This is a genomic window from Micromonospora sp. NPDC005291, from assembly GCF_040607415.1.
Classification (GTDB): Bacteria; Actinomycetota; Actinomycetes; order Mycobacteriales; family Micromonosporaceae; genus Micromonospora.
Genome location: NZ_JBEXGR010000005.1, coordinates 1 through 57,671 on the forward strand (window position 1 = coordinate 1; position 57,671 = coordinate 57,671).

50 protein-coding genes (1 of these 50 running past the window's edge) are annotated in these 57,671 nt (G+C 69.1%); 28 read left to right on the forward strand and 22 right to left on the reverse strand.

Annotated elements, in window-relative coordinates:
• Window positions 1–115 precede the first annotated feature (115 nt).
• The 4 genes from ABZT18_RS08750 (at window position 116) to ABZT18_RS08765 (ending at window position 5,135) form a co-directional block, all read left to right on the forward strand.
• The gene (locus ABZT18_RS08750) at window positions 116–958 is read left to right on the forward strand and encodes a sugar ABC transporter permease (protein WP_354997335.1); all 843 of its coding nucleotides are present in this window, start codon (window positions 116–118) and stop codon (window positions 956–958) included.
• Window positions 955–1,779: a carbohydrate ABC transporter permease gene (locus tag ABZT18_RS08755; protein ID WP_272616810.1), complete on the forward strand. Its 825-nt coding sequence runs from the start codon at window positions 955–957 to the stop codon at window positions 1,777–1,779. The genes ABZT18_RS08750 and ABZT18_RS08755 overlap by 4 nt, the downstream gene beginning before the upstream one ends.
• Before the next feature lie 3 nt (window positions 1,780–1,782).
• Entirely contained in the window at window positions 1,783–2,937 is a 1,155-nt protein-coding gene (locus ABZT18_RS08760) for a serine hydrolase domain-containing protein (RefSeq protein ID WP_354997336.1), read from the forward strand.
• Window positions 2,938–3,563: 626 nt separating this feature from the next.
• Entirely contained in the window at window positions 3,564–5,135 is a 1,572-nt protein-coding gene (locus ABZT18_RS08765) for a polysaccharide lyase family 1 protein (protein ID WP_354997337.1), read from the forward strand.
• 59 nt (window positions 5,136–5,194) lie between these two features.
• Here the strand turns inward: ABZT18_RS08765 and ABZT18_RS08770 are convergent, their stop codons facing one another.
• The 8 genes from ABZT18_RS08770 to ABZT18_RS08805 all read right to left on the reverse strand — a co-directional run bounded on the left by ABZT18_RS08770 (window position 5,195) and on the right by ABZT18_RS08805 (window position 12,255).
• Window positions 5,195–6,505: a radical SAM protein gene (locus ABZT18_RS08770; RefSeq protein ID WP_354997338.1), complete on the reverse strand. Its 1,311-nt coding sequence runs from the start codon at window positions 6,503–6,505 to the stop codon at window positions 5,195–5,197.
• Window positions 6,506–6,564: 59 nt separating this feature from the next.
• Entirely contained in the window at window positions 6,565–6,969 is a 405-nt protein-coding gene (sodN, locus tag ABZT18_RS08775) for a superoxide dismutase, Ni (RefSeq protein ID WP_354997339.1), read from the reverse strand.
• Between the two features lie 128 nt (window positions 6,970–7,097).
• On the reverse strand, window positions 7,098–7,784 hold the full coding sequence (locus ABZT18_RS08780) for an HAD-IA family hydrolase (RefSeq protein ID WP_354997340.1): 687 nt from the start codon (window positions 7,782–7,784) through the stop codon (window positions 7,098–7,100).
• A gap of 45 nt (window positions 7,785–7,829) precedes the next feature.
• Window positions 7,830–8,636, reverse strand: a complete 807-nt coding sequence (locus tag ABZT18_RS08785; protein ID WP_354997341.1) for an inositol monophosphatase family protein — start codon at window positions 8,634–8,636, stop codon at window positions 7,830–7,832.
• Window positions 8,637–8,776: 140 nt separating this feature from the next.
• The gene (locus ABZT18_RS08790) at window positions 8,777–9,292 is read right to left on the reverse strand and encodes a hypothetical protein (RefSeq protein WP_354997342.1); all 516 of its coding nucleotides are present in this window, start codon (window positions 9,290–9,292) and stop codon (window positions 8,777–8,779) included.
• Window positions 9,293–9,426: 134 nt separating this feature from the next.
• Window positions 9,427–10,185: an NAD(P)-binding domain-containing protein gene (locus ABZT18_RS08795; RefSeq protein WP_354997378.1), complete on the reverse strand. Its 759-nt coding sequence runs from the start codon at window positions 10,183–10,185 to the stop codon at window positions 9,427–9,429.
• Complete coding sequence (locus tag ABZT18_RS08800; RefSeq protein WP_354997343.1) at window positions 10,182–11,213, reverse strand: LLM class flavin-dependent oxidoreductase; 1,032 nt, start codon at window positions 11,211–11,213, stop codon at window positions 10,182–10,184. Before ABZT18_RS08800 ends, ABZT18_RS08795 begins: the two co-directional genes overlap by 4 nt.
• Window positions 11,206–12,255: an LLM class flavin-dependent oxidoreductase gene (locus ABZT18_RS08805; RefSeq protein ID WP_354997344.1), complete on the reverse strand. Its 1,050-nt coding sequence runs from the start codon at window positions 12,253–12,255 to the stop codon at window positions 11,206–11,208. The genes ABZT18_RS08800 and ABZT18_RS08805 overlap by 8 nt, the downstream gene beginning before the upstream one ends.
• Before the next feature lie 107 nt (window positions 12,256–12,362).
• Here ABZT18_RS08805 and ABZT18_RS08810 point away from each other — a divergent pair, with 107 nt between their 5' ends.
• Window positions 12,363–12,851, forward strand: a complete 489-nt coding sequence (locus ABZT18_RS08810; RefSeq protein ID WP_354997345.1) for a MarR family transcriptional regulator — start codon at window positions 12,363–12,365, stop codon at window positions 12,849–12,851.
• Between the two features lie 107 nt (window positions 12,852–12,958).
• Here ABZT18_RS08810 and ABZT18_RS08815 read toward each other — a convergent pair whose 3' ends face one another.
• From ABZT18_RS08815 to ABZT18_RS08825, 3 genes are all read right to left on the reverse strand, one after another.
• Complete coding sequence (locus ABZT18_RS08815; protein WP_354997346.1) at window positions 12,959–13,624, reverse strand: class I SAM-dependent methyltransferase; 666 nt, start codon at window positions 13,622–13,624, stop codon at window positions 12,959–12,961.
• 8 nt (window positions 13,625–13,632) lie between these two features.
• Window positions 13,633–14,121: a nitroreductase family deazaflavin-dependent oxidoreductase gene (locus ABZT18_RS08820; protein WP_354997347.1), complete on the reverse strand. Its 489-nt coding sequence runs from the start codon at window positions 14,119–14,121 to the stop codon at window positions 13,633–13,635.
• Between the two features lie 196 nt (window positions 14,122–14,317).
• Complete coding sequence (locus ABZT18_RS08825) at window positions 14,318–15,082, reverse strand: hypothetical protein (RefSeq protein ID WP_354997348.1); 765 nt, start codon at window positions 15,080–15,082, stop codon at window positions 14,318–14,320.
• Window positions 15,083–15,432: 350 nt separating this feature from the next.
• On the opposite strand from ABZT18_RS08825, the gene argS reads away from it, so the two are divergent.
• Complete coding sequence (gene argS, locus ABZT18_RS08830; protein WP_354997349.1) at window positions 15,433–17,151, forward strand: arginine--tRNA ligase; 1,719 nt, start codon at window positions 15,433–15,435, stop codon at window positions 17,149–17,151.
• 20 nt (window positions 17,152–17,171) lie between these two features.
• Here argS and ABZT18_RS08835 read toward each other — a convergent pair whose 3' ends face one another.
• From ABZT18_RS08835 to ABZT18_RS08855, 5 genes are all read right to left on the reverse strand, one after another.
• Window positions 17,172–17,513, reverse strand: coding sequence for a metalloregulator ArsR/SmtB family transcription factor (locus ABZT18_RS08835; RefSeq protein WP_272619274.1), 342 nt, complete (start codon window positions 17,511–17,513; stop codon window positions 17,172–17,174).
• A 224-nt stretch (window positions 17,514–17,737) separates the two neighbouring features.
• Window positions 17,738–18,931, reverse strand: a complete 1,194-nt coding sequence (locus ABZT18_RS08840; RefSeq protein WP_355250821.1) for an endo-1,4-beta-xylanase — start codon at window positions 18,929–18,931, stop codon at window positions 17,738–17,740.
• A gap of 419 nt (window positions 18,932–19,350) precedes the next feature.
• Window positions 19,351–20,181, reverse strand: coding sequence for a PIG-L family deacetylase (locus tag ABZT18_RS08845; RefSeq protein ID WP_355250824.1), 831 nt, complete (start codon window positions 20,179–20,181; stop codon window positions 19,351–19,353).
• 4 nt (window positions 20,182–20,185) lie between these two features.
• Window positions 20,186–20,845, reverse strand: a complete 660-nt coding sequence (gene prfH / locus ABZT18_RS08850; RefSeq protein WP_354997352.1) for a peptide chain release factor H — start codon at window positions 20,843–20,845, stop codon at window positions 20,186–20,188.
• Window positions 20,842–22,029 carry an RNA ligase RtcB family protein gene (locus tag ABZT18_RS08855; RefSeq protein ID WP_354997353.1) on the reverse strand — a complete coding sequence of 396 codons (1,188 nt, stop codon included), beginning with the start codon at window positions 22,027–22,029 and terminating at the stop codon, window positions 20,842–20,844. The genes prfH and ABZT18_RS08855 overlap by 4 nt, the downstream gene beginning before the upstream one ends.
• Before the next feature lie 172 nt (window positions 22,030–22,201).
• Here ABZT18_RS08855 and ABZT18_RS08860 point away from each other — a divergent pair, with 172 nt between their 5' ends.
• A complete protein-coding gene (locus ABZT18_RS08860) occupies window positions 22,202–22,732 on the forward strand; it encodes an adenylate kinase (RefSeq protein WP_355250827.1) in 531 nt (176 codons plus the stop codon).
• Window positions 22,733–22,840: 108 nt separating this feature from the next.
• Here the strand turns inward: ABZT18_RS08860 and ABZT18_RS08865 are convergent, their stop codons facing one another.
• Both ABZT18_RS08865 and ABZT18_RS08870 read right to left on the reverse strand, forming a co-directional pair.
• The gene (locus tag ABZT18_RS08865; RefSeq protein WP_355250830.1) at window positions 22,841–24,004 is read right to left on the reverse strand and encodes an ice-binding family protein; all 1,164 of its coding nucleotides are present in this window, start codon (window positions 24,002–24,004) and stop codon (window positions 22,841–22,843) included.
• Window positions 24,005–24,210: 206 nt separating this feature from the next.
• Entirely contained in the window at window positions 24,211–24,864 is a 654-nt protein-coding gene (locus ABZT18_RS08870) for a methyltransferase domain-containing protein (RefSeq protein ID WP_355250833.1), read from the reverse strand.
• A gap of 134 nt (window positions 24,865–24,998) precedes the next feature.
• Between ABZT18_RS08870 and ABZT18_RS08875 the strand changes: the two genes are divergently transcribed.
• Window positions 24,999–25,754, forward strand: a complete 756-nt coding sequence (locus ABZT18_RS08875; protein ID WP_355250836.1) for an SDR family oxidoreductase — start codon at window positions 24,999–25,001, stop codon at window positions 25,752–25,754.
• A gap of 9 nt (window positions 25,755–25,763) precedes the next feature.
• Here the strand turns inward: ABZT18_RS08875 and ABZT18_RS08880 are convergent, their stop codons facing one another.
• From ABZT18_RS08880 to ABZT18_RS08890, 3 genes are all read right to left on the reverse strand, one after another.
• The gene (locus tag ABZT18_RS08880) at window positions 25,764–27,995 is read right to left on the reverse strand and encodes a hypothetical protein (RefSeq protein WP_354997359.1); all 2,232 of its coding nucleotides are present in this window, start codon (window positions 27,993–27,995) and stop codon (window positions 25,764–25,766) included.
• A gap of 96 nt (window positions 27,996–28,091) precedes the next feature.
• Window positions 28,092–28,940: a nuclear transport factor 2 family protein gene (locus tag ABZT18_RS08885; RefSeq protein ID WP_355250839.1), complete on the reverse strand. Its 849-nt coding sequence runs from the start codon at window positions 28,938–28,940 to the stop codon at window positions 28,092–28,094.
• 33 nt (window positions 28,941–28,973) lie between these two features.
• Window positions 28,974–29,987: a sigma-70 family RNA polymerase sigma factor gene (locus tag ABZT18_RS08890; protein ID WP_354997361.1), complete on the reverse strand. Its 1,014-nt coding sequence runs from the start codon at window positions 29,985–29,987 to the stop codon at window positions 28,974–28,976.
• A gap of 115 nt (window positions 29,988–30,102) precedes the next feature.
• Here ABZT18_RS08890 and ABZT18_RS08895 point away from each other — a divergent pair, with 115 nt between their 5' ends.
• From ABZT18_RS08895 to mmsB, 18 genes are all read left to right on the forward strand, one after another.
• Window positions 30,103–31,308, forward strand: coding sequence for an FUSC family protein (locus tag ABZT18_RS08895; protein WP_355250842.1), 1,206 nt, complete (start codon window positions 30,103–30,105; stop codon window positions 31,306–31,308).
• Window positions 31,309–31,382: 74 nt separating this feature from the next.
• Window positions 31,383–31,907: a hypothetical protein gene (locus ABZT18_RS08900; RefSeq protein WP_354997363.1), complete on the forward strand. Its 525-nt coding sequence runs from the start codon at window positions 31,383–31,385 to the stop codon at window positions 31,905–31,907.
• Between the two features lie 73 nt (window positions 31,908–31,980).
• Entirely contained in the window at window positions 31,981–32,823 is an 843-nt protein-coding gene (locus ABZT18_RS08905) for a DUF4097 family beta strand repeat-containing protein (protein ID WP_354997364.1), read from the forward strand.
• Between the two features lie 36 nt (window positions 32,824–32,859).
• Window positions 32,860–33,816 (forward strand): ATP-binding cassette domain-containing protein, encoded by a 957-nt coding sequence (locus ABZT18_RS08910; RefSeq protein ID WP_354997365.1) that lies wholly within the window; start codon window positions 32,860–32,862, stop codon window positions 33,814–33,816.
• Complete coding sequence (locus tag ABZT18_RS08915; protein ID WP_354997366.1) at window positions 33,813–34,601, forward strand: ABC transporter permease; 789 nt, start codon at window positions 33,813–33,815, stop codon at window positions 34,599–34,601. The genes ABZT18_RS08910 and ABZT18_RS08915 overlap by 4 nt, the downstream gene beginning before the upstream one ends.
• Window positions 34,602–35,184: 583 nt before the next feature.
• The gene (gene araB / locus ABZT18_RS08920) at window positions 35,185–36,867 is read left to right on the forward strand and encodes a ribulokinase (protein WP_355250845.1); all 1,683 of its coding nucleotides are present in this window, start codon (window positions 35,185–35,187) and stop codon (window positions 36,865–36,867) included.
• Window positions 36,864–37,556 (forward strand): L-ribulose-5-phosphate 4-epimerase, encoded by a 693-nt coding sequence (locus ABZT18_RS08925; RefSeq protein ID WP_354997368.1) that lies wholly within the window; start codon window positions 36,864–36,866, stop codon window positions 37,554–37,556. The genes araB and ABZT18_RS08925 overlap by 4 nt, the downstream gene beginning before the upstream one ends.
• Before the next feature lie 130 nt (window positions 37,557–37,686).
• Window positions 37,687–38,694: an ABC transporter substrate-binding protein gene (locus ABZT18_RS08930; RefSeq protein WP_355250848.1), complete on the forward strand. Its 1,008-nt coding sequence runs from the start codon at window positions 37,687–37,689 to the stop codon at window positions 38,692–38,694.
• A 188-nt stretch (window positions 38,695–38,882) separates the two neighbouring features.
• Entirely contained in the window at window positions 38,883–40,424 is a 1,542-nt protein-coding gene (locus ABZT18_RS08935; RefSeq protein ID WP_355250851.1) for a sugar ABC transporter ATP-binding protein, read from the forward strand.
• The gene (locus ABZT18_RS08940) at window positions 40,421–41,491 is read left to right on the forward strand and encodes an ABC transporter permease (RefSeq protein WP_355250854.1); all 1,071 of its coding nucleotides are present in this window, start codon (window positions 40,421–40,423) and stop codon (window positions 41,489–41,491) included. Before ABZT18_RS08935 ends, ABZT18_RS08940 begins: the two co-directional genes overlap by 4 nt.
• Window positions 41,488–42,477 (forward strand): galactofuranose ABC transporter, permease protein YjfF, encoded by a 990-nt coding sequence (yjfF, locus tag ABZT18_RS08945; RefSeq protein ID WP_354997372.1) that lies wholly within the window; start codon window positions 41,488–41,490, stop codon window positions 42,475–42,477. Before ABZT18_RS08940 ends, yjfF begins: the two co-directional genes overlap by 4 nt.
• Before the next feature lie 26 nt (window positions 42,478–42,503).
• Window positions 42,504–44,006 (forward strand): L-arabinose isomerase, encoded by a 1,503-nt coding sequence (gene araA / locus ABZT18_RS08950; RefSeq protein WP_354997373.1) that lies wholly within the window; start codon window positions 42,504–42,506, stop codon window positions 44,004–44,006.
• 341 nt (window positions 44,007–44,347) lie between these two features.
• Window positions 44,348–46,447, forward strand: a complete 2,100-nt coding sequence (locus ABZT18_RS08955; protein WP_354997374.1) for a family 43 glycosylhydrolase — start codon at window positions 44,348–44,350, stop codon at window positions 46,445–46,447.
• 410 nt (window positions 46,448–46,857) lie between these two features.
• Window positions 46,858–47,844 (forward strand): LacI family DNA-binding transcriptional regulator, encoded by a 987-nt coding sequence (locus ABZT18_RS08960; protein WP_354997375.1) that lies wholly within the window; start codon window positions 46,858–46,860, stop codon window positions 47,842–47,844.
• Window positions 47,845–48,085: 241 nt separating this feature from the next.
• On the forward strand, window positions 48,086–49,753 hold the full coding sequence (locus tag ABZT18_RS08965; protein ID WP_355250857.1) for an alpha-galactosidase: 1,668 nt from the start codon (window positions 48,086–48,088) through the stop codon (window positions 49,751–49,753).
• Window positions 49,754–50,062: 309 nt separating this feature from the next.
• Complete coding sequence (gene chvE, locus ABZT18_RS08970) at window positions 50,063–51,205, forward strand: multiple monosaccharide ABC transporter substrate-binding protein (protein WP_354997953.1); 1,143 nt, start codon at window positions 50,063–50,065, stop codon at window positions 51,203–51,205.
• Window positions 51,206–51,284: 79 nt separating this feature from the next.
• A complete protein-coding gene (mmsA, locus tag ABZT18_RS08975) occupies window positions 51,285–52,823 on the forward strand; it encodes a multiple monosaccharide ABC transporter ATP-binding protein (RefSeq protein WP_354994035.1) in 1,539 nt (512 codons plus the stop codon).
• Window positions 52,820–54,070 carry a multiple monosaccharide ABC transporter permease gene (gene mmsB, locus ABZT18_RS08980; protein WP_354994034.1) on the forward strand — a complete coding sequence of 417 codons (1,251 nt, stop codon included), beginning with the start codon at window positions 52,820–52,822 and terminating at the stop codon, window positions 54,068–54,070. Before mmsA ends, mmsB begins: the two co-directional genes overlap by 4 nt.
• Window positions 54,071–54,133: 63 nt before the next feature.
• Here the strand turns inward: mmsB and ABZT18_RS08985 are convergent, their stop codons facing one another.
• The gene (locus tag ABZT18_RS08985; protein ID WP_355250860.1) at window positions 54,134–55,513 is read right to left on the reverse strand and encodes a DNRLRE domain-containing protein; all 1,380 of its coding nucleotides are present in this window, start codon (window positions 55,511–55,513) and stop codon (window positions 54,134–54,136) included.
• 221 nt (window positions 55,514–55,734) lie between these two features.
• Here ABZT18_RS08985 and ABZT18_RS08990 point away from each other — a divergent pair, with 221 nt between their 5' ends.
• Window positions 55,735–57,015 carry an MFS transporter gene (locus ABZT18_RS08990; protein WP_355250863.1) on the forward strand — a complete coding sequence of 427 codons (1,281 nt, stop codon included), beginning with the start codon at window positions 55,735–55,737 and terminating at the stop codon, window positions 57,013–57,015.
• Window positions 57,012–57,671, forward strand: the 5' portion of a protein-coding gene (locus ABZT18_RS08995) for a hypothetical protein (protein WP_354994031.1). Its footprint extends 327 nt past the window's final position; 660 of the gene's 987 nt are visible here — the first part of the coding sequence; it begins with the start codon at window positions 57,012–57,014; its stop codon lies off the right edge, out of view. The genes ABZT18_RS08990 and ABZT18_RS08995 overlap by 4 nt, the downstream gene beginning before the upstream one ends.

The window sequence follows — 57,671 nt, forward strand, 5'->3', positions numbered from 1 at the left end:
GCCTCACCATGCTGGTCGTCGGCCCCACCGTGGCCGCCGCCGGCCCACCCACGTCCCCCGGCGCGGCGCCGGTGGTCACCGACGTCGGTGGGCCCGCGCGGCCGGGACCGGCTGGTTGTACGTTCTGCCCGCCCTGGTGATGTACGCGGTGTTCGTCCTACGCCCCCTCGCGCTGACCGTCCAGTACTCGCTCTACGACTGGAACGGCATCGGTGTGGCCCGCTGGGCGGGACTGGACAACTACGTCACCGTGTTCACCGACAGCGACCTGCTGAAAATCATCGGCAACGCGGTCATCCTGATCGTCTTCTTCAGCTTCATCCCGGTCGCCCTCGGGCTGCTGGTGGCGAGCATGGTTCGCCGGATCACCACCGGCGCGTTCGGGACCGTCGTCCGGACGATCCTGTTCCTGCCACAGGTCATTCCTCTGGTGGCGGCCGGTATCGCGTGGAGCTGGCTACTCTCGTCGAACGGGCTGATCAACCAGGTGCTGCGCGCCGTTGGCCTGGGCGGCCTTGCCCGCGCCTGGCTGGGCGACTTCGACACGGCGCTGCCCGCCGTGGGCGTGATCGGCGCCTGGGTCCTGCTCGGCCTCTGCACGATCCTGCTCGTCACCGGCATGAGCAAGATCGATCCGGCGCTCTACGAGGCCGCCCGCCTGGACGGCGCCGGGCCGGTCCGCGAGTTCCTCGCCGTGACCCTGCCCAGCCTGCGTCAGGAGATCGGGGTCTGCCTCACCGTGACGATCATCGCCGCGCTGGCCAGCTTTGACATCGTCTACATCTCCACCAGCGGCGGTCCTGGTCTCCAGACCACCGTTCCTGGTTTGGAGATCTATCGGCTGGCCTTCTCGCAGCGTCAGGTCGGGCTCGCCTCCGCGCTTGCTGTCGTCCTGATGCTGTTGGTGCTGGCCTGCGTGCTGCCGATCCAGCGACTGACCCGCGGGGAGAAGCCGTGAACCTGAGCCGACGTGAACAGGTGACCGGCCGGGTCTTCCTGATCGCACTGATCCTCGTCACCCTGCTGCCGTTCGTGAGCATGCTCTCGGCGGCGTTGCAGCCCCGCGGCACCGTGCCCAGCGGCCTGGCCTGGCCGTCGGATCCACAGTGGGGAAACTTCGCCGACGCCTTCACGGCCGCCAACATGGGTGCTCTGCTGCGCTCCAGCCTGCTCATCGTGGCCGGTGTCGTGCCGGTGTCCGTGCTCATCGCCACCATGGCCGGGTTCGGGCTCGGCCAGCTGCGGGTGCCCGGCGGCCGACTCGTCTTCGGCCTCCTCCTCCTCGGTCTGACACTGCCCTTCGAGGCCGTGGTCACCCCGCTCTATTACCAGATGCAGGATTTCGGCCTGCTCAACACCCGCTGGGCCATCATCCTGCCGCTGATCGGCCTGTACATGCCGTTCGCGGTGTTCTGGATGCGGGCGCACTTCACCAACGTGCCGGTCGAGCTGTCCGAGGCGGCCCGGGTGGACGGCAGCAGCACCTGGCAGCTGTTCTGGCGGGTCCAGGTGCCTCTCGCCCGCCCGGCCATCGCCTCGCTGACGATTCTGATGTTCCTCTGGACGTGGAACCAGTTCCTCCTCGCCATCGTCCTCGTCGATGACGCCACCAAACGCACCATGGCGGGGGCGCTCGGCGCATTCCAGGGCCAGTGGGGCACCGATCTGGTGCTGCTGTGCGCCGGATCGCTGCTGATCCTCACCCCCACCCTGATCGTGTTCCTGATCTTCCAGCGACAGTTCATCAAGGCTCTGATCCAGGGATCAGTGAAGGGGTAGGCAGTGGTTACGCAGCCGCAGATCCACGGCGACGTCGACGAACGCTACGGGCGCGTCGCCGACGTCTTCCGCGACAACTTCACCTCTCAGGGAGAGGTCGGTGCCGCGGTCACCGTCTACGCACGGGGCCGCAAGGTCGTCGACCTGTACGGCGGGGTGGCCGACACCCGTACCGGGCGGCCCTGGGACGCGCACACGCCGGTCGTCGTCTTCTCCTGTACCAAGGGAATCCTGGCGATCTGCGCCTACCTGCTGGTCCAGCAGGGCAGGCTCGACCTCGACGCTCCCGTGACGCGCTACTGGCCCGAGTTCGGGCAGCACGGCAAGGCGCACATCCCCGTGCGCTGGCTGCTCACGCACCAGGCCGGCCTGCCCGCGTTGGACCGCCCCCTGACCCTCGACGAGGTCCTGGCGTGGGACCCGGTCATCACATCGATCGAGGCGCAGGCGCCGTTGTGGCAGCCGGGTACCGCGCACGGGTACCACCCCATGACCTACGGCTGGCTGGTCGGTGAAGTGATTCGCCGTATCACTGGCCAACTACCCGGCGCGTTCTTCCGCGACACCGTCGCGGACCCGCTCGGCCTGCACACCTGGCTCGGGCTTCCGGTTGCCGAGAGCGACACTGTCGCATGGGGCCTCGCGCCACCTCCGGACGCCGACCCGTTCGTGGACCCGGTCGCCGAACGAGGAATCACCATGGGCGGGGCCTTCGCCTTTCCCGCCGACAGCGACGGTCTGGTCAGCTTCAACGACCCCGCCATCCGGGCCGCTGGTGTCCCCGGGGCGGGCGCGGTGAGCACTGCGGACGGCCTGGCGCGCCTCTACGCGGCCTGCGTGTCCACCATTCAGGGTGGGCCCCTGCTCACGGCCGGGTCGGTGGACGACGCGGTCGCCGTCCGTTCGCGGGGCCAGCAGCGACACGGCCCGCCGGACACCGGGCAGCGCTGGGGCACCGGCTTTCTGCTGCACTCGCCCCCGGCCCGGCCGCTGCTGGGTGAGCGCAGCTTCGGCCACGACGGCGCCGGCGGGAACCTGGCCTTCGCTGACGCCCAACATGAGGTGGGGTTCGGCTACGTGGTCAACCAGATGCGCGGAATGGGCGACGAGCGCGCCAACCGGCTCACTGCCGCCGTCGGCGCCTGCCTCGACGCCTGAGGCGGCCGGCGGACGAGGTCGGCGGCCTGCTCCGGGGTCTTACCCCGAGCCTCGTACGCCTGCCGCAACATCGCCGAGGAGTTGCGCGCGCCTGAGACGTTCAGCAGGTGGTCGTGCTCGCCGTGCGTGATCCAGACCGGCACCTCGGCCGCTGCGATGGCGGTTGCCTGCGCGGCGTTGACCGGGAAGCCGCCGGTCACCAGCCACCGGCGAACAGGTCTGGCGGCAGGGCTTCCGCTCGACCGCCGGCGCTCCGGCGCGTCAGCCAGCCCTGACGGTGTGCCGCTGCCGAATCAGCAGGCACGCCGGTGGGCTGGCTCTCCAGGGGGCACTGCAACAAACCTGCAAGCGCTAGCCCTTGCCTTCGGGGAAACCGCTTTCCTACCATTGCGTTACATCGATGTTTCATTCTTGGGCCGGGCGATCGTTTATCGAGCTACGCCACCAGGGGGACGCGTCTGCGCGGCGACTCCCTGCCGTGACCAGGTCGATGGGCATGTCGATGAAGCTTCATCGATTTACTGTCGCCAATTTCTCAGCGGTCGAGAGCGTTCCTACCGGCAGGTGGGCGGTCACGACCGCCGCAGGCACCGGCACAAACCAAACGAATGCGAAGGTGACGCGAGATGAGACGACCAGTCGCGCTGCGACTTCAGGCAGCGCTGGCCACGGCAGCCGTTGGGATCGCGATCGGGGTGACCCTGCCAACCCCACAGGCGTCGGCGGCGGCCGGCAACGCCACCGGCTACGCCACCCAGAACGGCGGGACCACCGGCGGTGCGGGCGGGCAGACGGTACGGGCCACCACGGGCACGGCGATCCATGCGGCGCTGTGCGGTCGGGCCAGTAGCAGCACCCCGATCACCATTGAGGTCACGGGGACCATCAACCACGGCAACACCAGCAAGGTGTCGGGTTCGAGCTGCAACACCGCGGCGGGCGTGATCGAGCTCAAGCAGATCAGCAACGTCACCATCATCGGGGTCGGCAGCGGAGCCGTCTTCGACCAGATCGGCATCCACATCCGCGACTCCAGCAACATCATCATCCAGAACGTGACCGTCCGGAACGTCAAGAAGTCGGGCTCGCCCACCTCCAACGGTGGAGACGCCATCGGCATGGAGAGCACGGTCCGTAACGTCTGGGTCGATCACGTCACCCTGGAGGCCTCGGGCGGGGAGTCGGAGGGGTACGACGGCCTCTTCGACATGAAGGACAACACCCAGTACGTGACCCTGTCGTACAGCGTCCTGCGCAACTCCGGTCGCGGCGGCCTCGTCGGGTCCAGCGAGAGCGACCTCTCGAACGGCTTCATCACGTACCACCACAACCTGTACGAGAACATCGACTCCCGGACGCCGCTGTTGCGCGGTGGCACGGCGCACATCTACAACAACCACTACGTCAGCCTCCACGAGTCGGGCATCAACTCGCGGGCGGGGGCCAAGGCCAAGGTGGAGAACAACTACTTCCGGAACTCCAAGGACGTCCTGGGCACCTTCTACACCAACGAGCGTGGCTACTGGCAGGTCAGCGGCAACGTCTTCGACAACGTGACCTGGTCCAGCGCCGGCAGCGAGAACTACCCCGCCGGCCCCAACCCGACGTCCAACACCACCGTCAGCATCCCGTATTCGTACAGCCTCGACGGGGCGAGCTGCGTGCCCGACATCGTTCGTCAGACGGTGGGCGCCAACACGGGTCTGAAGGTGTCGAACGGCAGCTGCTCGCCGCAGACCCCGTCGCCGACCACACCTCCGCCCACCACCCCGCCGCCCACGACGCCTCCGCCGACCACGCCTCCGCCGACCACCACCCCGCCCCCGCCCAGCGGGACCAACCTCAGCCTCGGTGCCGGTGCCGATGGCTCCAGCAAGGCCAGCGGGACAAGCTACGGCAACGTGCGCGACGGCAACATCAGCACCTACTGGTCGCCGGCCGGATCGACCGGCTCCATCTCGATCAAGTGGGGTTCCGCCACCCGGGTGTCCCGAGTGATCATCCGCGAGCCGTCGGGAACCCAGGGCTCCATCGGGTCCTGGCAGCTCATCAACCACGACACGGGGGGTGTCCTGGCCTCCGGCAGCGGGGCGGGTTCCATCACCTTCTCCGCGACCTCACTGAGCAAGATCACCTTCATGATCAACAGCTCGGGCGGTGCGCCGCGGGTCGGTGAGTTCGAGACGTACGCCAGCTAGCAGCCGGCGCGGGGCGGGAGCGGTGACACTGTCGCTCCCGCCCCGCGTGCGCGTACCCGTCACGAATGTGCCGCCGGCAGGGTGTCCATGAAGGAGCTGACCGAGAACACGGCCCGGCCGGGCCCGGCCGGGCCGTATCCGGGTGGGCTGGACAGGCCGTGGGCGTCCATCGTTGCCCGGTAGACCTCAAGCAGCCGGACATGGTATTCGAGCGGTGCTCCCTCGGGGTTGGCCCGGCCGAGCGGCGTGGTGGGCTCCGGGCACCAGGTGGTGAACCGTGGCGTGATCCCTTTCGACATGAAGTATTGAAGCCCTTCGGCGGTGGAGTCGATCGCCTCGCTCACGGTCGTGAAGCCGTGCGGGGCGGCCATCTCGATGCCCGCCACGAAGTTCGGGATCACGTTGCGCGGGCCGAACACCTCGGCAGAATCGAGGATGCGGCGGTGCCATTCCTCCCGGCCGACGTACCGCTCCTTACCCGGGCAGTACAACTCGAACAGCCGCTTGTCCCACACCTCGTAGTTGGGGTGGTAGATACGGATTCCGTAGTCGTGGAATCGTTGCACGTCAGCTCGGGGCAGCGCCTGGGCGACGACCTTGCCGATCCACCGCCCCGGAAACCGCTCCTCGATCGCCTGGGCGTACTGACCGTAGAAGTCCGCCTCGGCCAGCCCTCCGACCTGCGAGGTGATGCTGCCACCGGTGAGGGTGTATGCCTGTGAAGCCCGGTCGGTGTCGTGCCGGTCGATGATCTCCAGAGCCTCCAGCACCTCGTCAACGGGCTTCACACCGGTGTAGGGGCGGCCAGCCTGTTTGTGTTGCCGCCAGTTGTGGTTGATGTCGCAGTACTGGCACTCCTCTTTGGCGCCGAAGTATTGGCAGACCCGAAACGCGGTCAGGTAGATGAGATAGCCCCACTGAATCGTCGGAGCGACCTCCATCACCGACTTACCGTTGGCCAGCGTCTCGCGGTAGTACGCCGGCATCGGAGGTAGTCCGACATCGGCGACCGGCCGTCCGTCCAGGAACAGGCGCAGTCGTCCGTCGCTGTCGGTTCGGACCCGGTACGGCGAGCTGGGGTTGGTGCGGACCGAGACGACGGTGCGGCGCAGCTCGTACGGCCCCCCGCTGAGCACGATCTCCTCCGGCGGCCGGCGCAGAGCGGCCGTCCCCAACTCCGGCAGCGTCCGGTGATCGAAGGAGAAGATGAAGTACGACTTCGGCTTGATGTTGCCGTTCTCGTTGTCCGTCAGCGCCGCGTCGTCGAAGGCGAGTCCGCCGCGCAGCAGATCCTCCTTGAGGACCGCCTCTCGCGGCACCTGCGGGAAACGGCTCATCAGTTCTTCGATGAGGTGGGTGCGCGACGCCATACGGGCCTCCTGAACGCGGTGAACCGAACCGGGTGGCAGCACCACCCGGCTCCGGCGGATCAGCTCTGCTTGGTCTCCCAGAAGATCTTCGAGATCTCCTCGATCTTCGCGAGGAGTTGCTCCGCGACGGCCGGGTCCGCGACTCCCTTCGCGCCGCCGGCACCGGCCAGCTTGGTGGCCTCGTTGAAGAGTCCGTGTAGCTGCGGGTACTTCTCGAAGTGCGGTGCCTTGAAGTAGTCGGTCCACAGGACCCAGAGGTGGTGCTTGACCAGCTCGGCCCGCTGCTCCTTGATGATCAGCGATCGCGTCCGGAACTCCGGATCGTCGCTGGCCTGGTACTTCTCGGAGATTGCCTTGATCGACTCCGCCTCGATGCGGGCCTGCGCCGGGTCGTAGACGCCGCAGGGGAGATCGCAGTGCGCGCTCACGACGGTGCGCGGGCGGAGAAGGCGTGGCAGGTGCATCAAAATTCCTCCGACAACAGTGATGAGGTGACGAACTCCTGAGCGTGCCAGGCCAGCCGTTCGTCATTCGGTCCATGGAGAGTCTCGCGGCGAGGGCGCGACTTGATCCACCCGATGACGCTAGAACCTCAACCGTGCTTCAAGTCAAACTGCGCGGGCGGAGCCAGTCTGGCCAGGAGTGCGTCCAGGGACAGGTCCGCGGCACTGGGCAGCAGGAGGTCCGCGGCCGTGAACCGGCCGTGGTCCGCGTGCGGGTTCGGTACCGCGACGCAGCGGAGCCCAGCGGCGTGTGCCGCCGCTACGCCGTGCGCGGTGTCCTCGAACGCGACCGCCTGCTCCGCAGGCAGCCCGAGTCGCTCCAGCGCCAGCAGGTAGACGGCTGGATCTGGCTTGTGCGCGGGCACTTCCTCGCCGGTTGCCAGCACCTCGAACCGTGCCCGTAGCCCTGCCCGATCCAGCAGGGCGCCGACGTGTGTGATCGGGGAGCTGCTCGCCACGGCGAGCCGCAGCCCCAGCTCCGCGGCCCGGTCCAGCCACCCGAGGATGCCGGGTGCGGGCTTCAGCGCCGAGTTCAGTTCTGCTCGGTACGCCATCCGCAGCGCGTGGCTGGACGCGCGCTCGTAGGCCGGCCCGACCACCGCTTCGAGCGCGGCGTAACGCGCCTCGTTCGCATCGCCGCCGTGGTCGGCGAAGAAACCTGTGGGATCGAGCAGCAGGCCATGCCGCCGCCACTCCCAGCGCCAGCTCTCCAGCAGCGTCGTCTCGGTGTCCATCAGCAGACCGTCGAAGTCGAGGATCAGCGCCTTGGTCGTCACAACGGCCAGTATCCCGGTCCCGGCCGCGGTACACCGGAAGCAGGCTCACTGCCTCCTGACGTGCTGATTCCGGATGAGGGTCAGCAGGGCGGCATGCGTCCGCTCGTCGGCTGCCACGACAAGGCCGTCCCCGCCAGCGTCAAGCGGCTGGCCGTCGATCCCGGTGACCACACAACCGGCCGACTGACAGAGGGTGATGCCGGCCGCGAAGTGGACGCTGTCCTGGAGACGGTGGCCGTCCGTGACGTAGGCGGCGCGGCGGCCGGCAGCGACCCAGGCCACGGCCAGGGTGGTGGAGACCACCCGTGGGCGGAACTGCTCGATGAAGCCGTCGTCGGCGAGCATCCGGGCGGCCAGGAAGACGTTCCTGTTGGGGAATGGCGGGTCGAGATTGACATCGACCAGTCTCGACTCGGCCGACGGGGCAAGTCGTTCGTCCGTATCACCACGCCGGACATACGCGGCGGTGCCGTCGGTCCAGAACACCTCACTGGTGAACGGGTCCGCCGAGGCGGCCACGTCGACGTGTGTCCCGCTTCGCAGAGCGACGTTGACCGAGGTCAGCATGTTCCGCACGGCATAGTTCAACGTTCCGCACAACGGATCGACCAGCCACATACGTCCGTTCCCGCCGGAGCCCGTACGGCCGCTCTCCTCACCCAACACGACGTCGTCCGGACGCGCCGCGCGCAAGATGTCGAGGATGGCCTTCTCCGCCTCGACGTCGGCGGTGGTGGCGAAGTCGTCCCCGATCTTCATGAAGCGTGTCAGCGATGAGCCGTAATGAGAGCGGACGACTGCGGCTCCGGCTTCCGCCGCCTCGATGGCCAGCGCATAGTCTCTGATCGACATACACAAACCTTAGGAGCCACGCCAGACCGGCGCCATCTCGTGCGCCGCCGCCGGCCCCTGGTCGCGGGCTGCCGGGCAGACGAGAGTGCAGGCGACATCGGTGTACGCCTGACCTGTCGCAGGTCACGCCACGGTGAGGGTCAGTCCGGCAGCTCGATGATCGGCAGGTGGCTGACGACCGCCGTCATGATCATTGGAGCGTCGCCGTCGCACTGGTTGACCGAGACCGCGATCCACCGGCCTTCGGCCGTCGTCGGCCCCCAGACCGTCAGGTCGCCGTAGCAGTCCATATCGCACAGCGATTGAAACAGCGTCGGCATGGGTTGGCCGGCCTGGTCCCGAAACAGCGGTACGCGCATGGAGACCTGCCGGTGCGGGCCCCACCGGTGGTCGAGCTCCCGTACGACGAGGGCCAGGTTCGCCTCAGCGGCTTCCTCCGCCCGGTTCCATTCGGCCCCGTACACGCCCGTGAGGTCTTCGCTCTCCCAGAGTGGCGAGATCCGAAAGCCCTCGCCCCGGGTGCCGGTCCACTCGCCGGTGGCCGGATCCCCCTCGGTGACCGGGGCGCCCTGTGTGGGCAGATCCGCGGCGAGCATCGACTCGATGTCGAACACCGCCCGACGGGTCTCGAACGCCTCACCCGCCCGACCAGTCATCGCACGCCTCGTTCCGCCGCTCGCGGTCTGCACCACATCAGTCGCACGCCTGCCCCCTCAGCCACCGGCCCTCGATCATCGCCCACGTCAACGTTGGTGAGCCAGGGTTTGAGGTGCACGCGCCGTCTCCTGGCCTATGCCGCTTCGTCTGATGTCGAGGCTCGGGCAGAGGCAATGGTCCGTCCACGCTCCGACTCGGGAAAGCGGTCGAGCATGGCACGCACCTCGTCAGCGCTCACGTCGGCGCCGAACAACTCGCTGCCCGGTTCGAGCCGTACCCCCTCGGCGAGAGGGCCGGCGACGACCGGATCGAAGCCGAGCGCGTCAACAAGGGCCGCGACCGCGGTGAGATCAGCGGGATCGTCGCCAGCGATCGCGATGGCCTTGCGGCCGGCCGCTCCAGCTGGCCGCGCCTCGTCCTCGAGATCGTGGTAGCCCATGTGGTTGAACGCCTTGACGACGTGGGAGCCGGACAGAAACGCCTGGACGATCTCGCTCGACGAGGTACGGGGGTCGGTGAGGTCGTCACGGATGCCGTCGATCTCCCACCAGTAGTTCATGGCGTCGACGACGAGCTTGCCGTGCAACGCCTCAGCGGGAAGGCTGCGGTACTTGCCCAACGGAAGGGCGAGGACGACGATGTCGGCGCCAGCGGCAGCGTCAACCGCGGTGGTTGCTGCCGCTCCCGGTGCGAGCACCTCGACGGTGAGGGCGATCTTCGCCGGGTCGCCGGAGCCGGCGACCAGCACCCGATAGCCGGCGGCGACGGCGAGCCGAGCGAGCACCGTTCCCACCTTGCCGGCCCCGAGGACACCGAGGGTCTGGGGCCGGCTCCGGTCGTTGTCGTTCATGACTTCCTTCCAGGACCAAGGGCGTCCGTTGGCGTTGTTCAGCTGGCGAGGATGTCACGGACCATGGGGATCACCTTGGAGCCGTACAGTTCCACCGCCCGCATCCGGGCGCTCACCGGCTGCGCTCCGGCCGAGTAGATGAGGTCGAACCTGCCGACGCCGAGACTGCGGATCGCCCGCGCCATCCGGCGGGCCACGGTCTCCGGTGAGCCGATGTAGAGGGAACCGTTCTCCACCTCGGAGTCGAACTCCTGGCGGCGGATCGGCGGCCAACCCCGCAGTGCGCCGATCCGGTTTCGCATGACCCGGTAGTGCGGCCAGAACACCTCTTTGGCCTCCTCGTCGGTGTCGGCGATGAAGCCTGGCGAGTGCATCCCAACCGGGTGCGCGGTCGTGCCGAGCTGCTCCGCGGCCCTCCGATAGAGGTCCATGTAGGGCGTGAACCGTTCGGGAGCACCGCCGATGATGGCGAGCATGAGCGGGAGCCCGTACTGGGCGGTACGCACGACCGACTGCGGCGAGCCTCCCACGCCGACCCAGGTGCTGAGGTGTCCCGATTCTGTCTTCGGGAAGACGTCGGCGTTGTCCAGCGGGGCACGCAGGGTGCCGCTCCAGGTGACCGGCTTCTCGTCCAGCAACTTCACGAACAGCTCGATCTTCTCCTCGAACAGCGTGTCGTAGTCGCGCAGGTCGTAGCCGAAGAGGGGGAACGACTCGGTGAACGAGCCGCGACCGAGGATGACCTCGGCCCGGCCGTGCGACAGCGCGTCCACCGTGGCGAAGCGCTGGAACACCCGGACCGGGTCGTCCGAACTCAGCACGGTCACGCCGGAGGCCAGCCGGATCCGTGAGGTACGGGTGGCGATTCCGGCCAGCACGGTCTCCGGGGTCGACACCGAGTACTCGGGCCGGTGGTGCTCGCCCAGGGCGATGACGTCGACGCCGAGCTCGTCGGCGAGCACCGCCTCGTCGACGACCTGCCGGATCGCCGCAGCGTGGGAAACGAGCTTGCCGGCATCGTCCTCTGGTACGTCGCCGAAGGTGTCGAGGCCGAACAAGAGATCAGACATGGGTGGGCTCCTTCGCCAACAGCTCCCGGACCCGCGGCGCGACCTCACTGCCCAGCAGTTCGATGGTGCGCGCGCGTGCCTCGCGGGGCAGGTGCATGATGTCGTACTTCAGATCGAAGCGGCTCAACCGCAGGTCGCGGGCGACCGTGGCGATCTTCCGCGCCACCGTCTCGGGTGACCCGACGAAGAGTGCTCCGCGGGCGATTTCGACTTCGTAACGTGCACGGTCCGGTTGGTAGAAGCCGCGTTCCTCGGCGAGCCGCGCCACGACCGGCTCCCAGTAGCGCCACCACGTCTCCACCGCCTCCTCGTCGGTGTCTGCGACAAGGCCGAGTGAGTGCTGCCCGATTGGCTGCAGGGTATGCCCGAATTGTTCGAGGGCCTTGGTGTAGAGGTCGACGTGACCGGCGAACCGCTGGGGGCGCCCGCCGATGATCGCGAGCATGAGCGGAAGTCCGTGACGGGCGGCGCGGATCACCGAATTCGGGCTACCCCCGACGCCGATCCACGTCGGGATGCCGCCGGCCCCCATCCGAGGGTGCAGGCGCTGTTCGGCCAGAGGGCTCCGCACGGTGCCGGACCAGGTGACTGGTTCGTCCCGCTGAAGCCGCATGAAGAGGTCCAGCTTCTCCTCGAACAACCGTTCATAGTCGGTCAGGTCATAGCCGAACAGCGGAAACGACTCGGTCGCCGATGCGCGTCCAAGCACCATCTGGGCGCGGCCGTTCGACACCGCGTCGAGGGTGGCGAACTCGTGGTACAGCCGTACCGGATCGTTCGTGCTGAGCACCGTGACGGAGGTGCCGAGCCGAATCCGCTCGGTCGCCGTCGCGACTGCCGCGAGCAACACGGGTGCCGCCGAGTCGTTGTGGCCCTCTCGGTAGTGCTCACCGAGGCTGAACACGTTGAGCCCGACCGACTCGGCGAGCCGCGCCTCGTCCACGAGTAGCCGCACGGTCTCGGCGTCGGTCAGGACCCGGCCGCCGTCGGTGGCCACCTCCCCGAACGAGTTGAGCCCCAGCTCGAAGCCTGCAACTGCCATCGTTCTCTCCTCGTGCTCCCCGGCGGTGCCCCGCTGAAGCGGACGTACCGGTTGACGTGTCAATGATGCTAACTTGGCGATTGACACGTCAATTCCAGGAGACTGACATGACGGAGGCCACACCCGGCCGGCGGGGACGCCAACTCCCGACCGCCGAGGAGCTACGGATCTGGCGGGACTTCATCGAGACCACAGGGGCGCTCGGTTCACGGCTGGAGTCCCGCCTGCAAAGCGACTCCTCGCTGTCGACGGGGGACTACGCCGTACTGCTTGCTCTCACTGAGGCGCACGGCCAGGCGATGCGTTCCTCCGAACTGGCGTCACACATCGGTTGGGAGCGAAGCCGGCTCTCCCACCACCTGGGGCGAATGGAGCGGCGCGGCCTCATCCGCCGGCAGGAGTGCGCAACTGTTCCCCGAGGGGCGGAGGTGCTGCTCACAACGACCGGAGCCGAAGCGTTCCAGGGAGCCACTTTTCCGCATCTGCGCGCTATTCGTGAGCTCTTCGTCGACGCCCTCACACCGGAGCAGATCCTCGCGGCAGGCGAGATCGCAGCGGCACTCAGAGCGCACCTCGACGTCCTGCGCAAGGAGTGATCACCAGGCGCCTCTTCGATCATCTGACCCCGCCGGTCGTTGAGCCAGGTGCCAACCCTGCGCTCGAAGCAGCGTGGGCACGTGGACCTGGCGGCGTAGGCGATGACTCAACGGGCCTTGGCCAGCAGGAACGCCTGATCGTCGCGCTCCGTGCCCCGAGCACGTCGCACCAGGCGGCACTGCTCCCGCAGGCCGGCGGCCTCGATCTCGGCAGCGACCTGGTCCGCCGTGTAACGGTGGCGTTCAAGGCGGATCTCGTGGCCGAACCGGCGGTACGCCGCACCCACGTCGCGCGAACCCTCACCGGCCTGAAATCCGACGAGCAGATGGCCCGATGGGCGAAGGACCCGGGCCGCCTCCGCGAAGATGCGCGCCTGCCCGGTGGGAGGTGTGTGGATGGTGGAGTACCACAGCAGCACACCGGCGAACTGGTCGTTGCGGTAGGGGAGGGCGGCCAACGAGCCGACGGTGAACGTCAGGTCGGAGTGGTCGCGTCGGGCCATGGCGACCATGCCCGGAGACAGATCGACTCCCTGCACCAGACACCCGCGCTCGGTGAGGTACCGGCTCATCCGGCCGGGGCCGCACCCGGCGTCGAGGACGTGTGCGTCGCCTCCCGACGTCACCGCCTCGGCGAACGCGTCGATCATGGCGAGGTCGAGTGGAGCCTCGGCGCGCGTGTCCGGCAGATAGGCGGCGTAGTCCCCGGCCACCGTGTCGTAGGCACGTCGCACGCCGCGGAAGTCGAGCGGATCTGAGGGCGAGAAAGTCACGGGCCGCATCATTGCACCGGCGAGGCACCACCCGGTCTGGGCTCCAGCACCACCACTGCGGTTTCCGACGGCCTCCGTGTCGCGTGGAGCGCGATGTTCGCGTCGACCTCGCACCAGCGTGCCCACAGTCGCGGTCGCTCGCCGTCGGTGGCGGCGCGACCGTGTACCAGTCGCCGCCCGTCGACCAGTTCGATGGACGCGCCCGGATGCGCCTGCAGGTTGAGCCACCAGGCCGGCTCGCCCGCACCCCACCCGTTCATCGCCAGCGTGACGAGGTTCGGGCCATCCTCGAGGTATCCGACGATGACGCTGCGCTGTTGACCGCTGCGACGGCCCGTGGTGGTCAGCCGCAGCGTGCCCCACCCGCTCGGGCGCGGACGCCACAGCCCGAACCGGCCGCCCGAGACCCGGTACAGGCCGCGATGCACTGACCAGGCCAGGCGGATGAACCAACGCGGCGGAAGCTTCGGCATCTTCGCCCCTGGACCGTCCGACATGATGGCCTCCTACACCTACGTGTTGCGGTCGTGGTGAGTCGCGGCTGCGGGCTGATGGATCGGGATCACAGTCTCCGCGTGCGAGTGCAGAGCGCATCCTGTTGTCCATGATCCGACCCAGGACCGGACCGTTCGACTGAGTCCGCGAATCACCGCCGATGGCGCGAGGGTCGTCCTGCAGCGAGATCGACGGGGGCTACCGCTGCCAGGCGTCGATCGTTCGTACGCCGTCGCGGAGGGCACGGTCCATGATGGCGGGGTTGCCGCTGGTGCCCTCCCACCCCTGATCGTGGAAGACCGTCACCGTGGTGTCGACGCGTGCCACGGCGATCTGGCTGGACGCATTACCGCCGGTGCGTTCTCCGTTCAGGCTCGTCTCGGCCCACGTTCGGGTCAGCAGCAGGGCCTCGTCGCCGACGCCGGGCAGGGCCTGGCCCTTCACGGTGACCGGGTTCCCGGACTGGTCGTAGGAGGGGCATGCCTCCACGGCGGTGCGGAGACGTCCCATGTACCCCGCGGCGCCGGCGCCGTCGAAGGTGAAGATGGTTTGGTGGATCATCCCCTGCGGCACGTTGGTCGGTGGCTCGTCAGCCTTCTTGTAGGTGACGGTCATTGCCGCGCTCGCGGTGACCTGTCGGCCTCCGGTGCTGAACTCGTTGCCACACAGCTTCGGCAGGGCATCCGCGACGGGTGTGGCCCGTCGCGGAGACTTTCGCAGCTCGGGCGGCAACTCGACGAAGGCCGACGTCGGGATGGTCGCCTGGGTGCTCGCGCTCGGTGATGGTTGGCCGGTCGGGTTCGTTGATGCCGGTGCGGTCGTCGGCACCGTGGTCGACGGGGCTGGGTCGGGCGAGTCCTCAGCGGCGGTGCAGGCAGTGCCGAGTGCGATGGTGCCGAGCAGCGGGATCAGCGCAAGCAGCCTTCGCGTACGCATGGGCGGTGGCGGCGTGTGTCGACTCATGATCACCCCTCGTCTATCCCCGGGCAGTTCCCTACGACGAGCCGCCCGAAACGACCCGGGGCAGCCGCCGGTCGCCGAACGGTGCTGTGGGAATCGGGGTGTGCCCACCTCAACCGGGCCGCTAGGCTGCCCGCATGATCAGCGTGACCGCTCAGTGCACCGGACCGTCGTGTGACGTCCAGGTTGGTGCACGGCGACGCCGGCGATCCGTCGCCCGCCCGCGCTGACCTGTTTCCTGCGACCGGCGGATCGAGCCGCCGGTCATTCGCTGGTCGTCCTCGGTCCGCCCGCATCTCCCCCCTTTCAACGGCTCGCGTGACAGCGCGGGTCCGAGTGAGATCGGCGTACCCATGGATCTTGAAAAGGTGTTGTCCGACCGGCTGGCGCCGGCGTTCGCGGCGGTGGCCGGCGGCCCGGTCGACCCGCTCGTGCGGCGGTCGCCGCGCGCGGACTTCCAGTCTGACGCGGCGCTGGCGCTGGCCCGTCGGCTCGGCCGCTCGCCGCGCGACATCGCCGCGGCGGTGCTGGAGCACGCGGTGCTCGACGACGTCTGCGCGTCGGCGGAGGTCTCCGGGCCGGGTTTCATCAATCTGACCGTTGCCGACCGGGCACTGGCCGACCTGGTCTCCGGGCTGGCCGACGACGCCCGGCTGGGCGTGCCGCCGACGGCGGCCCCGCAGACCGTGGTGGTCGACTACTCGGCGCCCAACGTGGCGAAGGAGATGCACGTCGGGCATCTCCGCTCCACCGTCATCGGTGACGCGGCGGTTCGGCTGCTCGAATGGCTCGGGCACCGGGTGGTGCGGGTGAATCACCTGGGTGACTGGGGGACGCCGTTCGGCATGCTGATCGAGCACCTGGCCGACCTCGGCGAGGCCGGGGCCGCGCACGAGTTGTCGATGGGCGACCTGGACACCTTCTATCGGGCGGCCCGGGTGAAGTTCGACGCCGACGAGGCGTTCCGGGAACGGTCGCGGTTGCGGGTGGTCGCGTTGCAGGGCGGCGACGAGCGGACACTGCGGTTGTGGCGGCTGCTGGTGGCGCAGTCCGAGCGGTACTTCCTGACCGTGTACGACCTGCTCGACGTGACGTTGTCCGGGGACGACTTTCGGGGCGAGAGCGCCTACAACGACCTGCTCGCGGGCGTCGTCGACGACCTGGACCGGTTGGGGATGCTGGTGCCCAGCGGTGGAGCCGACTGTGTCTTCCCGGCCGGCTTCAGCGGCCGGGAGGGCGAGCCGTTGCCGCTGATCGTGCGCAAGAGCGACGGTGGTTACGGCTATCCGGCCACCGATCTCGCCGCGCTGCGGCAGCGCGCCGGCGAGCTGGGCGCGACCCGGCTGTTGTACGTCGTCGGGCTGCCGCAGCGGCAGCACTTCGCGATGGTGTTCGCTGTTGCCCAGGCGGCCGGTTGGCTGTGCCCGCCGGCCCAGGCCGAGCACCTGGGCTTCGGTTCGATCCTCGGCGCCGACGGGCGGATGCTGCGCAGCCGGGCCGGCGAGTCGGTGAAGCTGGTCGGGCTCCTGGAGGAGGCGGTCGCCCGCGCCACCGAGCTGGCCCGGGCCAGAAACCCTGAACTGGACGCCGAGGCCGCCGCCGAGATCGGTCGCGCCGTCGGCATCGGCGCCATCAAGTACGCCGACCTGTCCACCGACCGGACGAAGGACTACGTCCTGGACTGGGAGCGGATGCTCTCCCTGGACGGCAACACCGCGCCCTACCTCCAGTACGCGTACGCCCGTGTCCGGTCGGTGTTCCGGCGCGCAGGAACGGCCGCGCGGCTGGACACGCCCATCGTGCTCGCGCAGCCGGTGGAGCGGGCGCTGGCGGTCGAGCTGCTCGGCTTCGGCGGGGTGGTCGGCGAGGTGGAGCGGAGCCTCGAATTCCATCACCTTGCCGGTTACCTGCACCGGCTCGCGACCGCGTTCAACGCGTTCTACGAGCGTTGCCCGGTGTTGCGTGCCCGGGACGAGCTGCGGGAGAGCCGGCTGCTGCTGGCCGAGCTGACAGCCCGGACCCTGCGGCAAGGGCTGCACCTGCTCGGCATCCGCACCCTTGAGCGGATGTGACGGGTCAGCCACCTGCTCGATCAGCGGGCCTTCTTCGTCGCCCGCTTTCGGGGCGGCGTCAACAGGTCGGCGATCTGCGCGATCGCCGAGGGCACCAGGCGGTAGTACGCCCAGACCCCGCGCTTGTCGCGCTCGAGTAGGCCGGCCTCGGTGAGAATCCGAAGGTGATGACTCACGGTCGGCTGGGAGAGATTGAGCGCCGCGGTGAGGTCACTCACGGACGCCTCACCTTCCGGCGCGGACTGGATCAGGCTGAGCAGCCGGAGACGAGCCGGATCGGCGAATGCCTTCAGCACCCCCGCGAGCCGCTCGGCATCGGCCCGCTTGATTGGATCGCCGGTGAGCGGCGAGATCGCAGGCATGGCAGTTTTCGCAGTTCCCACGCCTGCCATAGTTACACCAACACCATCAATAAGCCGGTAGAACCGGCACCAGTAATCCGATGGCGTCCGTACGGCTGGGTAAGACGGCTGAACGTGAGTCGATCCTCGACGTCCGTGGTGGCGTACGGGCCGTGTGGGGCTGCACTGAGCCCCACACGGCCCTACTGCGGTGTACGCACCGTCGGACCAGCCGAGCCTTCGGGTCAGCGGTGCGGTCGGGGTGCGATGCGCGGGAGCACGTACGGCGGTCCAGCGAAGATCAGGTCAGACTTCAGCTCGTGGTACGCCCGCTTGGGCTGGTAGTTCTCGTCGTAGATGGTGGCCAGGCCCTCCGGCGGGTCGTCGAACCAGCCCGGCACCCAGGAGTGATTGTCGCTGAAACCCCAGACCGTGTACGACAGGCAACTGCGTACGGCGAGGCACGCCTTCATCAGCACGCTGAAGTTGGCTGCCGACGCCTGCAGTCGGGGGTTGATCTCCTCCGAGTCGCCGGCCTGGACGGCCTCGGTCATTCGGCTGCGGACGTCGACCTCGGTGAACGCGGTGGCGACGCCGAGCCCGCTGAACTTCTTCAGCGCGGCGGTCACCTGGAGGGTGTCGTAGTTGCCGTACTGGGTGCCCAGGTGGCCCTGGGACCCGACGCCGTCGATCGGCACGCCCTGGGCGCGCAGGCCCTTGGTCATGTCGTAGACGAACTGGGTCTTGTCGTCCACCGGGTTGCCGGAGCCGAACGCCTCGATGTTGTAGTCGTTGTAGAACAGCAGGGCCTTGGGGTCGGCGGCCCGCGCCCAGCGGAACGAGTCGGCGATGTAGCCGGGCCCGAGGTTCTGCGCCCAGAAGCCCTTGTAGTGCAGGGTCGACGGGGTGTCCCACGGGTCGCTGACCGCCTCGTTGACCACGTCCCACTGCCAGATCTTGCCCTTGTAGCGGCTGACAACGGTGCTGATGTGCTTGCGCAGCAGCTCGCGCAGCTCCTGCTTGCTGATGGAGCCGTCGGCGACGCCACTGGTCAGCCAGGCGGGCAGCTGGTTGTGCCAGACCAGCACGTGCCCGCGCACGCTCTGCCGGTTGCGCTTGGCGAACTCGACGAGCTGGTCGGCCGCTGCCCAGTCGTAGGTGCCGCGGGTGGGCTCCAGGCTCTCCCACTTCATCGCATTCTCGGCCGTGACCGAGGAGAACTCGGAGGAGGCCAGCTTGCGGTACTGCGGGTCGCTGGCGTCGTTGAGCGCCTCACCGCTCACGGCGGTGCCGATCTGGAGGCCGTGGCGCTGGCCGAGGGTCGCGAGGCTCTGGGCCGTGGGGTCGTACGGCCGGCTCGCGGTGGCCGGCACCGTGTTCAGGGCGGCAACGGTCGCGACCGCGACCGCGCTGACGGTCATCCACTGTCTCAGCTTCATGTGCCTTCCTTTCCACACCATCGATAGACATACGTCGATCAAGAAGTTGAGGGTCCGGTGTTGGCGGGTGCTGAACGGGGGTCGGGGCGGGGCGCCCGGGGTTCGGGCCGGCCCTGGGGTGGGGCCGGTAGTTCCGGCCGGAAACCGGAAACTTGCTCGAAACGTTAAGGCGGTCGATGCGTGGGCGTCAACGCTGAAAACTTCCGGAAAGTGGTCACATGAGCTGCGGAACCCCTCGCATCGCGTCAGCGAAACTTCCGAAGGCCCGCGGCATGGCGCCGCCCTCAGGTCGACCCGGTACTGTCCCCCGCATCATCGGGGCAGCCCATGCTGGCCTACCTCGCGGCGGTCGGTCGGGGGCTGCCCGGCTACGTGAAGGGCCTCTTCGTGGCGGGCTCGGCGGCACTGACCTTCAGAAGTCAGCGCAGGCCGGCGAAGAGGTCGTCCTCGGGTGTCGGCGCGCCGGTCCGGTCGCGGACCCGGAGGAAGGTCTCCACGCCCATCAGCTCAGTGAACCGCTCCTGGCCCAGTTGCAGGAAGAAGATGTTCTCGGTCTGACTGGCATGGGTGGCCAGCGCGTCGAACTTCTGCGCGCCGTAGCTGCTCGTGTCCACCCAGGTGGTGATCTCATCGTCGGGCAGGCCGAGTTGTGGCCCCGGCTCCGCCGCCGCATCCGGCTCGGCCCATTCCACGCCGAGCTCCTGCATGATCCGGCCGAGCTGCTCGAACGCCGTGCGCGGCACGGTGGTCCAGTACACCTTCGCCGGGATGTCCGTCATCTCGACAGCGGCCATGGTGATCCGATGAGCCTGGATGTGGTCCGGGTGGCCGTAGAAGCCGTTCTCGTCGTACGTGACGATGACGTCTGGTTGGTACTGCCGGATCAGCTCGGCGAGCCGGCCCGCCGCCTCCGCCACCGGCGTTATCCAGAACGCGCCGGGCAGATCGTTGGTCGGCCAGCCCATCATCCCGGAGTCGCCGTACCCGAGGGTCTCCAGGTGGGTGACCTTCAACGCCGCGCAGCTGGCCTCCAGCTCGGCCTGGCGCATCGCCACGACAGCGGCCGGGTCGTGCCCCGGGTCGCCGGGCTTGACCCCACCCGGGCCGTCACCGCACCGCCCGTCGGTGCAGGTCACGAGCACCGTCGTGATCCCCTCCGCCGCGTACCGGGCAAGGACGCCACCGGTGCTCGTCGCCTCGTCGTCGGGGTGGGCGTGCACCGCCATCAGGGTCAGAGGTCGCTCAGCCATGCCATCACCCTACGAGCCGCCGGGCGACCTTGGCTCCTCGCGGGTCAGGAACGCCGTCCGGGCGTTCCACCCGGACGGGGTCGCCGCGGACGAGCTCATCGTGGATGCGCCACCGGGCGGTGGTGACGGCACGCCGCGCCACCTCGTCGCCGTGCTCGATACGTTGCCGCAGCAGTTGCAGGGCGATACGACGGTTGAGGCTGAACTGCCGCTCCTCGTCCACCACGACGACGATGCCCGACGGACGGTGCGTCGCCCGTACCGCCGTGCTGGCCTTGTTCCGATGCTGGCCGCCCGGCCCACCGGTGCGGCAGGCGACGATGTCGACATCCGACTCCGCGAACGTCGTCGGAGGGGCGTCGAGTTGGGGCTGCCGAGCGGTGACGTACCAGTTCTTTCGACCGGTGCTCGCCCGGTACGGACTGGGGGCCTGCCAGCACAGCGTTCCGGTCCAGGAGCCGGCGAAAGCCTCGGCGCCGGCACCGGAGATCTGGATGAGCACCGAGCGGTACGTGCCGGGTCGGTCACCGGGTACGGCCTGGATCTGCTCGACCGTCAGACCGTGCCGGGTGCCGTCGCCGGTCAGGCGGCGCAGTAGCTGGGCCAGCGCCCAGGCGCACTCCTGCGGGCCACGCCCGGCGGACAGCATCAGGTGCACGCTCATGACCGGCCTCGCCGGCCGCGGTGGTCCCGCCGGTCCCGTCGCGGCGTGGACCCGAGGTCGGGCGTCTTGTAGGTGACCAGGGGAGTCGTACTCACCACTGGCGTGGCCAGTCGGTGCTCGACGAGGTCGGCGATCACCTGCTCGATGCGCTTGTACGCCGTGGGCGCCTCCTCGAAGAGCAGTTGGCGGTCCCCGCACACCACCAGCGAGCCCACCGGCGTGCGGCGTAGCTCCTCGACCGTGTGCTTGGCCCGACCCCGCCGCAGGGCGTCGGCGCGCGACATCTTGCGGCCGGCGCCGTGCGCCACCGAGTGGTTGGCGTCCGGCCCGGCGTGCGCGGCCACCAGGTAGGACCTGGTGCCCCGCGTACCGGCGATGAGGACGTCGCGGCCGTCACCCGGCGCCGCGCCCTTGCGGTGCAGGTAGACCCCGTCGCGGACCTCGACCAGGTTGTGGCACTGATCGACGATCGGCTCGGTGGGCTCGGCACCCAGCGCGTACGCGACCCGGGCGGCCAGCACCCGGCGGTTGAGCGAACCCCAGCGCACGGCATCGTCGTGCATCGTCAGGTAGGCGGCGGGATCGGGGGCGGCGCCCGCGCCGTGGACCTCGGTGTGCGCCCGCAGGATCCGCTCGCCCAGACCACGGGAACCGCTGTGCACGATGAGCACGAGATCGCCGGCGTCGAGCCCGAGACGCCCGGCGTGGGTCGAGTCGAAGACGGTGCCGACACTCGCCAGCTCGACGAAGTGGTTGCCCCGGCCGACCGTCCCGAGGCCGTCCAGGTGGTCGGCCGGAACGTCGCCCTTCAGAACGGCCCAGGCCGGGTCGTCGGCGTCCTGCTCGGGGTCCAGCGCGCGGTCGAGGTCGGGGAACCGGGAAGCGAGCCGCTCGGGTACGGCACGCTTGAGCTTGATGGGGAACACGGCGATGCCGCAGCCGATGTCGGAGCCCACCAGGAACGGGTACAGCACGGTCGACGCCATGGCCGCACCGATGGGCGCGCCCTTGCCGGGGTGCAGGTCCGGCATCGCGGCAACGTGGATCATGCCGTCGAGGGCGGCCACCTGCTGGCACTGCGCGAGCGCATCGGACTCGATCCAGCTCGCGGGGGAGGCGAACACCGTGACAGTGGCAGGGGTGGACGGGGGCAGGGACTCCCGAGGGGAGTGGTGCTGGGACAAGGACGCTCACTTCTCGCTGAGAACGTAGGAACGGACGGCGTCACGGCCACCGGGAGGCGTCACCGGTGGCGCGGAGCAAGGGGGTGGAGTCCGTCAGTACGTCATGGACGTCACTCTCGCGGAGCCCGCCGCACCCCACAAGCGATTTTTCCTCGCGACGTACGCTGCCGCGATGAGCGCACCGCGTCGCATCCTGGTCTACGGGGTGTACGGCTCCGGCAAGTCCACCCTCGCGGCGCGGCTGGCCGAACATCTCGCACTGCCCTGGTATCCGGTGGACGAACTGCTCTGGCGGCCGGGCTGGGTCGAGGTGCCGGTCGCACAGCAGCGCAGCCGGATCGAGGAAATCTGCCGGCGGGACCGTTGGATCATCGACGGGGCGTACCACGGCTGGCGGGACGTACCGTTGGCTCGTGCCGACCTGGTGGTCGGCCTGGACTATCCACGGTGGCGTTCCTTCGGGCAACTGCTACGGCGTACGGCTCGCCGGCTGGTGACGGGCGAGGAGATCTGCAACGGCAACCGCGAATCGCTGAGCAGTGTGCTGTCCCCGGACTCGATCCTGGTGTGGCACGTCACCGCGTTCGGCCGGGCCCGGCGGCGGATGCGGGCCTGGCAGACCGGCCCGTCCTTGCCGCCTGTGGTGTTGCTGCGCTCGCCGGCCGAGCTGGATGCCTGGCTGGCCGGACTGCCCCGCCGGTGAAGCCGCGCGAACAGCCGTCGAGGGAGTCGGTGAGCCATTGGGCTGAGGTGGACAGAATGGTGAGTCCCGGAAGGGGCCCGGCCGGCAGGTCACCGGCCGGGCCACCGCTCAGGACTCCTGGTTGCGACGCCGCGTGAGGAAGAACACGAGCGCGCCCAGCACGACCATGACACTTCCCATGCCCGTCATGGCCGGAACCACGTCGCCGCCGGTCACCGGCAGGATGGGTGTCTTGCCGCCAGGGCTGCCGGGTGCGCCAGGGCTACCAGGTGCGCCGGGTGCGCCGGGGCTACCTGGTGCTCCGGGGCTGCCGGGTGCTCCGGGGCTTCCGGGTATGCCGGGTGCTCCGGGGCTTCCGGGTGCTCCGGGGCTTCCGGGTGCTCCGGGGCTTCCGGGTGCGCCAGGGCTGCCCGGTGCGCCAGGGCTTCCGGGTGCGCCAGGGCTGCCCGGTGCGCCGGGGCTACCGGGTGCTCCAGGGCTACCGGGCGGGCCGGACGGTCCCGGCGGGCCGGTTGGCCCGGGCGGGCCGGTCGGCCCGGCGCACACCGGTGCGGTGATGACGTTGGTGTCGAGGGTGACGGCGGCGGTTCGCGCCAGCGCGCGGCCCTGGAGGGTCGCGCCCGTGGCCAGCGTGATTGCCGCCTGGGCCATGATGGTGCCCACGAAGGTGGTCCCCGTGCCGATCGTCGCCGAGCTGCCGATCTTCCAGAACACGTTGCAGGCTGAAGCGCCGTTGATCAGGACGACGCTGCTGTTCGACGCCGTCGTCAGCGAGGAGTCGACCTGGAAGATGAACACGGCCGACGGGTCGCCCTGGCCGTTCAGCGTCAACGGCCCGGTGAGCTGGGCGGCCCCGATCCGATAGACCCCGGCGTTGAGCGTGTTGCCGCCGAGTTCCGCAGGCAGGTTGGTGAACGGGGTCCGGCCGGCGGCGTCGTTGAAGGCGATGGTCAGGTCGCTCTGGGCCTGGAGAGCGACCGCGTCGCCGAGGTGAACCTCGCCGCCGATGGTTGCCGTTCCGAAGCCGGACGCGGTGTTTCCCGGGAACCGCCCGAGACTCTGGGCCAGGAAACTGGGGCCGGTGTTGGTGGGCTCGGCCCCGGCCAGGACGGAGAAGTCAGCCGCCGTTCCCAGGTTTACCGGTGCCTCCTGCGCATTGGCCGCAGTCGAGCTGAAGAGCAGCAAGCTGGCCGCCACGGTGGCGGCTGCGGCAGCCGCGAGCGCCGGCATGACCGCCCGCCGCCGTAGGCGAAGAATGGATTTAGCTGTCACAGAACACCCTCCGTGGGTACTACTCGCAGGAGACGTCTCGCGAGCCGTGTCCTGCGCAACGGCCGAAATGGCGCCGACAAGCGCGATGACCACCACATCACGTTCACCGCGCATTTGAGGGCAAATCGGACAATAGCTAACGCCTGTCAATGCAAATTCGACTGGCCTTCGCGTTCCCGTTTGTTGGTTTCGCGTGGCTGGCGTCCTTACTGCAGGGCCGTTGGTGCCGGTCTGATCGCCCGTCCGTGGACGCAGGGCGAGGACGGGCTGTTGCTGGTGGCCGGGAAACGGAACCGGCGCAGCTCCTCGATCACGAATCCTTGCGCCCGGATGGCGGCGATGGTGTCGCGGTTGGTGTGGCAGCCGGCGAACAGCTTCGGCCACAGCGTCGCGTCGAGCAGCCGTTGGGTTCGGTGCAGGCGGCTGGGCTCCTCGGCGGCGACGTGCTCGAAGAAGCGCAACTGGCCGCCGGGGCGCAGCACCCGGCTGACCTCGGCGAGCGCGCTCGCCTGATCGGGCACGGTGCACAACACCAACGCGACCACGGCAGCGTCGAACTCGCCGCCCCCGGCGGGCAGCGCGTCGGCCAGACCGTCGACGACCGTGACCGGTACCGGAGCGGACGACGCCGCGCGCTCGGCGGCGGCGCGCAGACGTCGTTCGGGTTCGACCGCGACGACCTCGGTCACGCCCGGCGGATAGTGGGAGAACATCCGCCCGTTGCCGGCGCCGATCTCGATCACCCGGCCGGACAGACCGGCCACCAGGTCCCGTCGGAACTGCGCCGTGCCGGCGCGGTCCATGGCCACGCTGAGCCGCTCGTAGACCCGGGCGAACACCGGGTGGGACACCGCTGCCACGTCGACCTCCGGGGGTCAGGTGATCTCCGTCGGACTGTTCTCCGGCGATTGTCCTGCATCTGCGCAAGGTATCCGTCCTACTGGTGGGGCGGGCAGCACGACTCAACTGAGTGCAGACAGGACGTGGTTCGATCATGAAGATCGTCGTCATCGGGGGCAGTGGCCTCATCGGCTCCAAGCTCGTGGAGCGCCTCGGTGCCCAGGGCCACGAGGCGGTGCCGGCCTCGCCGAAGACCGGCGTGAACACATTGACCGGCGAAGGACTGGCCGAGGCGCTCGCCGGTGCTGACGTCGTCGTCGACGTGTCGAACTCGCCCTCGTTCGAGGACACCGCCGTGCTGGAGTTCTTCGAGACGTCGACCCGGAATCTCCTCGCCGCCGCGACGGACGCCGGGGTGGGCCACTACGTGGCGCTCTCCGTCGTGGGTTCCGACCGGCTCCCGGACAGCGGTTACCTGCGGGCGAAGGTCGCCCAGGAGAAGCTCATCACCGCGTCCGGGATCCCGTATTCCCTGGTGCACGCCACGCAGTTCTTCGAGTTCGTCCAGGGCATCATCGACGCCGCCACGGACGGTGACACCGTGCATCTCGCGCCGGTGCTCATTCAGCCGATGGCGGCGGACGACGTCGCGGCCGCGGTGGCTGAGGCCGTGGTGGGCGCGCCGACGAACGCTGTGGTCGAGGTTGGCGGCCCGGAGCAGTTCCGCCTCGACGAACTGGGCCGATCCGTCCTCGCGGCCCAGCAGGACCCTCGCTCGGTGGTGGCCGACCCCGGCGCCCGGTACTTCGGTGCCACGCTGGGCGAACGCTCGCTCGTTCCCGCCGACGGCGCCCGCATCGCCGGTACGCGCCTCGACGACTGGCGTACGCGGGCGAGCCGAGGAGAGTGACCCGGCCCGCTACGTCGGTGTGACGGGCGGGTCGGACCGCCGACCGAGGCGCTGCACCAACTCCCGTACCGCCTCGGTGAACGGCTCGTCGGATTCGTCCGGCCAGTGCCCGTGGATGGGTGGGGGGACGCTGTCGCCGGGTGGCGTCACCACGTCCCGGGGATCGCGCTGTCGGCGATCCACCGCCGCTGCCGGGTCGGACGTGGTGGCCGACTCGGGTGGCCGGTGTGCGGAGAAGATCCAGCCGCCGATGGGGTCGGTGTCGCGCCACAGGTTCACCCAGCGCCAACCGACCCGGCGGCCGATCTCGTGCAGCGTCGCGTCGTCGACGTAGGCGGGGAAGAGCCGCGCGTAGAGCCGGCGCAGCGGCGACCCGTGGGTGAGCAGGGCAACGCGGCTGGTGATCTGCGGCGGCAACTGGAGCACCGTGGCGGCGAGCAGGACCGAGCCGTGGCTGTGCCCGGTGAGCAGCACCGCGTTGCCGCGCTCGACGAGGTACGTGATTCGGCGGGTCAGCTCCGGCACCGCCCGTTCGGCGTAGCAGGGCGGGGCGAACGGGTGGGCGGCCCGGGGCCAGAAGGTGCCAAGATCCCAGAGGACGCCGATGTGCCGCCGGAACGGGACGGTCCGGTAGGCGAAGATGCCCCCGATGATCAGGCTGAGGATCATGGCCGCGATCACCCAACTGCCGAACGCGATGCCGAAGGTGACCGCGTCCGCCGGCAACCCGGCGTTCCGCTCGATGAGGTCGGCGGGCAACAGTCCCAGCAGGCCGACGGTGGTGGTGGCCGTGCCGAGGCCGGTGAGGCAGCCGTAGAGCACGGCCAGCGGCACCAGTTTCTCGGTGAACCGGGCCCGGGCTATCGCGTCTCGGACCTGCCGCAGTCGTGGCCTGGCCTCCGCCGACGGGTTGGGGTAGTCGCGCGCGACGATCGCCGCCGCGGCCCGGCGCCGACTGCGGCGGGAGACCACGATGACGAGGCCGGCGACGATCAGCGTGACCAGCACCGCGCGGAAGAAGCCGTAGATCGCCCAGGTGTATCCGGGTGGTGGACCGGTGGCGATGCCCTCCCCGGTCGGCACGTCGCGATCCAGGAAGTCCGCCACCCGGTAGACGAGCTCGGCGGAGTACGCCACCGCCAGGCTGATTCCGGTGGCCGCGATCACGAGCGCGCCCAGCCCGAACAGCGGGGTGGCGCCTCGCCCCCGGTTTCGGCGGCAGAGCAGCACCACGCCCAGTGCGACCAACAGCGTGGTCTGTGCGACGAACAACCCGGCCAGGGTCGTGTCGTAGCCGGGAAGCCCATGCCCGTCGTGCCACGACTGCGGGCTCATCAGCACGTAGGCCAGGACGACAAGGGTCAGGACGATGGCAGCGGTCCGAAGCGTGCGGGTGATTCCATCGAGCCGCTGATCGTCGGCGGCCCGGTCGATCAGCGGGGGTGTGCAGAGCAGGCCCACGCAGACCGCCAGGACCACCCCGGTGGTCGCCGTCAGAGCGATGGTGGCGGCCGTGGCGCCGCCTGCGGCTCGGGCCAGGAGCAGCGTGAGGTCCAGCGTCGCGAACGCGGCGGCGACGTGGATGGCGCGCAACCGACCCACCAGCGGCTCGGCGTCCCACCGACCGACCGTGCCGAGCCGCGACCCGCCGACCTCCTGATCGGGTGCGCGAAACGCCTCGAACGTCCGCCCCTGGCGGGTGCTGATCCGCCAGACCAGGGCGATCGCGGCGGCCGGGACCAGCGCGAGCACCGCCAGTCGCGGTCCGACCGGCCGCTCGCCCAACCAGGACAACCAGCTGCGCCCGGACAGGCAGCCTGGCGAGGACAGGCACTTCCAGCCGACCATATCCAGGGCGACACCGGCGATGGCGAGCACGTACAGCACGGTGAGCGTGAGCGCCAGCACCCGGCACAGGGACTTGACCATCGCCGCGGAAGCGGGATTCGCCGGGCGCATCCAGATCGCTACGTTGACCAGCATGAACGGCAGCAGGAAGACCACCGCCACAGTGCGGGCCACGGTCCCGGAGGGCAGGTCACCCCAGTGGTACGCCTCCAGCGTCACACCGTGCGCGCCGGTAGGGTCCGAACGTTGGGGCCGGGGCCGGTAGAAGCCCCCGCTGCGGTCACCCGCGACCTGCGCTGTCTGCTGTAGGTCCAGCACCTCCCCGGCGCTCGCGCCGGAGACTCCGTGCACCCGCAGCTCCACGACGTCGCCGGGGATGTCCGGCCCGCTCAACCGCGCTGATCCATACCGCGGCCTACCCGAACCGGACGGCCTCAATCGCGGCAGGGAGGGACGCGTCGCTGGCCGCCGACCGGCTCTCGCGAGGATTCAGTGCGCCCTGGTGGGTGTCAGGTCGGTCCTCGCCTGCCCGGTGTCCGGGTCGAAGGGGAACGAGACGTGCTGGTGGATCATCTCCCAGCCCAGCTCGGCCCGCTGGAACACCCGGGTGCCCCGGGACCAGCTCACGATCGTGGCGCCGTCCGGCTGTTGCGCGGTCATCCGGTTCAGGCCCCACGACACGGCCAGGTCGTCGCGGACGATGACCGCCAGCTCAGGAACGGTCCAGGTGACTGTCCCGGTGCTGACGTCGAGGCCGTTCGCGCAGACCTCGCGAACCTGGTCCCTGCCGACGTACTCCAGCGGTTGCTCGTGCTCGTACGAGACGACGGGCTCGGCGATCGGTTCCATGATCCCGTCGAGGTCCTTCGCCTCGGTCGCCTCGAACCAGCGCTGGTGCAGCGCCCGTACCTCGTGCTCGGAGGTCTCGCGGTCGTCGGCGCCGCCGTCGTCGGCGAAGGAGTGGTGTTCGTGCGCCACGACCCACGAGCCGTTCTCCTTGCGCAGGCCGAGGGTCAGGCGCAGGAGAAGCTCCGGCCGCCTGGCGAGGTCGTCGGAGGTGCCGCAGCGCAGCAGCGCGTTGGCGTAGGCCACGGTGTCGCCCGCGGTGACGTCGAGGCTGGTCAGCTCGAAGGTGGCCCCCGATGCCTGCCACCGGAAGAAGTCCGGCCAGGTCCGCTCGTACGCCTCGATGCCCCGGACCCCCTGGTGCGGCGGGGGGACGTCGTACATGACGATGTCCGCGGAGTGCTGGGCGAGGACGCCCGGCAGGTCACCGGCGTGGACCGCCTGCGTCCACCGGTGGATCAGCTCGCGGATCTGGGTCTCGTCGTCGGCCATGGTGCTCCCTCGTGGGTCGGGTTGCGCTCACCTCTACAACCCGCGCGGACCGACAGACTCATCGCCGCGTGCCGACCGACTTTCCTCGTCCTGGTCGAGATCCTGGTCGAGCTGCATCCGCAGACCGCACATCCGCAGGGTTTCCGGAGTCAGGAACGACACCACCTCGGCGATCCGATCACCGCGTAACGCGACGACGTCCAGGGCCGCCGCCGTGAAGACCGACGCCTCCGGGCTCCAGAGGTACGTCCCGAACGCGAGCTGCCCGTTCGCGTACGTCGGGACGAGGCGCCACCGCACCGACAACGGGCCGTCCAGCAGGAACCGCCGGATCGCGTCGTGGCCCTCGTACCACTGCGGCAGCGGCGGCATCGAGTACCGGGCGTCGTCGGTGAGCATCGCCAGAATCGCGTCGACGTCGCCCCGCTCCCACGCGGTCACGTATCGCCGCGCCAGCTCGCGTACCTTCTCGTCGCCCAGGCCGCTCAGCTCCACCTGCTGGCTGCCGGTCGGGCGCAGCGCGTCCACCACCCGGCGGGCCCGTTGCAGGGCGCTGTTGACCGCTGCGGTGGAGGTGCCGAGCAGGTCGGCGACCTCGGCGGCGGGGTAGCCGAGCACCTCCCGTAACAGCAGCACGGCCCGCTGCCGGCCGGGTAGGCGCTGCAGCGACGCGACGAACGCGAGCTCCAGGTGCTCACTCTCGACCAGCCGCTGCGCCGGGTCCCGTTGTTCGACGGTTACCGACCGCCGGTCCGGGTACGGCCCGAGCCAGGCCGTCTCGGCCACGGGCGCGGCCCCCGGTGTGAGGTCGGTTGGCAGCTCCCGCCGACGACCCCGGCCCTCGATCATCGTCAGGCACCGGTTCGTGGCGATCCTGTAGAGCCAGGCGCGCAGGGTGCCGCGATCCTCGTACCGGTCCCGGCTCTGCCAGGCCCGCGCGAACGTCTCCTGCACCGCGTCCTCGGCGTCGTGGAAGGAGCCGAGCATCCGGTAGCAGTGGGCCGTCAGCTCGTCGCGGTGCTCCTCGACCAGCCGTACGAACGTCACGGTGGTGCAGCCTACATTCAGCGCGGCCGACGTCTCGGTCGTCGCACAGTGGGGTGGGCATCGATCCACCGGCTGCGGGGAGGGTTGATCCGGCCACGGCGGGGAAGGTGCCGCCATGGTCGCTGCCGGTCGGCGCGGAGCGGACGGGGGCACTCCGGCGAGTGCCGGCGACACCGTTCAGGGCGGCCAGGCGGCGACCTTCGTCCGGCTTCGGGACCGCGCCGCGGCCACGCTGCGTGACCGGTTCCGTCGGGTACGGGCCATCGGCGGCCTCGCCGTGCAGGCCGGCCTGGCAGCGGCGCTGTCCTGGCTGGTGGCGCACGAGCTGCTGCACCTCTCGCAGCCCGTGTTCGCGCCGATCTCCGCCGTCGCGACCCTCGCCGCGTCGGTCGGCCAACGGCTGCGCCGCACGGTCGAGCTGATCATCGGGGTAACCGTCGGGGTGCTGGTCGGCGACCTCCTGCTCACGGTGATCGGCACCGGGTGGTGGCAACTCGGCCTGATCGTCGTGCTGGCGATCGTGGTCGCGTTGTTCCTCGCCGGCAGCGCGGCGGTGGTGATCCAGGCCGGGGCGACGGCAGTGCTCATCACCACGCTCAGCCCGTCCGTCCATGACCTGGAGATCCCTCGGTTCGTGGGTGCTCTCGTCGGGGGAGGGACGGCGCTCCTGGTCACCGCCGTGTTGCTGCCGTTGAACCCGCTGCGGGTGCTCAACCGGGCCGCACGACCGGCGTTGGATCTCCTCGTCGCCCAGCTCGACGCCACCGCCGACGCTCTGGCCGAGCGTGATGCCACCTGTGCGCGTACGGCACTGGGCAAGTTGCGGCAGAACAAGGATGAGCTGAAGGCGCTCGTCGAGGCGACCCAGGGTGCCCGAGAGGCCAGCACCCTGTCGCCGCTGCACTGGCATGAACGGCACGGGCCGGTCGGCCGGTACGCGCGGGCGGCAGAGCCCGTCGACCGGGCGATGCGCAACAGCGGGACGTTGATCCGTCGGGCGGTGACGCTGATCGAGGACGGTGAACCGGTTCCGGAGCCGCTGCCGAGGGCGGTGGCCGAACTCGCCGAGGCCGTCCGGTTGCTGAAGCGGCAGTTCGCCGCCGGTGATGAGCCGAAGCGGGCGCGTCAGCAGGCGCTACGGGCGGTTGAGGTGGCCGGCCAGGCGTACCGGGAGGGGGTTGGTTTCTCCGGTGCCGTCGTGGTGGCGCAGGTTCGGACGACCGTCAGCGACCTGTTGGTGGCCGCCGGGTCGACCCAGGAGGAGGCGAATCGCCTGGTCCGGCGCACGTTCGGCGTCCTGCGAGCGCCCCGCCACCAATAGCCGGCCTGATCGGATGGCACCGCCCTGAGCCATGAGTGTTGCGTACTGAGCCAGATTGGTGCCATGATGGCGCCATGGAGCTGAGGTCTTACGTCGAGAACCTGCGTGACGAGTTCGCCGTGGCTGCTGAGGGCGTCGACCCGGAGGCCCGGGTGCTGGCCGAGCGGCTCTTCACGCAACTGGAGGCGGCTACCCGTCTCACGTTGCTCGAGGCGCTGTCCGACGCGGCCGACGAGATCACCCGTGAGCTCGCGCCGGGGTCGGTGCACGTCCGATTGCGCGGTCGGGAGCCTGATTTCGTGGTGACGCCGGCCAGCCCGCCCGTCCCGGAGGCGGGCGAGGTCAGCGGCCCACCGACGCTGTCGGCACCACTGCTCGCGCCCGACGGTGACGACGGCGGCACCTCACGGATCAACCTTCGGCTCCCCGACCATCTGAAGGCCAGCGTCGAGGAGGCTGCTGGCCGCGCCGGGCTCTCGGTCAACGCCTGGCTGGTGCGAGCTGTGGCCGGCGCCATCGGGGCGGGCGAAACGGAGCGTCGCGCGCCCCGGCGGGCGGAGCCGCGCTCCGGCCAGCACTTCACCGGCTGGGCCCGCTAACTCCCCGTACCCCCTCTTCCTTCGCGCCGCTGACCAGCGGCGACATCCGTCGACCACCTTTCGGGAGACCACCATGCCTGTTTTCGACACACCAGAACCGATCTCCGTCCAGCTCGACCTGCCCGTCGGGGACGCGTGGATCGCCGCGACCGACCGCACCGACACGGTGGTGACGGTGCGGCCGCGTGATCCGTCGAGCAAGGCCGACGTGAGCGCGGCGGAACAGACGACCGTCGAGTACGCCGCCGGGCAACTGCTGATCAGGGTGCAGAAGAGTTGGCGCCGGTACGGCTTCGGCTCCGGACCGTCGGTCGATGTCCTGATCGAGTTGCCGACCGGGTCGGGGGTGCACGCCGAGGCGTCGTGGGCGGCATTCCGGTGCGAGGGCCGGCTGGGTGAGTGCCGCATCAAGACCGGCAGTGGGATCCGGCTCGACGAGACCGGGCCGCTGGACATCGACAGCAGCCACGGCGAGATCGCGGTGGAGCGCGTCGCGGGCTCCGCCCGGGTGAAGGCATCGTCCGGCAAGGTGCGCATCGGTGCGGTCGACGGCACCGCCGAGATCAAGAACTCCTCCGGAGACTGCTGGATCGGCCGGAGCGGCGGCGATGTCCGGGTCAACACCGCGTACGGCGACATCACCGTCGACGCGCCGATGGCCTCGGTGACGGCACGCACCGCGTACGGCAACGTCCGGCTGGGCGAGGTCGTACGGGGGTCGATCGAGCTGGACACGTCGTACGGGGCCATCGAGGTCGGCGTCCGTCGCGGGACCGCCGCCTGGCTCGACGTCAGCTCCAAGCACGGCCGCGTGCACAACGCGCTCGAGACGACCGACAGCCCTGCACAGACCGACGAGACGGTCGAGGTCCGAGCGAACACCTCCTACGGCGACATCATGATCCGCCGCGCCTGATCCGCCGTCCGGCACCGCCCACGAATTGAGGAGACCATGGCCAGCCCTTCCCGACCCGCCATCATCGCCACCGGCCTACGCAAGTCCTACGGAGACAAGGTCGTGCTCAACGGCATCGATCTGGAGATCGCCGAGGGAACCGTATTCGCGCTGCTCGGCCCCAACGGCGCCGGCAAGACCACCATCGTGCGGATCCTGTCCACCCTGATCGACGCCGACGCCGGCGACGCCCGTATCGCCGGCCACGACCTGGCCCGGCAACCCAACGCGGTACGCGAACTGATCGGCGTCACCGGCCAGTTCTCCGCCGTCGACAACCTGCTCACCGGGCGGGAGAACCTGAACCTGATGGCCGACCTGTGTCACCTCGACAGGACGGCCGGCCGACGACGTGTCGGCGAGCTGCTCGACCAGTTCGACCTGACGGAGGCGGCGGGCAAGCCGGCGTCGACGTACTCCGGCGGTATGCGCCGGCGGCTCGACCTCGCGATGACCCTGGTCGGTGAGCCTCGCATCATCTTCCTCGACGAGCCGACGACCGGGCTCGACCCGCGCAGTCGCCGCGCGATGTGGCAGATCATCCGTGAACTCGTCTCCGGCGGCGTCACCATCCTGCTCACCACCCAGTACCTGGAGGAGGCCGACCAGCTCGCGGATCGGGTCGCGTTCCTCGACCACGGCCGACTGATCGCCGAGGGCACCCCGCGCGAGCTCAAACAGCTCATCCCCGGCGGTCACGTCGTGCTCCAGTTCGCCGACCAGGCCGGGCTCGACGCGGCGGCGCGCACCCTCACGGCGGCCACCCGCGACGACGCGGCGCTCACCCTGCAGGTGCCGAGCGACGGTGGGGTCGGATCGCTGCGATCGGTGCTCGACCAGCTCGACCGGGCCTCCGTGAGCGTGGCCGGTCTCGCCGTGCACACCCCCGACCTCGACGACGTCTTCCTCACCCTGACCGGCCAACCCGACAACGAAAGGGCCATGGCGCGATGAGCACCCTCACCCTCGCCGTCCGCGACTCGAGCACGATGCTGCGGCGCAACCTCCTGCACATGCGGCGCTACCCGTCGCTGACGCTCCTGCTCATCGGCGTCCCGGTCATCATTCTGCTGCTGTTCGTGTACGTCTTCGGCGGCACGCTCGGCGCCGGCCTCGGCCCTTCCGGCGACCGCAGCGACTACGCCAACTACGTCACCCCAGGCATCCTGCTCATCACGGTGGCCAGCGCGGCGCAGGGCACCGCCATCTCGGTCGCCATGGACATGACCGAGGGCATCATCGCCCGGTTCCGTACGATGGCGATCTTCCGACCGTCGGTCCTCACCGCGCACGTGCTGGGCAGCCTGATCCAGACGATGGTCAGCATCGCGGCCGTCACCGGCGTGGCACTGCTGGTCGGATTCCGGCCCACGGCCAACCCGGTCGAATGGCTCGCCGCGATCGGCGTCCTGGCCATGATCACCTTTGCGGTCACCTGGCTGTCGGTTGCCCTCGGCCTGGTGAGCGAGAGTGTCGAGACGGCGAGCAACCTGCCCATGCCGCTGGTGCTGCTGCCGTTCCTCGGCAGTGGGTTCGTCCCCACCGACTCCATGCCGGCCCCGGTGCGGTGGTTCGCCGACTACCAGCCCTTCACGCCCGTCATGGAGACTCTTCGGGGCCTGCTCCTCGGCACCGGAATCGGCGCCAACGGGATCATCGCGGTGGTCTGGTGCGTCGTCATCAGCGTGCTCTGCTTCCTCTGGGCCAAGGCCCTGTACAACCGCAATCGGGCCGCCTGATCCGACAGGCGCTCGACGTCCAGCCAACGAGACGGACGGCCCGGCCCCGGTGGGCCGGGCCGTCGGCTGTCCGTGTCGCGGGCGCGCCTGCCGATCATGCTGTCGCATGGGTCGACCGAGGTGGTTTCAGGGTCGTCGAATGTTATCGATAACAAGGTCCGGTCATTCGGCTGCGTGATGCGCCTGCCGATCTGCGGAGCGCGCAGTGATGAGCCCAGTGGCATCCGGCGGCCGGTCCATAGATCCGATCATGAAGACTGAGCGGCCCTGTTGATGTTATCGCTGACATCGTCGCCGGCCGGTTGACGGTCGCGATCGGACGGTAGCCCCGCGGGCCGCGCAGGACGCTGCACCTGTCGCCCTGCCTGCCGAGGAGGTTCCCGGTCAGCGGCGGGGCCGGGGTGCCGTGCTTCCGTCGCCGTACCCTGCGGTCGGCCGGAATTAGGCGTTTTGCACCGGTCCGATATCGACGCGCCCGAGTCGATCCGGCTTCCCCGTTCCGTTACGGAGCTGTTGCGGTCAGATGTCTTGACGAGCCTGGATGTGAGCGTTAACACTATCCCCGTTAACGGTGGAGGTGAACATGAACCGTGTGGACGGAGCTGACGACCGCTACGTCGTCGGTGTCGATTTCGGCACCCTGTCCGGACGAGCTCTGGTGGTCCGGGTCGGCGATGGTGCCGAGCTGGGGACCGCGGTGCACGAGTACGGCGACGGAGTCATCAGCGCGGCACTCCCAGGGGGTCGACTGCTGCCCCCGGACTGGGCCCTACAAAACCCGGAGGACTACCGCGACGTGCTGCGGTACGCCGTCCCGGCGGCAATGTCGGCGGCAGGAGTGGACCCCGCCGCGGTCGTCGGCATCGGCATCGACTTCACCGCCTGCACGGTGCTGCCGACGAACGCCGACGGCACTCCGCTCTGTGAGGATCCCGAGCTGCGCGACCGGCCGCACTCCTGGGTCAAGCTGTGGAAGCACCATGCCGCTCAGCCGCACGCCGACCGCATCAACGCGCTGGCCCACGAGCGGGCAGAGCCGTGGATCGGCCGGTACGGCGGCAAGATCTCCGCCGAGTGGCAGTTCGCCAAGGGACTGCAGATCCTGGAGGAGGACCCCGAGGTCTACCACCGGGCCGAGCGCTTCATCGAGGCTGCCGACTGGATCGTCTGGCAGCTCAGCGGCACCGAGACCCGCAACGTCTGCACGGCCGGGTACAAGGGCATCCTGCAGGACGGCCAGTACCCTTCCGAGGGTTTCCTGACCGCCCTCAACCCGGGCTTCGGCGACTTCGTGGCCAAGCTGGACGGCCCGTTGCTGCCCCTCGGTGCCCGGGCCGGCACGCTCACCGCGCGGGCCGCCGCGTGGACCGGCCTGCCGAAGGGGATCGCGGTGGCCGCCGGCAACGTCGACGCGCACGTCACGGCGGCGTCCGCCCAGGCCGTGGAGCCCGGCCGGCTCGTCGCGATCATGGGGACCTCGACCTGCCACGTGGTCAACGGCGCGCAGGTCGCCGAAGTGGCCGGGATGTGCGGTGTCGTGGACGGCGGCATCAGCCCCGGCGCATGGGGTTACGAGGCCGGGCAGAGCGGCGTCGGCGACATCTTCGGCTGGTTCGTCGCGCACGCCGCCCCGGCTGGCGTCGCCTCGCACGAACGCCTCACCGAGCTGGCCGCGAGCCAACCGGTCGGCGCGCACGGCCTTATCGCGCTGGACTGGTGGAACGGCAACCGCTCGCTGCTGGTCAACCACGATCTGAGCGGGATGATCGTCGGAATGACCCTGGCCACCCGGCCACAGGACATCTACCGGGCGCTGCTGGAGTCCACCGCCTACGGCACACGGATGATCATCGAGGCGTTCGTCGAGGCCGGCGTCGCCGTGAACGACCTGGTGATCGCCGGTGGTCTCACCTCCAACGAGCTGCTGATGCAGATCTACGCCGATGTGACCGGGCGACCGCTGAACATCATCGGCTCCGCGCAGGGGCCGGCGCTGGGGTCGGCGATCCATGCCGCCGTCGCCGCCGGTGAGTACCCCTCGGTCCACGAAGCGTCGCAGGCGATGGGTCGGGTGCACGAGGCCGTCTACCGACCGGATCCCGATCGGGCGCGCGCCTACGACGCCCTGTACGCCGAGTACCGGACGCTGCACGACCACTTCGGTCGCGGTGGCAACGACGTCATGCTCCGCCTACGGGCGATCCGGAACGCCGCGGCCGAGACCGCCGCGGCCACGCACGAGACCGCGCTGGAGGTCGTCGCATGAACGCCGAGGTGACCCGACAGATCGACGAGCTGCGCGCGACGGTCGCCCGCCTGCACGCCGAACTCACCCGGTACCACCTGGTCGCCTGGACGTCGGGCAACGTCTCCGCGCGGGTTCCTGGCCAGGATCTCATGGTGATCAAGCCCAGCGGCGTGGGCTACGACGATCTCTCGGCGGACACCATGGTGGTGTGTGACCTCAATGGCGTCCTCGTCGAGGGAGACCTCGCCCCGTCCAGCGACACCGCCGCCCACGCCTACGTCTACCGGGCGATGCCCGAGGTCGGTGGGGTCGTGCACACGCACAGCTCGTACGCCACAGCCTGGGCCGCGCGAGGGGAGGCGATCCCCTGCTACCTCACCGCCCAGGCCGACGAATTCGGTGGGGAGATCCCGATCGGCCCGTTCGCCCTGATCGGCGGCGACGACATCGGCAAGGGCATCGTCGGCACGCTCGCCGGGCACCGCTCACCCGCGGTGCTGATGCGCAACCACGGCGTCTTCACCATCGGTCGTGACGCCCGCGCGGCGGTCAAGGCCGCGGTCATGTGCGAGGACGTGGCCCGTACGGCCCACCTGGCTCGCGCACTCGGGCAGCCGGTGCCGATCGAGCAGGACGACATCGATGCTCTTCACCATCGCTACCAGAACGCCTACGGTCAACAACTAGTCCCACCGGCGGGTTCCTGACCGTCTACCGGCCATGCCGGAACCCGTCGGTCTGCACCACGGAGGTACCAGCACGCACCACCCGCGTACGCCGCTTTCCGCACCTCGGCGGTTGGCGCGGTCACCCACCACACCCAGCCAAGGAGATCCGATGAGAAAGATGCGAACGCACTCCGCCTCGTGGCGCACAGCCGCGGTCGTCGCCAGTGTGCTGCTCGTCGGCAGCATCGCGGCCTGTGGCAACAGCGACACCGGCGGCGGCGGCGGCACCAAGGACGACGGCAAGATCACGATGGGCTTCTCCCAGGTCGGTGCGGAGAGCGGCTGGCGTACCGCGAACACCACCTCGATCAAGGATGCCGCCTCGGCCGCGGGGATCGAGCTGAAGTTCGACGACGCTCAGCAGAAGCAGGAAAACCAGATCAAGGCGATCCGCAACTACATCCAGCAGAAGGTCGACGTGATCGCCTTCTCGCCGGTCGTGGAGTCCGGCTGGGACACCGTGCTCAAGGAGGCCAAGGACGCCAAGATCCCGGTCATCCTGACCGACCGTTCGGTGGACTCGGCCGACAAGACCCTGTACAAGACCTTCCTCGGCTCGGACTTCGTCAAGGAGGGCAAGCTCGCGGGTGAGTGGCTGGTCGAGCAGAAGAAGACCGCCTCGGGTCCGGTGAACATCGTCGAGTTGCAGGGCACCACCGGCGCGGCGCCGGCGAACGACCGCAAGAAGGGCTTCGCCGAGGCGATCGCCGCCAACCCGAACCTGAAGGTCATCGCCTCCCAGACGGGTGACTTCACCCGGGCCGGCGGCAAGCAGGTCATGGAGCAGTTCCTCAAGGCCAACCCGAAGATCGACGTGCTGTTCGCGCACAACGACGACATGGGCCTGGGCGCGCTCGAGGCGATCACCGCCGCCGGCAAGGTGCCGGGCAAGGACATCACCATCATCACGGTGGACGCTGTCAAGGACGGCATGCAGGCTCTCGCCGACGGGAAGTTCAACTTCATCGCGGAGTGCAGCCCGCTGCTCGGCCCACAGCTGATGGACCTGGCCAAGAAGGTCCACGCCGGCGAGACGGTGCCTGCTCGGATCGAGACCGAGGAGACCACCTTCACGACCGCGCAGGCCAAGGAAGCTCTGCCCAACCGTAAGTACTGATCGACGACGGGGTCGCCGCGCTCGCGTGGCGGCCCCGCCACGTCGCTTCCCTACTCGCAACGGACCGGGCTTGGCCCGCGACCACCCCTGTACCACGCCCGCCCGAGCGACCCGCAGGGGCGACCGGGCGGGCGTCGCGGGAGTGTAGCGGCCCTTCCGTGTCGACAACCCAGAAGAGGTCTGATGGGATGACGGATAGCCGTCCGGTCCTGACGATGACCGGGATCAGTAAGTCCTTCCCCGGGGTGCGCGCACTCCATGACGTCAACTTCCGGCTCTTTCCCGGCGAGGTGCACGCCCTGATGGGCGAGAACGGCGCCGGCAAGTCGACCCTCATCAAGGTGCTGACCGGCGTCTACGACACCGACGAGGGCACGATCACCCTCGATGGCGAGCCCGTGTCGTTCACCGGGCCGATGCAGGCGAACGCCGCCGGGGTGAGCACCGTCTACCAGGAAGTCAACCTCTGCACCAACCTCTCGGTGGCGGAGAACATCTTCATCGGGCGCGAGCCCCGGATGTTCGGTGCCGTCCGCTGGGGTGAGGTCCGCCGCCGCGCCCGTACGCTGCTGGCCCGCCTCGACCTCGACCTCGACGTGAGCGCGCCGCTCGGCTCGTACTCCCTGGCGATCCAGCAGATGGTCGCCATCGCCCGCGCGATCGACATCCAGGCCCGGGTGCTGATCCTGGACGAGCCGACGTCCAGTCTCGACGCCAGCGAGGTGGCGCAGTTGTTCCGCATCATGCGGCAACTGCGCGACGAGGGCATCGCCATCCTGTTCGTGACCCACTTCCTCGACCAGGTCTACGAGATCGCCGACCGCATCACCGTGCTGCGCAACGGCGGGCTCGTCGGCGAGTACCAGACCGCCGAGCTGCCCCAGCTCTCCCTGGTCGAGAAGATGATCGGCAAGGAACTCGACGTCCTGGAGGGCATTGAGGAGCACTCCCGCCGGGACCTGGCCGCGGTGGAGGAGGGCACCCCCCTGGTGGCGGTGTCGGACCTCGGCCGGGCGGGCGCGGTCGAGCCGTTCAGCCTCACCATCCACGCCGGCGAGGTGGTGGGCCTGGCCGGTCTGCTGGGCTCCGGGCGTACCGAGGTGGCGCGGTTGTTGTTCGGGGCCGACCGGACCGACAGCGGTCAGGTCGCGCTCGACGGCACGGCGGGCAGCCTGCGTACCCCCGCGCAGGCCATCGACCAGGGCTTCGGTTTCTGTTCGGAGAACCGCCGCGCGGAGGGCATCGTTCCCGACCTGTCGGTCCGCGAGAACATGATCCTCGCCATGCAGGCCGCCCGCGGCTGGCTACGGCCCATCCCGCGTCGTCGCCAGGACGAGCTGGTCGACAAGTACGTCAAGGCACTCAACATCCGGCCAGCGGACCCGGAGGTGCCGGTCCGCAACCTCTCGGGTGGCAACCAGCAGAAGGTGCTCCTGGCCCGTTGGCTGATCACCGAGCCACGACTGTTGATCCTCGACGAACCGACCCGGGGCATCGACATCGGCGCGAAGACCGAGATCCAGAAGCTCGTGACGCAGTTGTCCGACGGCGGCATGGCGGTGCTGTTCATCTCCGCCGAGCTGGAGGAGGTGTTGCGCCTCAGCCACAAGGTGGCCGTGATGCGGGACCGACAGATGGTCGCGCAGCTCGCCAATGACGACAGCCTCAACGCCGACCGCATCATGCAGGCCATCGCCAGTGGATCTCACCGGGAGGAGGCAGACCGATGAACGACACCATGGGCCGCTACCGGACGATGATCGGTCACCGGCTGTTCTGGCCCGCCGCCGTGCTGGTCGTCATGCTCGCCGCGAACACGATCTACCGGCCCGGGTTCCTGTCCATCGAGCTCAAGGACGGGCACCTGTACGGCTCGCCGATCGACATCCTGCGGCTGAGCGCGCCGCTGATCCTCGTCGCACTGGGCATGACCCTGGTCATCTCGACCGGTGGCATCGACCTGTCGGTCGGCTCGGTGTGCGCGATCAGCGGCGCGATCGCCTGCATGTACATCAGCAAGCAGCCCGACCAGAACAGCCTCGTCGTGGTGCTGACCGCACTGGCGATGGCGTTGGGGGTCGCGCTCGTGCTCGGCGCCTGGAACGGGGTGCTGGTGGCCGTGATCGGGATCCAACCGATCATCGCCACCCTGATCCTGATGGTTGCCGGCCGGGGCCTCGCCCAGCTGATCACCCAGGGCCAGATCATCACCATCAACTCCGAGCCGTTCCGGGCGATCGGGCTGGGCCACCTGCTGACCCTGCCGCTGGCCATCTTCATCGCCCTCGCCGCGGCCCTGCTCGTCGCCGCCTTCACCCGCCGTACCGCACTCGGCATGATCATCGAATCGGTGGGTGGCAACTCCGAGGCGAGCCGACTCGCCGGCATCCGCTCCGGCCGGGTCATCTTCCTCGCGTACGTCCTCAGTGCCGTCTGCGCCGCCGTCGCGGGCTTCATGATGACGGCCAACGTCTCCAGCGCCGACGGCAACGCCGTGGGCCTCTGGGTGGAGTTGGACGCCATCCTGGCCGTCGTCATCGGCGGTACGTCCCTCGCCGGCGGCCGGTTCTTCCTCAGCGGCACCATCCTCGGCGCGCTGATCATCCAGACCCTGACCACGTCGGTGTACGCCATGAACATCTCACCGCAGACCTCGCTGCTGTTCAAAGCGGTCGTCGTGATCGCCGTCTGCCTCATCCAGGCGCCAGCCTTCCGGGCCCGGTTCACCCGCCGTCGGCGTAACACCCCGCCGCCCGCCGCCATCGCGGACAAGCCGAAGGAGCAGGTGCCGGCATGACCACTGGATCGCTTACCGCTGGGCGTACCCGGTTCCGGCTGCCGAGGCGGCAGATTCCGGTGCTGGCCACGCTCGTCCTCCTGCTGGTCATGTACGGCATCGGGGTGTCCCAGTACCAGGCGTTCTCCAACGTGCAGGTCATCTTCAACGTCTTCATCGACAACGGCTTCCTGCTCGTCGTCGCGGTGGGGATGACCTTCGTGATCCTCACCGGCGGCATCGACCTGTCGGTCGGGTCCGTCGTCGCCATGACGGCGATGGTGTCGGCCTGGCTGCTCCAGGAGGGCCTGCCGGCGGCGCTGGTGCTCGTCATCGCCCTGCTCATCGGGCCGACGCTTGGCCTGCTGATGGGCTGCGCCATCCACTTCTTCGAGATCCAGCCGTTCATCGTGACGCTCGCCGGGATGTTCTTCGCCCGCGGCATGTGCACGTTCATCTCCGGCGCGTCCGTCCCGATCACCGACGGGTTCTGGACCAGGATGTCGCAGGAGCGGATCGGTAACCCCGGGGGCAACTTCGTGTCGATCAGCGTGCTGATCGCCTTCGTCGTGGTCGCCGTCGCCGCGTACACGCTGGCCTACACCCGACTGGGGCGCAACGTGTACGCCATCGGCGGTAACCCCCAGTCGGCGCTGCTGATGGGCCTGCCGGTGGGGCGTACCCGGATCGCCGTCTACACGATCAGTGGCCTGTGCTCCGCGATCGGCGGGATCCTGCTGTCCTTCTACACCCTCTCGGGCGCGCCTCTGATCGCCGTCGGCATGGAGTTGGACGTCATCGCCGCCGTCGTCATCGGGGGCACCGTGCTCACCGGCGGCGCGGGTTACGTCTTCGGAACCGTGCTGGGCGTACTGGTCCTGGGCGTGATCCAGACCCTCATCACGTTCGACGGGAGCCTCAGCTCCTGGTGGACCAAAATCGTGATCGGCGGTCTGCTCTTCGCGTTCATCCTCCTGCAGCGCCTCATCGGAATCCGTTACAAGTGACCGCCCCTCTCGTGGAAGGCAACCCCATGGCACCACACAACGCACCCGAGATCTGGTTCCTCACCGGCAGCCAAGGCATGTACGGCGAGGAGACGCTCCGGCAGGTGGCCGAGCAGTCCCGTCAGATCGCGGCCGCGCTCAACGACTCGCCGCAGATTCCCGCCCGAGTGGTCTGGAAGCCCGTCCTGACCAACAGTGGTGAGATCCTGCAGGTCTGCCGGGAGGCTGCGGCCCAGGGCGCCATCGGGGTCATCGCCTGGATGCACACCTTCTCTCCGGCGAAGATGTGGATCGCCGGTCTGGATGCGCTGAAGACGCCGCTGCTGCACCTGCACACCCAGGCCAACGTCCTGCTGCCGTGGAACGACATCGACATGGACTTCATGAACCTGAACCAGGCCGCTCACGGCGACCGCGAGTTCGGGTACATCCAGACTCGTCTCGGTGTGGCCCGCAAGACGGTGGCCGGGCACGTCAGCGACCCGCGGGTGAGCGCCGGGATCGGGGCGTGGGCCCGCGCGGCGCTCGGGTGGTCGGCGATGCGGTCCCTGCGGCTGGCCCGCTTCGGCGACAACATGCGCGACGTCGCGGTGACCGAGGGCGACAAGGTCGAGGCGGAGCTGCGTTTCGGCGTGTCGGTCAACACGTACGGCGTCAACGACCTGGTCGAGGTGGTCGGTGAGGTCACCGACGCGCAGGTGGACGACCTGGTCAAGGAGTACGAGGACACCTACCGCATCGTCGGCGAGCTGCTGCCCGGGGGTGACCGGCACGACTCGTTGCGGTACGCCGCGCGCCTGGAGCTCGGCATGCGTGCCTTCCTGGACGCTGGCGGGTTCCGGGCCTTCACCACGAACTTCGAGGATCTCGGCGGGTTGCGTCAGCTGCCTGGCATCGCCGTGCAGCGACTGATGGCGGACGGTTACGGCTTCGGTGGCGAGGGCGACTGGAAGACCTCCGTCCTGGTCCACACTCTCAAGGCGATGTCGGTGGGCGTGGACGGCGGTACGTCGTTCATGGAGGACTACACCTACGACCTCACCCCGGGCGAGGAGCTGGTGCTCGGTGCCCACATGCTCGAGGTGTGCCCGACCATCGCGTCCGACGTACCCAACGTGGAGATCCATCCGCTGAGCATCGGCGGACGGGAGGATCCGGTCCGGCTCGTGTTCGACGCCGCGCCCGGTCCGGCGGTGGTGCTCGGTCTGGCCGACATGGGGGAGCGGTTCCGGCTCGTGGCCAACGAGATCGACGTGGTGTCTCCGCCGCAACCGCTGCGCCGGCTGCCGGTGGCCCGGGCCGTCTGGCGTCCGCGACCCGACCTGCCCGGTTCGGCCGAAGCGTGGATCACCGCTGGTGCACCGCACCACACGGTGCTGTCGCAGGCGGTGGGGGTGGAGGAGTTGCACGACCTGGCGGAGATGAGCCGGACCGAACTCGTCGTCATCGACGCCGACACAGAGCGCCGCCGCTTCGCCAATGAGATCCGCTGGAACCAGGCCTACTACCGGCTGGCCCGCGGCTTCTGATCGCGCGGCCCGGCCGCTTCCAGGACGGGTGGTCCGTCCCTGCCCGCATCCCTCGGGCAGGGACGGACCACCCGTCTGCGCGCCTGCCTAGCATGACCACGAGCCGATCGGGTTACGTCTTGACTAAGGGCGTGTTATCGCTCACAGTCTATACCTAAGAAGGTCGATGCCTGTGGCTGGCCCGGCCGCGATCATATTTCTCCCCGTTCGTGGTAGATCAATGCTCGACCCACGGTGAGGGATGTTAGCGATCACATTCGGCGATTCGGCCAGCTCGGCACACCGCCCGGTGCCGCGGATGTCGACCCAGACCATTCGGTTCGCGTCGTCGAAGGAGGATCATGGTTGCCATCGGTCGGGTTCCCTGGGTAGCGCCATCAGCGCGGGGGCGTGGGTGGTTGTCGCGGGTCGCCGCAGCCGCGGTCGCGGTGGTGGTCGGCGGCGCTCTGGCGGCGGTCGCGCCGACGGCTGCCTCGGCGGCGACGGTGGACACCAATGCGTGGTACGTGTTGGTGAACCGCAACAGCGGCAAGGCGCTGGACGTGTACAACCAGGCGACGAATGACGGTGCGCGGATCACGCAGTGGGCGCGTAACGACGGTGCGTGGCAGCAGTGGCAGTTCGTGGACTCCGGTGGTGGTTACTACCGGTTGAAGTCGCGGCATTCCGGCAAGGTGCTCGACATCTACAACTTCTCCACCGCGAATGGTGCCTCGGTGGTGCAGTGGGCTGACGGCAACGGGACCAACCAACAGTTCCGGTTGGCGGATTCGGCCGGCGGTTACGTGCGGCTGATCAACCGGAACAGCAACAAGGCGGTGGAGGTCCAGAGCGCCTCGACCGCCGACGGTGGGAACGTCGTGCAGTACGACGACTGGGGTGGCAACAACCAGCAGTGGCAGCTCGTCCCCGTCAGCGGCGGTAATCCCGGAAACCCCGGCACGTCCTACTCGAATCCGGTGGTGTGGCAGGACTTCGCCGACGTCGACATCATCCGCGTGGACAACGCCTACTACATGTCGGCGTCCACCATGCACTACTCGCCAGGTGCACCGGTGTTGCGCTCGTACGACCTCGTCAACTGGGAGTTCGCCGGTCACTCCGTGCCCCGGCTGGACTTCGGGTCGAAATACGACATGAACGGCGGTCGGGCCTACGTCGACGGGATCTGGGCCTCGACGTTGAACTACCGGCCCAGCAACCGGACGTTCTACTGGGCCGGGTGCATCGACTTCGCGCAGACGCACATCTACACCGCGACCGCCGTCGACGGCGCGTGGAGCAAGCACACCACCATCCCCAACTGCTACTACGACGCCGGCATGCTGATCGACGACAACGACACCATGTACGTGGCGTACGGCAACGGCAGCATCAGCGTGGCGCAGCTTTCCGCCGACGGGCGCACCCAGGTCCGCAACCAGCAGGTGTACACGACGCCGTCGAGCATCGGGACCCTGGAGGGCGCCCGGTTCTACAAGCGCAACGGCGCCTACTACATCTGGCTCACCCGCCCGGCCAACGGCCAGTACGTGCTGAAGTCGACCAACGGGCCCTTCGGACCGTACGAGCAGCGTCAGGTGCTGCTCAACCTGCCTGGCCCGATCTCCGGCGGTGGCGTGCCGCACCAGGGTGGGCTGGTGCAGACCCAGACCGGCGACTGGTACTACATGGCCTTCGTCGACGCGTACCCCGGTGGTCGGATGCCGGCCATGGCGCCGATCACCTGGACCAGCGACGGCTGGCCCGTGCTGCAGACGGTCAACGGCGCCTGGGGCAGCTCCTACCCGAAGCCGAACCTGCCCGCGGCACCGCGAGCGGTGAAGCCGCTCACCGGCACCGACACCTTCGCCGGCACCACACTCGGCCCGCAGTGGGAGTGGAACCACAACCCCGACAACAGCAAATGGTCGGTCAACAACGGGCTGAGCCTGCAGACCGCCACCGTCACCGGCGATCTGTACGGCGCGCGCAACACGTTGACCCACCGCATCCAGGGCCCCAGTTCGACCGCCACCATCGAGCTGGACTACTCCACCATGCGCGATGGTGACCGCACCGGCCTGGCGGTGCTGCGCAACTCGTCCGCCTGGATCGGGATCCGTCGGGACAGCGGCACCACCCGACTGGTCATGCAGAACGGCCTCGCGATGGACGGCAGCTGGAACACGACCAGCACCGGCACCGAGGTGGCCAGTACCGCCGTCTCCGGTGGCCGAATCTGGTTGCGCGCCAACGCCGACATCAGACCCGGCGCCGGTCGGCAGGCCCGCTTCTCCTACAGCACCGACGGGGTCACCTTCACCTCATTTGGAAATGCCCTGACCCTGGCCAACAACTGGCAGTTCTTCATGGGCTACCGATTCGCCATCTTCAACCACGCGACACAGGCGCTCGGTGGCGCGGTCACGGTGCGGCGGTTCGACCTGACGACACCGTGACACCAGTCACACAGCGAACGGTCTGACCGGTGGCGCCGGTGAGCGATGTCGGCCCGGCAGATGAGGTCGCCGCCACCGCGTCAGGTTCTCTCCGGCCTGCTCCACGCTCTGTCCAGGAGCGTGGAGCAGGCCGGCGCACTGCCGGACCCCGGGCCGCGCGCCGGTTGGCGGCGTGCCAGCGCGGGGATGCGTCATGCGGCCTCGGCACGTCCCGCAGCACCCCCAAAGCCGTGCCGTGTCCGGGTCGTTGGCTGGCGTAGACTGTCGACGATCCAGCGCTGGTCACCTGGGATTCAGCACCGGCGTGGTGGCTGAGCGAGGGGATCGGGCCGGGCCGCTCCAGTCGACGTCGACGGGCTGCGGGCCGGCGATGTAGCGGGGGGAGTGAAATGGCCGTCCACGGTCCCGCGATGACGGACGTCGCTCGTCTGGCCGGTGTCTCCCACCAGACGGTGTCGCGGGTGCTCAACGGGCACCCCAACGTCCGGGAGCAGACCCGGCTGCGGGTTCGGGCGGCGATCGCCGAACTCGGCTACCGCCCGAACGGCGCGGCTCGCGCCCTGGTGACCGGCCGATCGCAGGTCATCGGCGTGGTCGCGCAGAACACGACTCTCTACGGGCCGGCGTCGCTGCTGGCCGCGTTGGAGCAGACCGCCGCGGCAGAGGGTTTCGCGGTCAGTGTCGGCAGCGTACGAAACCTGGACCACCGTTCCATCTCGGCCGCCGTTGAGCGGCACCTGTCGCACCGGGTCGCCGGCATAGTGGTCATCGCACCGGTGGAGTCGGCGGGTGAGGCGCTCGAACGGCTGCCCAAGGATGTCCCGCTGGTCACGGTCGACGGTGACCCGAGTGGGCCGGTGCCGTTGGTGACGGTCGATCAGGCGGCGGGTGCCCGGGCGGCGACCGAGCACCTGCTCGACGCGGGGCATCGCACCGTCTGGCACGTCTCGGGGCCGTCCGACTGGTTCGACAGCGTTGGCCGGATCGACGGCTGGCGGAAGGCACTGCTGGCCGCTGGTGTGGATCCGCCGCCGCTGATGCCGGGGGACTGGTCCGCCGCCTCAGGTTACCGGTGTGGGCAGATGTTGGCGCGGATGCCAGAGGTCACGGCGGTCTTCACCGCCAACGACCATCTCGCGCTGGGTGTGCTGCGCGCGTTGCACGAGTTCGGCCGGCGAGTGCCGGACGACATCAGCGTGGTCGGCTTCGACGATGTGCCAGAGGCGGCGTACTTCATCCCGCCGCTGACCACCGTCCGTCCGGACTTCGACGCGGTGGCGCGGGCGAGCCTGCAGATGCTGCTGACCCAGATCGAGTCGGGCACCGGCGGGGCGCTGCGACAGACCATCGCACCAGCTCTGGTCGCCCGCGAGAGCGTCGCTCCACCGCGTCGCTGACGGCCGGGCCGACCAAGGGTCGCCTGGCGCAGCGCTGGGCAGGATAAGACGCGGCTCAATCGATCGATACCGCTGGAGATCGATGCCGTCCGATGCGGCGACGGAAAAGTATTGAACCTCATGAAATGTCGCCGTAACATGATGGACGTCTTTGTTAGCGCTAACAGTAATTGGCGCCCAACTATCGCCCCATCGACCAGAGATCGTAGTCACGGGCAGGCGCCACCGACAAGGAGGCTCGATGAACCGCATCACTCGAGGTCGTCGCTGGGGGAGCGTGCTGGCGGCCGGACTGTTACTCGCCGGCGCTCTGGTCGGCCTTCGCGCCCCAACGGCGCAGGCACTGGACAACGGGGTGGCACGCACGCCTCCCATGGGTTGGAATTCGTGGAACTCGTTCGGGTGCAACATCAACGAAGCGCTGATCCGGCAGACAGCGGACGCGATTGTCAGCAACGGCATGCGGGACCTGGGCTACCAGTACGTCGTGGTCGACGACTGCTGGTTCAACCCCAACCGGGACTCGTCCGGCAACATCCAGGGTGACCCGGGCCGGTTCCCCAGCGGGATGAAGGCGCTCGGCGACTACCTGCACGCCCGGGGCCTGAAGTTCGGCCTCTACCAGGTGCCGGTCGACAAGACCTGCGCACAGTACTTCGGCTCCTACCCCGGGGCGACCGGCAGCCGAGGCCATGAGGCGCAGGACGCGCGCCAGTTCGCCGCCTGGGGCGTCGACTTCCTCAAGTACGACTGGTGCTCCCCGGAGGGCAGCATCGACGAGCAGGTGGCCACCTTCGCCCGGATGCGGGACGCGCTGGCCGCCACCGGCCGACCCATCGTCTACAGCATCAACTCCAACAGCATCCACGCCAAGACCGGCCCGCAGCGCAACTGGGGCGACGTGGCCAACATGTGGCGCACCACGGAGGACATCACCAACGCGTGGAACACCGGCCAGACCAACGGCTACCCGATGGGCATCCAGAACATCATCGACGTGACCGTGCCGCTCGCGCCGTACGCGAGGCCGGGTGGCTTCAACGACCCGGACATGATGGAGGTCGGCCGGGGTGGCATGACCGACACCGAGATGCGCAGCCACTTCGCCATGTGGGCGATCATGGCCTCGCCGTTGATCGCCGGCAACGACGTACGCAGCATGAACTCCGCGACGCAGACCATCCTCAAGAACCAGAACCTGATCGCGATCAACCAGGACGCGCTGGGGCTGCAGGGGACACAGGTCTCGTTCGACGGCACCCGTCGGGTGCTCGCCAAGCGGCTCGCCAACGGTGATGTCGCCGTCGCCCTGTTCAACCAGGGTGGGTCGACGACGACGATCTCGACCACGGCGGCTGCCGTCGGCAAGTCCGGGACCTCGTTCACGCTGGTCGACGCGTGGTCCGGTGCCACCAGCTCCACCAGCGGGGCCATCAGCGCCAGCGTTCCGTCGCACGGCACGGTGGTGTTCCGGGTCAGCGGTGGCGGGACGACTCCGCCGACGACTCCGCCGACGACCCCACCGCCGACCACGTCGAGCGCGTTCGCCAGTGCCGCCTCCGGCCGCTGCCTCGACGTTCCGGCGAGCAACACCACCAACGGCACCCAGCCGGTGATCTGGGACTGCAACGGCGCTGCCAACCAACGCTGGACCATCAACGGTCAGACCCTGCAGTCGCTCGGCAAGTGCCTGGACGCACCCCTGAACGCCACGGCCGGTGCCCGGGTGCAGATCTGGGACTGCAACGGTGGGGCCAACCAGCGGTGGACGATCAACTCCAACGGCACGATCAGCGGCGCGCAGTCCGGGCTCTGTCTCGACGTCAACAACAACGGCACCGCCAACGGGACCACGGTGCTCCTCTGGACCTGCACCGCGGCGGCCAACCAGCGGTGGTCGCGGCGGTGATCGATCGGGTCCGCCGACCGACCAGGTTGCGGCGGCCCACCTGATCCTGCCGCAGTTGGTGCCCGCGGACGACGATCGTCGTCCGCGGGCACCAACCTGTGGGGCTTCCACCGACGACCCTGAGTCGCCACGACCTCCGCTTCAGGACGGAGCGGCCAGGTGGCTACGCTGCATCAACGTCTCCGTTACGAGACCGTGACGCCGGTATTTCGGATCAGGTGTTGACGCAGTCAATGTGAGCGCTAACACTACCCGAAAGATGACAGTTGGCCCCGGCAGTCGGCGGGGGAGTCCGGAGAGGAGAAGTCCGTGGGCAGGAAAATCCTGGTTGCTCTCGGCGGCGCGGTGCTGGCGCTGAGCATGGCGGCGTGCAGTGGCGGGGGTGCGGGCAGCGGTGGTGACACCAGCGGCGACAAGCCCGGTGACCTGACCATCGGCGTCTCGATGCCGACCCAGACGTCGGAGCGGTGGATCGCCGACGGCAACGCGGTGAAGTCGAAGCTGGAGGCGAAGGGCTACAAGGTCGACCTCCAGTACGCCGGCGACGACATCCCCACCCAGTCGCAGCAGGTCGACCAGATGATCACTCAGGGCGCGGACGTCCTGGTCATCGCGGCGATCGACGGCACGGCGCTCAACAGCCAGCTGCAGGCTGCAGCTGACGCGAAGATCCCGGTCATCTCCTACGACCGGCTGATCCGTGGCAGCAAGAACGTCGACTTCTACGTCAGTTTCGACAACTACAAGGTTGGCGTCGCCCAGGGCACCGCGCTGCTCGTCGGTCTCGGCCTGCTGAACAAGGACGGCTCGAAGGGCACGGCCAAGGGGCCGATGAACATCGAGCTCTTCGCCGGGTCGCTCGACGACAACAACACCCAGTACTTCTTCGGCGGCGCGATGGACACGTTGAAGCCGTTCATCGACGACGGCACGTTGACCGTCAAGTCCCGCCAGACGACCCCCGAGCAGGTGGCGATCCTGCGGTGGCAGCAGGAGACCGCGCAGAAGCGGATGGAAAACCTGCTCACCTCCGCCTACAACGATGGTGCCGTGGTCAGCGGCGTGCTGTCGCCGTACGACGGCATCTCCCGCGGCATCATCACCGCACTGCAGAACGCCGGCTACGGCAGCGGCGCGAAGAAGCTCCCGGTGGTGACCGGCCAGGACGCGGAGATCGCTTCGATCAAGCTGATCAACGACGGCGTGCAGGGCTCCACGGTCTTCAAGGACACCCGCCTGCTGGCCGACCAGGCCGTGAACGCCGCCGAGGCGTTCCTGCAGAAGAAGCAGCCGCAGGCCAACGACACGAAGACGTACGACAATGGCGTTAAGGTCGTCCCGGCGTACCTGCTGCCGTTCGCGACCGTCTACAAGGACGACATCAAGGCAACGCTGATCGACTCCGGTTACTGGACGGCGGAAGAAGTCGCCGCCGGTCAGGCCAAGAAGTAATCCATCCGTCGGGCTCGGCGGTCCCCGCCGAGCCCGACGCCATGGCGTAACGCGTCCGACCTGACAGAGGGCAGTGACAATGGACGACACCATCCTCGAGATGCGCCGCATCACGAAGACCTTCCCCGGGGTGACCGCGCTGGAGGACGTCACCCTCGCGGTGCGCCGGGGGGAGATCCACGCCATCTGTGGCGAGAACGGCGCCGGCAAGTCCACCCTGATGAAGGTGCTGTCCGGCGTCCACCCGTCCGGTTCGTACGACGGCGAGATCCTCTTCGACGGCAAGCCGATGCAGTTCCGGGGCATCCGGGACAGCGAGGCCAACGGCATCGTCATCATCCACCAGGAGCTCGCCCTGGTGCCGTACCTGTCGATCGCGGAGAACATCTTCCTCGGCAACGAGCGGCGCAGTCGCGGCGGTCTCATCGACTGGAACCGGGCCAACGCCGAAGCGGCTCAGCTGCTGGCGTCCGTCGGGCTGCACGAGAACCCCGTCACCCCGGTCATCCAGCTCGGCGTCGGCAAGCAGCAGCTGGTCGAGATCGCCAAGGCGCTGTCGAAGAAGGTGCGCCTGCTCATCCTGGACGAGCCGACCGCCGCGCTCAACGACATCGACTCGGCTCACCTGCTCGATCTGTTGCGGGCACTCAAGGACCAGGGCATCACCTGCATCATGATCTCGCACAAGCTCAACGAGATCACCGCCATCGCCGACTCGACCACCGTCATCCGCGACGGGCGCGCGGTGGAGACCCTCGACATGAAGTCCGACGAGGTGACCCAGCAGCGGATCATCCGGGGCATGGTCGGGCGCGACCTGGACAGCTTCTACCCCGACCGTGAGTCGTCCCCCGGCGAGGAGGTTCTCCGGATCGAGGACTGGACGGTGCGGCACCCGGTCCAGGACCGGATGGTCGTCGAGGGCGTCGGTCTGTCCGTACGCGCCGGCGAGGTCGTCGGCATCGCGGGTCTGATGGGGGCCGGGCGGACCGAGTTGGCGATGAGTGTGTTCGGCCGGTCGTACGGGCGCGACATCCGGGGCCGGCTCTTCGTACGCGGGCGGGAGGTGCACGCGCGCACCGTCGCGGAGGCGATCGACAACGGCATCGCCTACGTCACGGAGGACCGCAAGCGGTACGGCCTCAACCTCATCGACGACGTTCGGCGCAACGTGTCCGCCGCCGCCCTGGACCGGTTGTCCCGCCTGGGCTGGGTGAACGGCAACGAGGAGATCAAGGTCGCCGAGTCGAGCCGGCGGGAGATGAACATCCGGACGCCCAGCGTCATGGCGGTGGTCGGCAAGCTCTCCGGCGGCAACCAGCAGAAGGTCGTGCTGTCGAAGTGGCTGTTCACCGACCCGGATGTGCTGATCCTGGACGAACCCACCCGGGGAATCGACGTCGGTGCCAAGTACGAGATCTACACGATCATCAACCGGCTGGTGGCCGCCGGTAAGGCGGTGATCGTGATCTCCTCCGAGTTGCCGGAGCTGCTCGGCATGTGCGACCGCATCTACACCCTCGCCGCCGGCCGGATCACCGGCGAGATGCCGGTGGGTGAAGCGACCCAGGAGAGCCTCATGGAGCTGATGACCAAGGACAAGGAGCTCGTCGCGTGACCAGCATCAAGACCCCCTCGACGGAGCGCCCGACGCCCCCGGACAGCACGCCCGCCGCCGCCCTGCACAGCGGGACGAGCGACCTGCGGGCGCTGCTGTTGAACAACCTGCGGCAGAGCGGGATCTACGTCGCCCTGGTCGTCATCGTCGCGCTCTTCGCGCTCCTGACCGACGGGGTGTTGCTGAGCCCCGGCAACATCACCAACATCGTCCTTCAGTACTCGTACATCCTGGTGCTCGCGATCGGGATGGTCATCCTGATCATCGGCGGCCACATCGACCTGTCGGTCGGATCGGTCGTCGCGCTGACCGGGGCGGTCTCCGCCGTCCTGGTGATCCAACAGGGCTATCCCTGGTGGGTAGGCGTCCTGGCCGCGCTGGCGGTTGGCGTCGCGGTCGGCGCCTGGCACGGGTTCTGGGTGGCCTACGCCGGCATTCCGGCCTTCATCGTGACCCTGGCGGGGATGCTGCTGTTCCGGGGTCTCACCCTGCGGGTGCTCGACAACATCTCGCTGTCGCCGTTCCCGGCCGAATACCAACGGGTCGCGGCGGGCTTCCTCAACGGGCTGCTCGGCGGGCAGGGCTTTGACGCCTTCACCTTGCTGATCGGTGCCGTCGCCGTGGCCGGGTACGCGGTGAGCGGCTTCCGCACCCGCGTGGCGCGCATCCGGTACCAGCAGCCCGTCGAGTCGTTCCCGCTGTTCGTCGCGCGGGTCACGGCGGTCGGCGCGGTCATCATGTACTTCGCCTGGCAGTTGGCGCACGCCCGTGGGCTGCCGATCGTGCTGATCATCCTGGCGGTCCTCGTGCTGGTCTACGGCCTGCTCACCCGGCGTACCGTCTTCGGTCGACAGGTCTACGCGATCGGCGGAAACCTGTCGGCGGCGGCGCTGTCCGGGGTGAAGGTCCGCACCGTCAACTTCTGGATGTTCGTCAACATGGGCTTCCTGGCCGCGGTGGCCGGCGTCATCTACTCCTCGCGGTCGAACGGCGCCCAGCCCGCCGCCGGCAACATGTTCGAGCTGGACGCGATCGCCGCGGCCTTCATCGGCGGCGCGGCGGTCACCGGCGGGGTGGGCACCGTGGTGGGCGCGATGGTCGGCGGTCTGATCATGGCGGTGATGAGCAACGGCATGCAGCTGATGGGCGTCGACCAGTCGACGCAGTCAGTGGTGAAGGGTCTCGTGCTGCTCGTCGCCGTCGCCTTCGACGTCTACAACAAGCGCCGCGCCGGCGCAGCCCGCTGACCTGCCGACGGTACGCATGTGCCCCTGCTCGCCTGGCGAGCAGGGGCACGCGCTTGTCAGCGTTCAGTGGCAGCTGCCGGTGCCGCTGTCGCTGTAGGTCTGCCCCGCCACCGGCACGAACTGCCAGTCGTAGGTGCCGGAGTGCAGGGTGAACTTCAGGACCCCCCACGCCGAACTGTTGCGCGCCTCGCTGTTGGGCTGGATGGTGCCGAAGCTGTAGTGACCCGCACCGCCCATCCCGGCGACGAAGCTGCGCATACCCCGGCTGGAGTCGGCGCCACCGGCCGGGTTCATCGGCCCGAACCGCTCGTACACGTGGTTGTGTCCCCACACCACGACGTCGGCGTTGTTGTCGTAGAGCGCCTGGTACAGCGGACGCGTCGACGTCGACGGCGCGTGGTTGGAGCTGGACGTGAACAGCGGGTGGTGCCAGTACGCGAGCGTGCACGGCTTGCTGCTGGCGGCCAGGTCCGTGCGCAGCCACTGCTCCTGCGTCGAGCCGGCCGACATGCTGATGTTCGAGTTCAGCGACACGATGTGCCAGTTGCCGAGGTCGAACGAGTAGTAGCCGCGGCCGCTCGGGCCGGCAGACGTACCGAAGTAGTTGTAGTAACCGGTCGCGCCCGACGTGTTGTAGTCGTGGTTGCCCGGCGACGGGCGGGTGCGCGTCTTGTGTCGACCCCAGGTGGGCTCGTAGTAGCTGGTGAACTGCGAGGCGGTGCCGCTGTCGTAGACGTTGTCGCCGGTGGTGAAGACCGTCCCCGGGATGCTGTCGAGCAGCGTCGCGGTGGCGCTGTCTCCCGAGCCGGAGTCGGCGATGTCGCCCGCACCGACGAACACCGGGTCCCCGGACGGGGGCGGCGTCGTGGTTCCGGTGGTCACCACCAACTGCGGGGCGTCGGCTCCGCTCTCGCGTGTGTCGTAGTAGGCGCCGTCACCGCTGGCGGAGGTCGCACCGAAGCTGTACGTACCGTTGCCGGTGACGGCGGCCGTGACGTCGACCTCGTACCAGGTGTTGCCGCTGACCGCGCCGATCGTGCCGAGGCTGGCCCCGTCGAGGGCCGGCTGGTTGTTCCAGGTGGTGCCGGTCTCCGACCACGTCGTGTTGGACATCCGGCGGAACGTGCCACCGGTGTCGCTGCCGCTGTTGCCGCTGATCGTGCGCACTCGCAGCTTGGCACCGGTCACCGTGCCACTGACACCGCTCACGGTGAAGCGTAGGAACGAGCGGCGTACGGGCGAGTTGTCGACCACGATCTGCGGAGACGTGCCGTAGTTGGTGGAGGCCGCGTCGCTCTGGACGTAGGTGTCGGCGACCGACGTGAACGTCACGCTCGCTGCCGACGCCGGGTCAGCGCCGGACAGGACGACGGTGGCGGTGGCGGCGACGAGCACCGCGACCGCCCCCAGCGTCACCGACGGACGGGGGGATCGAATGTCCATCCAGGACTCCTCTTCTTCGTGGGGAGAGCGCAAGGAATGTAGGAAGGTCGATGGGCCGGCGGGCGACGGATGGATGAACAGCGCATCCCGGCAGACGAACACCTCGGTGTTGGGAGCACGTTCACCCGCACCTCGCCTGGCTGCCACGCGCGGTCCGTTGTGCCCGCTCCGATGAGTACGGACGATGGCTGACCGTCAGTCGTCGATCCGAGGAGCTGCACGTGTACCTGTCGACCGTCTCCCGACCGGTCGCCGACCCGCCCGAATCCGGGCCACGGCGCCGACGGATCGCGTTGGTCAGCGGCAACGTCGTCGCGCTCGGCACGGTCAGTCTGATCACCGACGTCTCCGCCGAGATGGTGGCCGCCGTCCTGCCGCTCTACCTGGTGCTGGGCCTGCAGCTCAGCCCGGTGGCCTTCGGCCTGCTCGACGGCGTCCACACCGGCGCCACCGCGCTGCTGCGGATCGTCGGTGGTTTCGCCGCCGACCGGTTTCGGCGGCGCAAGCTGATCGCCGGGGTGGGCTACACACTCTCGGCGGTCGCGAAGCTCGGCCTGCTGCTCGCCGGCCGGTCGATACCGGCGATCGGCGCCGTCATCGCCGTCGACCGGCTCGGCAAGGGTGTGCGCAGCGCGCCGCGCGACGCGCTCATCACGCTCTCCACGCCACCCGAGGCGCTGGGTCGTGCGTTCGGGGTGCACCGGGCGATGGACAGCGTCGGCGCGTTCCTCGGGCCGCTCGCCGCGTTCGCGGTCCTGCTGGCCGTCGGGCAGTCGTACGACGCGGTCTTCGTCACCAGCTTCTGCATCGCCGCCCTCGCCGTCGTCGTGCTCGTGCTCTTCGTCCGCGAACGGCCCACCGGCGGTCCGGCGGAGGGCCCGGACGAGCCGAAGGTGTCCGTTCGAGAGGCAATCGGCCTGCTGCGGAGTCGGCGGGCACGCCGGCTGGTGCTGGCCGCGGCGCTGCTCGGTCTGTCCACCATCGGCGACGGCTTCGTCTACCTGCTGCTGCAACGCCGTGAGGACCTCGGCCTGCGGTGGTTTCCGCTGCTCGCGGTGGGGACCAGCCTGGCCTACCTGCTGCTCGCCGCCCCACTCGGTGTGCTCGCCGACCGGGTTGGCCGGCTGCCGGTGGTGGTAGGCGGCTACCTGGCCCTCGGCGTGACCTACCTGCTGCTGTCCGGCCCGGTCCACGGCTGGCCGGCGCTCGCGCTGACGCTGGCGCTGTACGGCGCGTTCTACGCGGCCACCGACGGCGTGCTCATCGCGCTCGCCGGCCCGGTGCTGCCACCACGGCTACGGACCACCGGGATCGCGCTGGTCCAGACCGGGCAGGCGTTGGCGTACCTCGTCTCGTCGGTCCTGTTCGGTCTCGCCTGGCAGGCGTGGGGACCGGAGAACGCGATCCGGGCGGCGGCCGTTGCCGTCGTCGGCGTCCTCGTCGTCACGCTGCTTCTGCTGGCATCCCCGTCCCGTCTGCTCTCCCGGAAGGTGTCCCCATGACCGCCCTGTCGACCCGAGCGAAGCTGGGTGTGGTGGCCGCCTCGGTGGTCCTGCTGGGCAGCGTGGCGGCCAGCTACGCCGCCGTCGCCGCCGAGCCCGTCCCGACCCCGCCGCCGGCGGCCGCCGGAGACCAGGCGGTCACCCTGGCGCCCGGCCCGCGCCTGCTGGCCATCACCGACCGGTACGTCTCCAGCGTCACCACCGCCGACCCCACGGGACCGCGTACCGTCTCCGGTCTGGAATGCCTTCGGGTGTACGCCGCAGCCGGGACCGGCGTCTGCCTGAAGCCGGACAGCCCCTGGACCTACCAGGTGGTCGTGCTCGACGCGGCGCTGCGCCAGACGCGGACCCTCAGCGTGCCCGGCCTACCCAACCGGGCCCGGGTCTCGGCCTCCGGCCGGATGGTCTCCTGGACGACGTTCGTCGGTGGCGACTCCTACACGGCGAGCGGCTTCTCCACCCGCACCGGAATCCTCGACACCGCCACCGGTGCCACGGTGGACTCGCTTGAAGAGTTCGCGATAACGCGCGACGGCCGGAGCTACCGCAGCCCCGACGCCAACTACTGGGGCGTCACCTTCACCGCCGACGACAACCACTTCTACGCGACCATGTCGACCGGCGGCAAGCGGTACCTCGTCCGGGGCGACGTGGCC

Excerpts from the sequence above, each read along its gene's own strand:
- ABZT18_RS08985 (WP_355250860.1), bottom strand. The coding sequence starts at position 55,513 with ATGGACATTCGATCCCCCCGTCCGTCGGTGACGCTGGGGGCGGTCGCG.
- ABZT18_RS08940 (WP_355250854.1), top strand. The coding sequence starts at position 40,421 with ATGAACGACACCATGGGCCGCTACCGGACGATGATCGGTCACCGGCTG.
- ABZT18_RS08820 (WP_354997347.1), bottom strand. The coding sequence starts at position 14,121 with ATGTCGGACGGTCCAGGGGCGAAGATGCCGAAGCTTCCGCCGCGTTGG.
- ABZT18_RS08875 (WP_355250836.1), top strand. The coding sequence starts at position 24,999 with ATGAAGATCGTCGTCATCGGGGGCAGTGGCCTCATCGGCTCCAAGCTC.
- ABZT18_RS08955 (WP_354997374.1), top strand. The coding sequence starts at position 44,348 with ATGGTTGCCATCGGTCGGGTTCCCTGGGTAGCGCCATCAGCGCGGGGG.
- prfH (WP_354997352.1), bottom strand. The coding sequence starts at position 20,845 with ATGAGCGTGCACCTGATGCTGTCCGCCGGGCGTGGCCCGCAGGAGTGC.
- ABZT18_RS08790 (WP_354997342.1), bottom strand. The coding sequence starts at position 9,292 with ATGACTGGTCGGGCGGGTGAGGCGTTCGAGACCCGTCGGGCGGTGTTC.
- ABZT18_RS08835 (WP_272619274.1), bottom strand. The coding sequence starts at position 17,513 with ATGCCTGCGATCTCGCCGCTCACCGGCGATCCAATCAAGCGGGCCGAT.
- ABZT18_RS08915 (WP_354997366.1), top strand. The coding sequence starts at position 33,813 with ATGAGCACCCTCACCCTCGCCGTCCGCGACTCGAGCACGATGCTGCGG.
- argS (WP_354997349.1), top strand. The coding sequence starts at position 15,433 with ATGGATCTTGAAAAGGTGTTGTCCGACCGGCTGGCGCCGGCGTTCGCG.
- ABZT18_RS08810 (WP_354997345.1), top strand. The coding sequence starts at position 12,363 with ATGACGGAGGCCACACCCGGCCGGCGGGGACGCCAACTCCCGACCGCC.
- ABZT18_RS08885 (WP_355250839.1), bottom strand. The coding sequence starts at position 28,940 with ATGGCCGACGACGAGACCCAGATCCGCGAGCTGATCCACCGGTGGACG.
- yjfF (WP_354997372.1), top strand. The coding sequence starts at position 41,488 with ATGACCACTGGATCGCTTACCGCTGGGCGTACCCGGTTCCGGCTGCCG.
- araA (WP_354997373.1), top strand. The coding sequence starts at position 42,504 with ATGGCACCACACAACGCACCCGAGATCTGGTTCCTCACCGGCAGCCAA.
- ABZT18_RS08895 (WP_355250842.1), top strand. The coding sequence starts at position 30,103 with ATGGTCGCTGCCGGTCGGCGCGGAGCGGACGGGGGCACTCCGGCGAGT.
- ABZT18_RS08905 (WP_354997364.1), top strand. The coding sequence starts at position 31,981 with ATGCCTGTTTTCGACACACCAGAACCGATCTCCGTCCAGCTCGACCTG.
- ABZT18_RS08840 (WP_355250821.1), bottom strand. The coding sequence starts at position 18,931 with ATGAAGCTGAGACAGTGGATGACCGTCAGCGCGGTCGCGGTCGCGACC.
- ABZT18_RS08930 (WP_355250848.1), top strand. The coding sequence starts at position 37,687 with ATGAGAAAGATGCGAACGCACTCCGCCTCGTGGCGCACAGCCGCGGTC.
- sodN (WP_354997339.1), bottom strand. The coding sequence starts at position 6,969 with ATGCACCTGCCACGCCTTCTCCGCCCGCGCACCGTCGTGAGCGCGCAC.
- ABZT18_RS08845 (WP_355250824.1), bottom strand. The coding sequence starts at position 20,181 with ATGGCTGAGCGACCTCTGACCCTGATGGCGGTGCACGCCCACCCCGAC.
- ABZT18_RS08910 (WP_354997365.1), top strand. The coding sequence starts at position 32,860 with ATGGCCAGCCCTTCCCGACCCGCCATCATCGCCACCGGCCTACGCAAG.
- ABZT18_RS08785 (WP_354997341.1), bottom strand. The coding sequence starts at position 8,636 with ATGTCGATCAGAGACTATGCGCTGGCCATCGAGGCGGCGGAAGCCGGA.
- ABZT18_RS08925 (WP_354997368.1), top strand. The coding sequence starts at position 36,864 with ATGAACGCCGAGGTGACCCGACAGATCGACGAGCTGCGCGCGACGGTC.
- ABZT18_RS08860 (WP_355250827.1), top strand. The coding sequence starts at position 22,202 with ATGAGCGCACCGCGTCGCATCCTGGTCTACGGGGTGTACGGCTCCGGC.
- ABZT18_RS08960 (WP_354997375.1), top strand. The coding sequence starts at position 46,858 with ATGACGGACGTCGCTCGTCTGGCCGGTGTCTCCCACCAGACGGTGTCG.
- ABZT18_RS08765 (WP_354997337.1), top strand. The coding sequence starts at position 3,564 with ATGAGACGACCAGTCGCGCTGCGACTTCAGGCAGCGCTGGCCACGGCA.
- ABZT18_RS08805 (WP_354997344.1), bottom strand. The coding sequence starts at position 12,255 with ATGGCAGTTGCAGGCTTCGAGCTGGGGCTCAACTCGTTCGGGGAGGTG.
- ABZT18_RS08965 (WP_355250857.1), top strand. The coding sequence starts at position 48,086 with ATGAACCGCATCACTCGAGGTCGTCGCTGGGGGAGCGTGCTGGCGGCC.
- ABZT18_RS08800 (WP_354997343.1), bottom strand. The coding sequence starts at position 11,213 with ATGTCTGATCTCTTGTTCGGCCTCGACACCTTCGGCGACGTACCAGAG.
- araB (WP_355250845.1), top strand. The coding sequence starts at position 35,185 with ATGAACCGTGTGGACGGAGCTGACGACCGCTACGTCGTCGGTGTCGAT.
- ABZT18_RS08770 (WP_354997338.1), bottom strand. The coding sequence starts at position 6,505 with ATGGCGTCGCGCACCCACCTCATCGAAGAACTGATGAGCCGTTTCCCG.
- mmsA (WP_354994035.1), top strand. The coding sequence starts at position 51,285 with ATGGACGACACCATCCTCGAGATGCGCCGCATCACGAAGACCTTCCCC.
- ABZT18_RS08935 (WP_355250851.1), top strand. The coding sequence starts at position 38,883 with ATGACGGATAGCCGTCCGGTCCTGACGATGACCGGGATCAGTAAGTCC.
- ABZT18_RS08900 (WP_354997363.1), top strand. The coding sequence starts at position 31,383 with ATGGAGCTGAGGTCTTACGTCGAGAACCTGCGTGACGAGTTCGCCGTG.
- ABZT18_RS08825 (WP_354997348.1), bottom strand. The coding sequence starts at position 15,082 with ATGAGTCGACACACGCCGCCACCGCCCATGCGTACGCGAAGGCTGCTT.